Source organism: Nonomuraea sp. NPDC049152 (genome assembly GCF_040648355.1).
GTDB lineage: Bacteria > Actinomycetota > Actinomycetes > Streptosporangiales > Streptosporangiaceae > Nonomuraea.
In genome coordinates, this window is sequence record NZ_JBEZDO010000053.1 from 1 (window position 1) to 42,014 (window position 42,014).

The window sequence follows — 42,014 nt, forward strand, 5'->3', positions numbered from 1 at the left end:
CCGCCGGCCCGCACCCCGCTACGACGTCGGCAAAACCGTCAAACGAGGCCGCACCCTCGCGGCACTACAACAATCCGGACGATAAAGAACAAGCTTAGGTGGTGGTGTCCATGGCGTGCCGCCCGCGGCCCGCCAGATCGCGCAGCGCGTCGGCCGCGTAGGCGACCAGCGCGAGGAAGGCGCCTCCGGCCAGCAGACCGCCGACCCACACGTCGTTGACGGTGGCGTCGGTCCATTCGTCGCCGCGCGGCTGGTAGCCGACCGCGAAGGGGGCGGCGACCAGCCAGAGGCCGCCGAGGAACAGCAGTGCGAGGGCGGAAACGCCCAGTTTGGACTTCATCGCCGGTGTCCGTTCGTGGTGAGATCTTCGCGCAGCGCCTCGACCAGCGGGGCGAGCATGGTGGCCAGTTCGGCCGACGAGGTGGCGGCGGGCGCGGGCTGGGGTGCGGGCTCGGGTTCGGGAGCGCGCTGCCGTACGGTCACCAGACCGCGGGCGACGAGGTCCTCGTGGATGGCGGCGGCGAAGGCCACCACGCCCACGAGGCCGACGAGGGCGACGCCGAGCCCGGTGAAGAACTCCGCGTTCGTGGCGTCGATCCAGTCGCCGAGCTCGGGCTGGGTGCCCAGGGCAAAGGGCGCGATCATCAGCCACAGCCCGGCGATCAACGCCAGGGCCGCCGCGACGGCGCCCACGAACCTGCGAATCATGGTGCGACTCCTTCGGTGACTCTGTTGACGGGCGGCGTGGCCTGGGCCAGCAGCGCGCGGGAGGTGGGGCGCAGCACGCCGTTGGCGACGGCTCGCGCCCTGTCGCGTTCGGGCAGGTCGTCCGGCGGCGCCATCCTGGCGACCGCGGCCACGAGGGCGGACGGCCTGCCGTTGGCGTGTTCGACGCGCTGGGCGATGAGCTCGAGCAGCAGGCCCGCGAGGACCAGGTCGTCCTTGCTGGGTGGCTTGGGCGCGAGCTCGGCCGGGGCGTTCCCCCTGAGCGGCAGCTCCTTCAGGAACAGCACCGCGAAGAAGCCCAGCACCGCGACGGGAACGCCGACCAGGAAGACGGTCTCCAGACCTCTGGTGAAGGCTTCGAGCACGATGCCCTTGACGGGTTCGGGCAGCTGCTGGATGGCGGCGGGGCTGCCGAGCGTGATGGAGCCGCCGGTCGGCCTGACGTGCGCGGCCCGCATGAGGTCGGCCATCTCGTCCTTGAGCCTGTTGGACAGGATCGCGCCGAACGCCGCGACGCCCACCGCGCCGCCCAGCGAGCGGAAGAACGCCACGCCCGAGGTGGTGGCCGCCATGTCGCGCAGCTCGGAGCCGTTCTGCGCGGCGAGGATGAGCATCTGCATCGACAGGCCGAGCCCGATGCCGAGCACCGCCACGTCCACGCCGATCAGCCACTGTTCCGAGTCGACGTGCAGCCGCGAGAGCAGGAACAGGCCGACCGCGACCAGCAGCAGGCCGATGACGGGGAAGATCTTCCATTTGCCGGTGTTCGTCACGATCTTGCCGGAGATCACGCCGGACACGAACAGCGCGAACACCATCGGCAGCGTCATCAGGCCGGAGGCCGTCGGGCTCATGCCCTTGACGATCTGCAGGTACTGCGGCAGGTAGATCATCGCGCCGAACATCGCCATGCCGACGAAGAGCGAGGCCGTGCTGGTCAGCACGAACGTCCTGTTGCGGAACAGCCTGGGCGGCAGGATCGGGTTGCGCGCGCCCCGCTCGGCGAACACCGACAGCAGCAGCATGACCACCGCGACGGCGCCGAGGAAGTAGGTCCAGAACGAGTTCCACTCGAACTCGATGCCGCCCAGCGTGAGCATGAGCATCAGCGCGCTCGCGCTGGCGGTGATCGTCGTGGCGCCCCAGATGTCGACGGCGGTGTTCCGCTTGACCTTGGGCAGCTTGAGCACCCTCTGGATCACGGCGAAGGCGACCACGGCGAACGGGATGCACACATAGAAGCACCAGCGCCAGCCCAGCCAGTCGGCGTCCACGATGAACCCGCCGAGCAGCGGGCCCGCGACGGTGGAGATGCCGAAGACCGCGCCCATGTAACCGGAGTAGCGCCCCCGCTCGCGCGGGGGCACGATGTCGCCGAGGATCACCTGGGACAGTGCGGACAAACCGCCAACGCCCAGCCCCTGTACGGCTCGCGCCGCGATGAGCTGACCCATGTCCTGCGAGAGCCCCGCGGCCAGCGAGGCGGCGACGAACAGGCCGAGGGAGATCTGGAAGAGGAGCTTCCTGCCATAGAGGTCGGACAGCTTGCCCCACAGCGGTGTCGACACGGTCATCGTGAGCATCGTGGCCGAGGCGACCCAGGAGTACTGCTCCTGTCCGCCCAGCTCACCCACGATGGTCGGCAGCGCCGTACCCACCACAGAGGTCGAGATCATAGAGGTGAGCATCGCCAGCATCAGCCCCGACATGATCTCGAGGATCTCTCTGTGGGAGTACTGCCTGCTTTGTGCCATGAATTGGAGTATACGTATGTTTACTAGCCGCTCGGCAAGTGGAGTTAGGCTTCAGCCATGGAAGTGCGGGTGCGGGATCGAGAGGCGACCAGGGAACGCCTGCTCACGGCGGCACGCGCGCTGTTCGCCGAGCACGGCTACGAGCAGGTCACGGTACGCATGATCGCTGCCGCCGCCGACGCGAACATCGCGCTCGTCGGCCGGTACTTCGGCTCGAAGGCCGGGCTGTTCGGCGAGGTGCTGGCGGGCGAGCGGTCGGTCGCGCGAGTTCTGGACGGCGACCTGGCCGGGCTCCCCAGGCGCCTGGCCGAGTACGCGGGCCAGCGCATGCATTCCGACCCCGAGAGCCCGATCCTCCGCGCGCTGGAGCGGTCGGCGGGAGATCCCGAGGTGCAGGCGCTGATGACCGAGCGGCTCAGGACCGCGCTCGTCCAGCCGCTGGCGGCCCGGCTCGGCGGTGACGACGCGCTGACGCGCGCCCGCATGGCGGCGGCGGTCTTCCTCGGGATCGGGTCGCTACGGCGGCTGCTCGGGCCGTCCGACCCCTCGTCGGACGACGTCGACAGGCTGACCGCGGTGTTCGAGGCCTGCCTGAGGTGATCGGTGGCCGAGGAGACCCTCAGGCTCCGGATCGCCGACCGTGCGCGTTCATCCGGCCAGGTCGCTGAGCCTCGCCAGCGCCCGCGCCCAGGGGAAGGCCGCCGCGTGGTCGCCGTCGGCGTTGGCGGGAGGCGGCTCGAACTCGCCAGGCCCCAGCAGCACGGCGACCCCCTCGGCCCGCAGGCTCGCCACGTTGCGGACGAACGGCTCCCGTGACGCGAGCGCGCTGTTGACGAAGGGCAGCACGACGACTGGAATCCCGAGCCCGGGGGCCTCCGCGAGGACGCCGAGGGCGTAGGTGTCCGTGATCCCCATGGCGAACTTGTTGATCGTGTCGAACGTCGCCGGCGCGACCACGATCGCCTCCGCCCTCGGCGGTTTCGGCTCGTCGGGCCTGCGGTACCTGCTGCGTACCGGCCGCCCTGTCTGCTCCTCCAGCGCGGCGACGTCGATGAAGCCGAGCGCGGAAGGGGTGGCGACGACCTGGACGACCCACCCGTCGTCCTGCGCCATGGCGACCAGCCGCCCGACCTCCCCCGCCGGTACGGCAGCGCACACGATCACGTACAGGACCTTGCTCATACGGCTCTCCCGCCCGGGTCGACGTCGTGCGAGCAGAAGGCTAGCGGGTGACCGTCCGATTCATCCCTCCCCGATGAAGCGCTCGCCCGCCGCCTCGATGCGTTGGATCTCCGTCCTGAAGAAGCGGGCGAGTTCGGCGCACGCGGCGGGATCGACCGGGCCACCCTCACGTTTGGGCAGGTCGGGGTAGGGACTGCCGATGACGAAGATGTTCTCGTCGTTGTAGTTGTTCGCCGGTTCGGTGTAGTTGAACGATCCGGCGATGACCGTGGCCTCGTCGATGACCATGAGCTTGTGGTGCAGCTTGCCGAACGCGGGGCTGCGTTTCGGGAAGTAGAGCTCGATGTGCGCGCGGTCCAGGTCGTGCGTGGCGGCCCAGGTCTGCGCGCCCTGGCCCGGGTCCATGACGCCGGTGACGGTCTTCTTGGCCGCGGCCAGGGCGATCATGGCATCGTCGATGCCCGAGGAGCCGGAGAAGGTGAAGATGGCGAAGTCGACCCGGTTGGCGGCCTTGAGCATCTGCTTCATGATTTCCAGCTCGGGCGCGTGGTCGGGGGCGAACAGCACCTTCACCGGGATTCCGTTGAGGCTGTAGGCGGAGGGAACCTTGCCGTGGGCGCCTCGCCCGAACTGGCCCGCGCGCATCTGGTTGAACTCGGTCGTGTACGTCAGACAGACCCGCGGATCATGAAAAATCACGACATGGTTGAGGTTGCGGTGGCAGTCGGTGTGGGTGAAGTTCGCCGACCCCGACAGGATCGCCGAGGTGGGCAGGGGCCGTTCCCTGTAGTCGCGGATGATGAACTTCTGGTGGAAGATCGCCGGGTTGTAGTCCGCCTTCACGTCGACGTTGCAGCGCAGCAGCGCGGCCAGGATCTTCCTGTTCGGCTCCAGGCTGCGGCTGCCTGGCTCGTCACCCCACTGGACGCGCCGGCGAGCCTTGAACTCGTCTTCTCCCGCCTTCGGGGTGATCTTCGGCAGCTTCGCCGAGACCAGGTAGTCCTGCTCCAGCACCACGCGGACGTTCACGCCGCGGAAGCGGGCGTCCAGGATGGCCTGGGCGATGGGCTCGGAGTCGAGCTCCTGCACGGCGATGTCGAGGAAACGCTGGGCGCCGTTGATGAAATCGATGATCACTTGCTCGAGGTTGTCCGCCGCATCCAGCTCCGTCGGTCCGACGAAGGCCTCGATCTTGCCGCCCGCGAACATCGTCATGCGGTAAGCGTTCCACTACACGAGGTGGCAGACAAGGACCACGATCGACATGGTCACCGGCCCCCTGTGAACGTACGGCGAAGCAGGCGTTCCAGGCTGTTGACCGCCTCGTCGGTGTCGGTGTCGGCGCGTCGGGAGATCGCGACGTCGACCATCGGCACCGGCGGCAGCCCCTGCTGCTCGGACGGCCGCACCGCGCCGGGCGGGACGTTGCCCACCAGCAGCGCCCCCACGCCGATCCCGGCCGAGACCGCCGCCTGTACGGCGTGCACGCTGGTGCTCTGGAACGAGACCCGCCACTGGCGCCCGTGGCGGCCCAGCGCGTCGAGCACGGGCTGACGCCACTGGCACGGCTGGGAGAACAGCACGAGCGGCAGCGGATCGGCGGACAGGCCGAAGGCCGGAGCGCAGGCCCACGTCAACGGCACCTGGCGCTGCCACCGCACCGAGGCGCCCGGCATCACCGACGGGTCGCCGAACACCAGGTCCAGCCGCCCCCGCTCGGCCGGTCCGCGCAAGGCCGCCGCCGAGCCGACGATCACCTCCAGGTCCACCAGCGGATGCAGCGCGGCGAAGTCGGCGAGCGCGGCGGGCAGCGTGGTGATCGCCAGGTCCTCCAGCAGCCCGATCGCCCGCCGCCCCGACGGGGCGGCGGCACGGCCGGCGATCGAGGTACGCGCCTCGTCGTGCAGGGCCAGCATCCGCTCGGCGTAGGCGAGCAGCGCCTCTCCCGCCGGTGTGAGCTTGGCGCCGTGCGGGTCCCGGACCAGAATCCGTTCGCCGACGGCCTGCTCCAGCCGCTGGATCCGCTGGCTCACGGCGGGCTGGCTCACCTTCAGCGCGGTGGCCGCGCGGGTGATGCTCCCCGCGCGCACGGTCGCCGTGAAGGAACGCAGGTCGGCGATCTGGAAATCCCTATCCATAAGCAAGCATTATGCCTGCCACGCGATTATCGGCGTTCTCAATGAGCGGGCGCGTTCTCGCCGGCAGGGACGCTTCACCGGACGGCCCAGCGGGATCGCCATCACCGCCCACGGGACGGCCGACGACGTGCGGCGCGTCACCGTCGGCGGCGGCGTGGCGTCCGTCGGCACCGGCTCGTTGCGGGTCCTGCCGTGAATCAGGAGTCGTGTTCGGCGTCGTACCGGCGCCTGGCGTCCTCCACCGCTGACAGGTGATCGTCTGACCAGCTCACCAAGGTCGCGAAGACCGTGCTGAGCGTGCGGCCGAGCTCGCTGATCTCGTACTCGACCCGGGGCGGGATCTCCGCGTGGTAGGTGCGGGTGAGCAACCCGTCACGCTCCAGCTGCCGCAGCCGTTGGGTGAGGACCTTGGGACTGATCGGCGGCAGGCGTCCTTGAAGCTGGCTGAACCGCTGTCGGCCGTGATGCCTCAGCGCCCAGAGGATCGGCGTGGTCCAGCGGCTGAAGACCAGATCCACCACCGGGCTGATCGGGCACGCGTCCACGGGCTGTTCGGACGTCTTTCCAGTCGTCATACGGCTCCAGGGGAAGTCACTATCCTTTAGGAACCTACTATGCCGGCGATGTTAGCTTCCTCTCGTCGGGCCGATCAAGCGCCCTGACGGTGAAGGAGACTCGTCATGACCATGCCAGCACTTCCGACGCGTGAGGGAGAGCGGCCGGAGACCGGCCCATCCGTCCCGCACGTCCAGCTCACCCAGAACAGCCCTGATGAGATCAGGGAGAACCTGAAGCACTGGATGTCGACCGAGCTACCGGGCACCGTCATCCGCCCCAGTGAGATCTCCGAGCCGGGCGCCTTGGCCTTCTTCCTGGACGGCGCCCTCCCCCCGCAGGGCGCGGTGCTGCTGCCCCCGCGGCTGAACGCCGAGTTCGCCCACGTGCATCCCGATGGCAGCCTGCACCTCTCACTGTCGTTCGAGGACCAGCGAGAGCTGCTGCTCAGGGGCTGGGGCGAGCGGCACCCGCTCTACTCCGCGCAGATCAACGTGGTGATGCTGTACGGCCCCCGCACCGCCGACGAACTCGACGTGGCCAGGACCGTGATCGAGGCCTCCTACCGCTACGCCACCGGCCGCGATCGCGTCGCCGCCTGAGTCGTCGATCAGAGCAGACCGGCGTCGCGCACCTTCATGGCGACATGGACCCGGTTGTCGGTCTCCAGCTTGGCGAAGATCCGGGTGATGTTCGCCTTCACGGTCGCGACGCTCATGTAGAGCCGTTGCCCGATCTCCGCGTTCGAGCTGCCCCTCGCCACCTCGATCGCGACCTCGCGCTCTCGTTCGGTGAGCCTGGCCAGCTCCCGCTCCGCCGACGGGCGCCGCGGCTCGCGGTCTGCGGTGGCCGCGGCGATCACCTGCCGGGTGACGCTCGGCGACAGCACCGGCTCACCCCTCGCCACGGTCCTGAGCGCCTCGATCATCTTCGGCGGGGGCGTGTCCTTGAGCAGGAAGCCGTCCGCGCCGAGCTCGAGCGCCCGCAACACCATGTCGTCCGCGTCGAAGGTGGTGAGGACGAGGATCCTGGGCGGGTCGGGCTGGGCCAGCAGCAGCTCGGTGGTGGTCAGCCCGTCCTGTTCCGGCATCCGGATGTCCATCAGCACGATGTCGGGTCCGAGGTCGCGGATCACCCGCATGGCCTGCCGGCCGTCCTCGGCCTCGCCGACGATCTCCAGGTCGGGCTCGCCGCCGAGAATGAGGCGCAGGCCCGTCCGCACCATCGCGTCGTCATCCACGATCACCAGTCGAGTCACAGTGTGGGAGCCTCCCATGGCAACCGGGCGTCGAGGACGAAGTGTCCGTCCCGGATCGTATGGCTGAGGGTGCCGCCGGCCATCCGGGTCCGTTCGGCGAGGCCGACCAGGCCCATCCTTCCACCTGGCCCGGCGGCCGCCCCGGGCCGCGCCGGATTGCTCACCCTGATGCGCAGGCCGTGACCTGGCCGCCCGCCGAGCTCGGCCGTCACCCGGCTGCCCGGCGCGTGCTTGCGCGCGTTGGTCAGCGCCTCCTGCACGATCCGGTACGCGTGCCGGCCGGTCTGCGTCGGCAGCAGTTCCCTGCCGTCGATGGTGTCGGCCACGTCGACCTTCTGACCTGCGGCGCGTACCTCCTCGAACAGGGCGCCCACGTCGGCCAGGCTCGGCTGCGGCGCCTCCAGCACGCCGTCCCGCCGGAGCGAGCCGAGCACGGTGCGCAGTTCGTTCAGCGACTCGTGCGCGCTCTCCTGGATCGCCAACGCCACCTCGCGGGTCTCCTCGGCGGTGAGGTCCTTCCTGTACGCCAGGCCGCCGGCGAGCATCGACAGCAGGGAGATCCGGTGAGCCAGGACGTCGTGCATCTCCAGGGCGATCTTGGCCCGTTCGGCCAGCTTGGCCTGCTCGATGCGCTGCAGCTGTTCGCGCTCGGCGGCCAGGGCCGCTTCCCGCTCCGAGACGGCCAGGTCACGGCGCTCGCGAAGGTACAGGCCGAAGACCGTCAGCCCGCCGAGGACAGCGGTCTCCGTCACCGCGGAGACGAACGTCGCCTGGGTGATGCCGTCCCAGCTGCCGCTCACCGCGGGCCCCACCAGCGAGACCACGGCGACCGGGATGATCTGGCGCCACCGGCGATGCGTGCACAGGGACACGTACGCGAACATGGCGGGGCCGGTCGCCGTACTGGAGAAGACGGTCAGCAGGGCGGTCGCCAGCGCGATCGGCCACGGCCGGCGACGCCGCCGGCGCATCAGCGCCAGCCCCGCCACGCCGAGCGCCACGTCGACCAGCGCCGACCCGAGCCGGTCGGGGTCCCGCGAGACGAGCGAGGCCAGGATGGCGCCGAAGAACAGCATCGGCAGCACGGCGCACAGGTAGCGCAGCGCGACGCCCCGCTTGTCCAGGTTCTCCGTACGGCCATGCACAGGCCACAGCCTATGGACCGCCGGGCCGAGGCTTTAGCGACCTGGGTCGACGTCGCGCCTGACGCAGGTCCACAACCCGGGCGACGGCCCTGGCCCCGGGTCCGATGACCGGCGGCCCCGGCTCCGCTGGACTGGATCAATGATCGAGTTCAGCCATGTCAGCAAGATCTACAAGGGTGTGAAAGCGCTCGACGACGTGTCCTTCACCGTCGGACCAGGCAGCATCACCGGCTTCCTCGGGCCCAACGGCGCGGGCAAGTCGACGGCCATGCGGATCCTGGTCGGGCTCGCCCGCCCCACCTCGGGCTCGGCCACCGTGCTCGGCCGGCCGTACATCGAACTGGACCGCCCTGGTTTTCGGGTCGGCACGCTGCTCGACGCCGGCGCCCAGCACCCGGGCCGGTCCGGGCGGGAGGTCCTGACCCTGGGCGCGATGATGCTCGGCCTGCCGCGGTCGCGGGTCGACGAGGTGCTCGACCTGATCGGGCTGACCGGCAAGGAGAGCAGGCGGACCGTCGGCGGCTACTCGCTCGGCATGAGGCAGCGGCTCGGCATCGGTCACGCCCTGCTCGGCCGGCCCGAGGTCCTCGTCCTGGACGAACCGGCCAACGGCCTCGACCCCCAGGGAATCCAGTGGATGCGCGGGCTGCTCCGCGGTCTGTCCGACGCGGGCTGCTCGGTGCTGCTCAGCTCGCACCTGTTGCACGAGGTGGAGCAGGTCGCCGACCGCATCGTGATGATCGGCCGAGGCCGCGTCCTCACCCAGGGCACCGTCGAGGAGCTCAACCAGGGCCGCAGCCTGGAACAGACCTTCCTCGAACTCACCGCGCACGCCGATCGGAGCGCGGCATGACCCGGCTGCTGGCGGTCGAGACCCGCAAGCTCCTCGACACGCGCAGCGCGAAGATCATGACGCTGGGCCTGATCGCGCTGACCGTCGCGGCCATCGTCGCCCGCGGCGTCGTCTCTGGACCGCGGCTGCACACGTTGGTCGGCACCGCGGGCATCGGATTCGGGACCTTGCTTCCCGTCCTCGGCATCCTCTCGGTGACCGGGGAATGGAGCCACCGCACCGCTCTGACCACGTTCGCGCTCGAACCCCGGCGGTTGCGGGTGCTGGTGGCCAAGTGCCTGCCACCGGTGATCGCCGCGGTGGCGGCCTCCGTGTTCGCGGTGCTGGTCGCGGTGCCGGTGACGGCCGTCGTCGCCGCCGTCCGGGACGTCCCCGCCACCTGGGAGGTCGCGCCTGTCGCTCTGCTGGGCTGGGCCGCGGCGAACGTTCTCGTGGTCGGGATGGGGCTCGCTGTGGGCATGCTGCTCCTGAACGCGCCGGCCGCGATCGTGATCTGCCTGTCGACCCCGCTCCTGGGGAACCTCGTCAGCGGGCTCGGCGCCACCGGCGAGCTCGTGGCGGAGTGGGTCGACCTGAACCACGCCACCACACCGCTGATGGCCGGCGACCTGACCGGCGGCGACGCCGCCCGGCTGGCGGTGTCGGCGCTGCTGTGGATCGTCGGGCCCATGACGATCGGCGTGGTGCGGGTGATCCGCAAGGACGTGAGGTGATCGAGGGAAGGGCCGTCATCCCCGTACAGGACCGCACACCACAGGCGACCGTCCGCTCGTTCGGTCCGGCGGCCATGGCGAGGATCGGCGCGGGTCAGCGGCGGCCGGAGGCGCAGACGACGCAGGTCTTGGTGGCCGGGAGGACCATCAGGCGCTCGAGGGCGACAGGTCGCCCGCATCTCGCGCAGATCCCGTAGGTGCCATCACGTAGCCGCTCGAAGGCGAGGTCCAGATCGGCGAGATGCGTCCGGGCCTGGTCGAGGAGGGCCTGGACGTGGGCCCGCTCGAAGGCGGTGGACGTTCCCTCAGGGTCGTGCTCGTCGTCGGGGGCCGTCAGCGCCGACGATTCGACGATCTCGTCCCTGTCACGGCCCAGCATGGCGACGCGGGCCGTGGTCTTCCGGCAGTCGGCGTCGAGCAGTTCTCGCATGGTCGCCTGCTCCGAGGGGGAAAGCACGGCGTCCCGATGGCGTTCGGTCATCACGGTTCCTCACCTTCCCGCCCAGGTTATTCGCCTTCCGATGAGAAGTCGTCCGTCCTGGACGCGCCGGGCCAGGTCGGCGAGCCGATACAGGTCGGGTTCGACGATGAAGAAGATCGCGTGGCCGTTCTCGGGCCGGACCCTGGGCGGGGCGGCCCGCCGCCGCTGCCCCGTCGTGCGGCTGGACTCTCCCACTGTGGGAGGCCTCATGCTTCTCCCAGCGGTCCCCAGTGGTTGATCATGAAGGTATCAGGGATGGGGACGGTGTGACCGTTCGCCGCGTCAGCATGAGGAGAGCGACGCATGACCATCGTGAAGGACATCGAGGCCCGCGGCATGCACCACTGCGAGACGACGGCGCTGGGGGTGCTGTTGCGGCATGAGGGACTTGATCTGTCCGAGCCCATGCTTTTCGGGCTGGGCTCGGGCCTGTCCTTCGTCTATTGGGACAGCAAGGGCATGGAGTTCCCCTTTCTCGGAGGCCGCGTCAAGCCTTTCGACCTCACCAGGAACCTGGCCGCCAGGCTGGGGCTGACGTTGACGGCCGAGGAGACCACCTCACCGCGCAAGGCGTGGGAGAACGTGGCCGCCCCCATCGACGCCGGTCGGCCGGTCGGCCTCCAGCTCGACTGCTACCACCTGGACTATTTCCGGTCCAAGGTGCACTTCGGCGGTCATGTCGTCGCCATGTACGGCTACGACGAGCGCGACGTCTACCTGGTGGACACCGACCAGCAGGGAGGGGCGGTGCGCACCAGCCGGGCCGGCCTGGCCATGGCGCGGGCCGAACGCGGCCCGATGACCGCCAGGAACCGATCCTTCACCATCACCCTGCCGGCTCACCCGCTTTCCTGGCAGGACCAGATCATCCCCGCCATCAAAGACTGCGCCGATGCCTTCCTCGCCGCTCCCATCGCGAACCTGGGCCACCGCGGCATCGAGAAAGCCGGCAAGCAGGTGCCCAAATGGCTGTTGCGCACCGGCAACCCGCAGCAGGACCTGCCGCAGGCCGCCCTCATCATGGAGAAGGGCGGCACCGGCGGCGCCCTGTTTCGCGCCCTCTATCGCGACTTCCTCGACGAGTGCACCCGGCTGATCGACGACGGCAACCTCCGCGCCGGCCACAGGCTGTACGCCGAGGCCGCCACCCTGTGGACGGACGTGGCCACGTTGATCACGAAGGCTGGAGAGAGCGGCGACGCCGGGTACCTCGAGCAGGCCGGCGTCATCCTCCACGATCTTTCGCGCATCGAGAAGGACGCCATGCAGGTGCTGCGTCAGTTGTAGCTCAAAGGGAAAGCCGGCTGTACGGGTACGGCCTGAGTCACGCGATGGCCTCGCCGTCGTGCACCATCGGGTCGTTCCTCGCGGTGACCTCGGCGTCGTTGGCCGCCGGCGACTGCCTGGAGCGCCGTCCCGCAAGGCCTGGGCGTCCCGACGAATCTCTGCCGCCGTGGGTTCCGTGGTCACAGCATCGAGTTGCACCTCGGTGTCGAGACCGACTTCCGGCAGGCACGGCCAAGCCGAGCACGCCCGCGTAGAACTCCCGCAGGACGGGCTCGCTGCCGGGCGGGCAGGCCACCTGGATGTGATGCAGCATCCACGTAAAGATCCGCGCCTCGCTCGACGTACATCCGCAGGTGGCGCCTGCGCCACGCGCAGGTCTCACCGAGACGCCGCCCGATATATTGATCACCATGGTGAACGAGCAGGATGATTCAGTTCAGGCCGCGATTTCGGGGGAGATCCGCCTTCTTGATCCGGAGGTTCGATCCTCGGCGGTGCTCATGGGTGAGTTCCTGGATCCTGAGTTCACTGAGATCGGGGCCTCCGGGCGGCTTTGGGATCGATCTTCGATCATCGCCGCGGTCACTCAGGATGCGGACCCATCGGCGGCCCCGATCGTTGCGAGCGATATGGAGGGCAGGCTCCTTGCCCCTGGGATCGTCCATCTGACCTACGTCTCCGACAACAACGGCCGTCGGGCACGTCGGAGCTCCATTTGGCGGCGGTCAGAGCAGGGATGGCTGGTGTACTTCCATCAGGGGACGCTGAGTTCCCACTGAGTTCCACCTTCGGGTGAGTTCTGGCCCCATGCCTGTGCACGTCCGGTGTGGCAGGCGGCGGCTGCGTGACTGGCACCAATCCGCCGTTGGGACAAGCTGCACCAGCTCCTGCTCGCCGAACCGCATGCCGCTGGCCAGCTCGACCGGTCCAAGGCGGTGATCGACAGCTCGCACGTCCGGGCGCTCAGGGGCGGCCCAAAACCGGCCCGAGCCCGGTCGACCGCGCCAAGCCGGGCTCGAAACATCAGTGGACGCCGCCCAGCTCAGCGTTTGATGCAGGTGTAGGCGCCGTACACCGGTCCGCGGAACTTCACGGTCACGATCTCAAAACCGGTGGCGGCCAGCATCGGCTCCAGCAGCCACCGGAAGGTGCTGTACTCCGTGCGGATGTGCTCGATGTAGTCGTCTCGGGTATAGCCCAAGGCCGGATCGGCGGCGGCGCCATCCAGCCAGCGCCCGAACACCTCCTTCGCCTGTGACGGATGGAAGTCATAGATCAGGTCGCATAGCCGCAGCACCCCGCCGCGCCGCAACATCCCGGCGATCCGCTCCAACGCGAGCGTCTTCCAAAAGTCCGGCAACTGATGCAGGGCATGGCGCGAAAACACGCCATCCGCAGGGGGCCCTGCGTGCTCGTAGCTCAAGAAGCCCGCCTGCACGAATTCGAGATTCGACAGCGCGGCCTCGGCGGCCCGCTGACGCAGCCGATCCACCATGGCAGCCGAAACATCAACCGCCACGACCCGCCCGAACTGGGCGGCCGCTGCCAGCGCGAACTGCCCCGTCCCGGATCCGAGATCCACCACAGTCGAGTCATCGGTCAGGCCGTGAGCGGCGAAGACCGCCAGATCCTCTGAGGGATCGGGATGCCCCTGCTTGCGGTCGAAGCCGGCAAACCGGAGGCCCTGGGGTGCCGTTCACGAGAAGTCCGCGCACGCCGCGCCGTACCCCTCTTACGCCGCCAAGTGAACTCGAAGGCCGCTCAGCGGTAATAGCTAATGAAGAGCCAGACGGTGGAGAGGTGCGCATGAACTTAGGCGGTGGTCTGGTGACCGCGGTCCTGGCCGGGCCAGGGGGTTCACGGCCGTGCAGGCGCCCGTTGGCCTGGGCGGAAGGGATTCCGGGTCAAAGCGGTCACGGTCGAGGCGTCCTACGACGGCGGGGCCGGAGGGGTCGCACGCACTTGGGTGTACCGCTCCCCGCGTCCTCTGCCCGTATGGATGGGAGTCTTTATGCGCGTTTTCTTGGGTATGGCCGCGAAGCGTGCGGGGGTGGACATCGGTCAATCTCTCTCCTTGGCCCGTTCGCTTCTCGGTGACGTCTTTCCTGTGCCGTTGGAAACCGTCGATGCCGCCGAGTGGGCCGGCAGGCGCGCCGCATTGCTGGCCTGGTCCAATGAGGAAGGGGCCGATGCGCGCCCACCGCTGATCGTGCGGGAGGACCACGGCGGCTTAGCCATGACCGGCACCCTCGCATCACAGCGGGACGTACGGCGTCTCATTCAAGCTCCCGATCTGAATGATGTGATGGCGGATCTCTCTGGTTGCTTCTCGGCCGTCCGCGTGGCGGAGGGGGAGCTTCAGGCCGCCACCGCAAGCACCAGGGCTCTTTCCGTCTTCTACGCTGAGAACGAGGACCTCCACCTGGTCGGAACTCGTGCTCTGCACGTGCACCTCGTGGCGAACGGAGGGAAGGTCGCCTGGAACGAGGTCGCCCTGCAAACCATGATCCGTCAGGGGTACTTCCTCTCCGATGAGACCCCCTACCAAGGTGTGACGGCGCTCGGACCCTCCTCAGTGATCAACATCAAGGACGGTCGCAGGAGGATCACCACGCGTCCGCTGCCCCCAGCGCTACCAGCGCCGACATCTGCGAGAGCCAGACGTCAGTCGATCAGGCAGTTGAGTGACGCCCTCGTCGCTGCCGTTGAGCCATTGCAGGCCGTCTCCGAACCGGTCAACCTGGCGCTGACGGGTGGGCGCGACAGCCGTTTGATGGCGGCGCTTCTGCACGCGGGCCGCGTCCCTTTCCGCGCGACGACCAACGGTCTCGACACCCACCCAGACGTGATCATCGCCAGGGAGATCGCCGCTCGGTTGCGTATTCACCACACGGTCATCCCGCCCGTGCAGACCGAGGCGAAGGACGCCGTGCTCGTCCCGCACCCGAGCGTGCGCACATATGAGGTTGTCCGGGCCTGCGAAGGCATGACCTCGGCGTACGAGAGCATCGTGGACTACCGGCCCTACTCCACAATGCCGACCATGTCCGGGCAGAGCGGTGAGATCCTCAGGGGCGGTTTCCTTTACAGTCAGGGGCAGACCACCGGCAAAGCGATGCGTCGCAGGGTCGAAGACTTCTTCCTCAAGAGCGAACCGCTGTTCACCGACGAGGCGAACGAGCATGCCCGCAGCCTTGCGGAGCCATGGCTGCGGCGCGTCGGTGAAAATCCGTGGGAAGTGCTCGACCACCTGTATGTCACCTACCGCGTGGGACGTTGGCATGCCGCGGCAAGAACAGGATCTCTGCGGCGTGGGGATCCTGTTCAGCCGTTCCTCGACAATCGCGTGGTGATCGAGGCGCTGTCGCTCGATCAGCAATGGAGACATTCGGAAGAAGTCGTCTACGAGCTGATCAGCCGACTGGCTCCCGGCCTGCAGGAGATCGAACTCGAAGGCAAGCCCTGGCGCTTCCAAGCCGGGGAAGCGAAAGCACAGCGGAGATGGTGGCAGCGGAAGCCGCCCGTGAGAACTTCCACGCCACCGGCTCCGAAGCGTGGCAACAACTGGAATTGGCGTACCAGCCCGGGTCCCCATCTGTCCGCTCTTCTCGGAGAATTCGTGCTCGAGCGAGCCGACGCCCTGGCTTGCCTCGTACGCGGCGACGAGTTGACGGCTTTCTTCTCCGAACCTGTCGTCAAGCAGCCTGCACTGGCCTGGAACCTATACACGGTCGCCGCCCTGCTTACCGGAGTCTTTCCGGGAAAGCCTCCCGCCATTACAGATCCGGTCCGTATCGAGATCCTGCGGGAGACCTGAGAAAGTGTCTTGGCGTCCGGGGTGGTCTGTCGCGTCACCCGTGGCCCCCCGGCCAGGCGTCCGCGGGCATGACGTGGCGATGACGGGTTCCGCTTCGCTGTACGAAGCTGTACGGCACCCGGGTTGGGAGCGGGGTGCACATTCTCCAGCCATATGGCCTGAGCTGAGGGAACGCCTCATACGGCTTGCAACGGTGTTCATGCCCCGTACGCACCGCGCCGTGGATTGGAACCTTTCCCCCGCATCCGGATAAGTACGGTCGTGACATCCATTCCATACGAGGAACCGCCCATAACGGGCCGGACGCTCCGCATGACGGGGTCCATGCAGCCTCGAAGAGGCGACCATACGCGTGGAGCAGACTTGGCGGAGGGTTCAGCGGTGGCCGACCTGCCGGCCCCGCTGGAGGACTCGGCGGTCATCAGAGCGTCGCTGCGCGAGCCGGAGCGTTTCGCCGAACTGTTCGACCGGCATGCCGCCGTACTGCACCGCTACGTCGTCCGGCGCCTCGGTCCGGACCACGCGGAGGACGTGGTGGCCGAGACCTTCACCAGGGCGTTCGAGAAGCGGCACAGGTACGCCTTCGACCGATCGGACGCGTTGCCGTGGCTGTACGGCATCACCACGAACATCATCGGCACCCACCGAAGGGCGGAGGTACGCGGATACCGGGCGCTCGCCAGAACCGGCGAGGACCCTGTGGCGGTGGCCTTCGACGAGCGGGTGGTCGCCCGTCTCTCCGCCTCGGCGACCCGGGAACGGCTCGCGGCCGCCCTGGCCAAGCTGGGTCGAGGCGAGCGCGACGTCCTGCTGCTGATCGCCTGGGGCGACCTCAGTTACGGGGAGACGGCGCAGGCCCTGGGTGTGCCCCTCGGCACCGTACGGTCCCGGCTGTCCCGCGCCCGCCGCAAGATCGCCCACTCACTGGGCGGTAGCAATCCGATCGACGTCATCGAGGAGGTCTGATGAACGACTTGGACATGGTCCGCGACCTGCGGTCACAGGTACGGCAGAGCAAGGAAAGCGATCTTCACGGCGCCCGACGGCGGATGCTGGCCGCGATGGCTCCGGAGCCACTGGGCCGCCGGCTCCCCCGCACGATAGTGCGCGTGGCCGCCGTCGGCGTCCTCGGCGTCACGATCGCGGCAGGCATCACGGTAGTGCAGAACCTCGCTACGGACTCCCAGGGGAAGGGAACCGCAAGCGCCCCGGCGTGGCTGCCCATGGCGAACGCCGAGACCCTGGCCAAGCGCGCGACGGCGGCGGCGGCGGGGCAGCCGGACGTCTACCCGCGAGACGATCAGTGGGTCTACGCCAAAAGAGACTTCTACCGATCGCCCAAGATAGTGCCCAAGTCAGCCGCGTCGCCGAACGGAGGAGGCGAGACCGGCTCGCGACACACCGAAGAGATGTGGACTCGGGGTGACGGTAAGGAGAGAGCCCTGCGGAAGGAAGGCAGCGAGAAGATCACAAGGCGTCAGGGCGGGGAGGATCCTCGTCTACGGCTCGGCCCCGCCTACCTGCGCTCGCTCCCCTTGGAGCCGTCCGCCCTGTTGGAGCGCCTGAAGAAGGACACGAGTGAGATGTCCTTGCCCGAGGCACAGGCGGTGTTCGGCCAGATCCTGATCATCCTTCAGGAAGGCGCTCCTCCGGCTCGCCTGCGCGCTGCTCTCTACACCGTCCTCTCGAAGCTGGACGGCGTTGGTGTGGAGAACGTGCGTGATCTGTTGGGGAGAGAAGGAGTCGGGATCTACACGGACGACGAGGGGATGCGCAAGGAAGTCATCATCGACCCCAACACCTACGTCCTGCTCGGCGGTCGCACCGTCTACCTCGGCGGATCGACGTCGCCGTACGGCGAGCTGCCCGAGGGCGAGGTGATCTTCTCCGTGGCTCAGGTGGCCGTCGGCATCGTCGACCACGCGGGCGAAGTCCCGTAACGGGGGCGCCGACGTTGGCGCCGGCTGCCGATCAGCGGAAGTAGTCGTGCGCCAGTGGGCGGTTCGTACGTGTGGCAGGAAGCTCGCGCCCTCGGACCCCAGCACACCCCTCGATCCACGAAGGCCTGAAGTGGTGATGGGGCATTCGATCGCTTTTCTCGCGGGCAGATGGCAAGATCGTGATCTTCGATGCTGGAGGGGTTCGATGAGCAAGCTCACGCCACAGCTGATCGTGGACGGCGCCGTCCCGCTGCATTCGATGATCTCTCCCGACGGCCGCTGGGTCGCCCACACAGTCGCCGCGATGCCACGAAGTAGGCGGCGGCCTCCACCGCCGCCGGGGGCCGCTCCGGCAGCTCGTACGTCACCGTGACCTTGACCGTGGCCCGCTCGGCCACCCCTGCCAGCGCCTCCGCCAGCCCGTGCGCGTCCAGCCCCGACGGGTACACCCGCCAGGCCACCTCGCGCAGCTCCACCAGCGCCTGCGGGGCCTGCTCGTGCAGCTGTTCCAGCAGCTCGGCGCGGCCTCGGCGGGCGCGTCCCGCGAGCATGGACAGCGCCACCAGCCGTTGCTGCACCCCGTCGTGGAGGTCGCGTTCGATGCGCCGCCGTTCGGCGTCGACCGCCGCGACCACCCCCGCGCGGCTCTCGGTCAGCTCGGTGATCCGCCGTCGGAGCGCCTCGGTCGGGTCGGGAGCGAGCAGGCGTACGGCCAGCCGCCGCTCCAGCAGATCCACCCCCACTAGGCCGGACACGTCCAGGAAGAGCAGGACGGAGCCTGCCAGGAAGGCGTAGGCCAGCAGTGGCAGGGTGGGCAGCATGCCGTCCACCGCTTCGCCGCGGCTCCACGACCACGCCAGCGTGGCCGCCGCGCGGAAGCCGTACACCAGCAGCAGCACCACCAGGCCGCCCAGGAGGCCCACGGGCGCCCGGGCGCCCAGGAAGCGCAGCTCACCCTCGCGTCGGTCCGGGAGGTCCAGGCGGAGCCGCCGCAGTTCCAGCCCGGTCAGCCATGCGGCCGCCCGGCGCACAGCAGGACGGTCGGCGAACGGCGCCGCCACCAAGACGAAGAGCAAGCCCAGAAGGGCGGTGACCGCACCAGCGGTCACCGCCCCGACGAGCCGCAGACCCCTAACCGCCAACCGCATGCCGCCCCTTGCGCCGCTCAACCAGCCGCACGCCCACAAAGACCATGGCAACGGTCATGGTGATCTCCGGTGAAGGGTGAGCTGGAGGATTCAGCGGGTGTTGGGTGCTGTTGACAGCCAGTGGGAAGTGAGGCCGGTGATGATGGCCGCGCCGCGGTCGCTGAGGTGGACGTGGTCGACGAGGAACTCGCGTCCGCCGGCGCGGGCGATCTCGTCCCAGCCGCGCCGTAGCAGGTAGTGCTGGGCGGCGACGGCGAAGGCGAGCGGGAAGCTGAAGGCGTACGGCTGCCGCCCACCTTGCGGCCGTAGGTGGTCGGCCAGTCGCTCGTGCACAGGCAGATAGTCGACCTGCGCCTGGTGCGCGATTTCCTTGATCGCGGCGTTGTACCCGGCGAGCTTGCCGTTGATCGCTGTGTCCAGGTCCTCGCCGAGGGGCGGCAGGGACATCAGCGCGATCCTGGCCGTGGTGCGGGACTTGAGGCGGTCGATGATCGCGGCGAGATTGTCGCGATACTGATCCAGCGGGACGCCGTTGCGGACGTCGTTGGTGCCGATCAGGATCGTGACCGCGGCCGGGTGGCAGGCCACGATGTCGGCCTCGACCCGCCGGCGCAGGTCGGCGCTGGTGTTGCCGTTGATGCCGGCGTTGATGAACGCGTATCCCTGGTGTTCGGGCTGGGCGCGCAGCGAGCCGACCCAGTCCGCGCCGAGTGCGCCCTGGGTCATGCTGGCGCCGGCGGCGACCACGCGGGGGCGGGCGTCCGGCCTGTGCCCGTGGGCGCAGAGTTCGGCCGGGGCATGGTCAGGCGGGCGGAGGAAGGTGAGGTAGCCGACGGTGCCGGTGGTGGCGAGCGCGGCGGCGAGTAGCAGGCACAGGCCGAGGATGATCTTTTTCTTCATGGTCAGTATCCCAGGGCGAGGCTGTGGCCGATGGTGGCCGGGTCGGCCAGCGCGGCGAGGATGGCGTGGGCCAGGTCGGCGCGGGCGATGGTGATGCCGCCGCGCACGTTCTCATCCACGGCGGTGCGGTAGGGGCGGTGTGCGCCGTCGGTCAGGCGCGGAGGCCGCATGATCGTCCAGTCCAGGCCGCTGGTGCGGACGGCTTGGTCGGTGTGGGCGAAGTCGGTGAACCCGGTGCGGAGGAGTTGCCGCAGTAGCGGCTTGACCAGGAAGCGGTTGAGTGGCCCGTCACCGCTGTCGACGACGTGTCCGCTGGCGGTGACGACGATCAGGCGGCGGGTTCCGGCGGCGCGCATCGCGGTGATGATCGAGCGGGCGCCGTCGGCGCATACCGTCGCCTCCGCTTTCGCGCGAGGTCCCAGGGCGGAAACGACGGCGTCTCGGCCGGTGAGGCTGGCGCGGATCGCGTCGGGGTCCATCACCTCGGCGATGACCGGCTCCAGCCGAGGGTGCGGTGCCTGGTGGAGCCGGGCCGGATCGCGAACGACCGCGGTGACGTGGTGGCCTGCGTCCAGAGCCTGGCTGACGAGATGCTGTCCGGTGCCTCCGGTGGCGCCGAAGATGGTGAGTTTCATCTACACTCCCAGTGGTTAGTAAACGCTCGTTAGCTGCGCTCGAAAGGAGACGTTAGCGAGCGTTTACTAACCACGTCAAGCGTGATCCGAATCAAGAAGGGACGCAGATGGGCACCAGGGATGTGATCCTCGACGCGGCGGCCCAGGTGATGGCCGAGCGGGGACTGGCCAACATGACAACCCGCCAGATCGCGCAGGCCGCCGGGTTCACCGAGGCGGCCCTGTACAAGCACTTCACCAACAAGGCCGACCTGATCGTGGCGGTGGTGCGGGAGCGGTCGCCCGGCATGACCCGGCTGGCGCAGGCGCTCCAGATCGGACCGGGCACGGGCGACCTGGCGGACAACCTCACCGCCATCGCCCAGACGGCGATCGCTTTCTACCGCGACGGCTTTCCGATGTTCGCCTCGATGTTCGCCGACCCCGCCACCCTGGCCACACACAAGGAGGAGCTACGGCGCCAGGACGCCGGCCCGCACAAGGCCAACGAAGCACTCGCCGCCTATCTGCGCGCCGAACAGGAAACCGGCCGGCTACGGCCGGACGTCGACGCGCACGCCGCCGCCGGACTGCTGCTCGGCGCCTGCTTCCAGCACGCCCTCCTGGGCCACATGTCCACACCCGGCCTCCGCGACGACACCGAGGTCGCAAGGGGGTTCGCCCACGCGCTCCTCGCACCGTTGGTTCCCTGACGGGCTCTACCCTCCGGTGGACCATGGCTGGGGTCGGCAAGAGGGACGGCGCCACATCCCGGGGAACGACAGAAGGAGGGCTGTGGCGCCTCCGCCCAACCAGGCAACGACTATGTCCAGCTCGTCCCCGTGGCGCATGCTGTACGCACGGCCCGCGCGGAAGAGATCCTCGCCCTGAACGTCGAAGACCTGGACCCCGAGTTCCGGTGGGTCCGCGTCGTGTCCAAGGGCGGCGCGATCGATCATGTGCACTGGGCTACCGGTACCGCCCGGCCGCTGCTCCGCCTGCTCATAGATCGCATCGCCGGGCCGGTCTTCCTGGCCGACCGGCGCGCTCCGCCTCCGGACCCGCGCGCCCGCGGCCGCCGACATCTACCCGACCACGAGACGGGGTCGACCGTCCTACCCACGCGCCAGCTACCTCTTCCGCAGGCCGTCTCCGAAACAGGTAACCGAGAGGGCAGGCAACAGCGTGGAAGTCCTCCACCGCACATACGAGAAGCGCCTCGTTGGCCACGACAAGATCGCCATGCGCCGAATCGCCGAGGTCCTACGCTCTTCCTCTCGGGAAAGCATGAGGAAGGATCAACCGGGGCCGGCTGATCCGAGCCGCACACAACCGGACACCGAGACATGATCGAAGAAGCGGAAAAGCCCTGGTCATCGCTGTGATGACCAGGGCTTCCGTCAAGCGCGGCCGAGAGGACTCGAACCCCTAACCTTCTGATCCGTAGTCAGATGCTCTATCCATTGAGCTACGGCCGCTCGCTGCGTAAGCAAGCATAGCGGACCTCAAGCCATGCCTCGAACCAATTCCGCCGCCTCATCCCCGCCGCCGACCCTGTGTACAACCTTCTGTGTATCCACAGCCCACCCTCCGGTGTCATCAACACCCCCGCGACCGGTGATGAGATTGGGGGATGAGACGAGACGCCCTGGGCGCCATGGCCGCCTTCGCCGTGGGTCTCGTCCTGCTGGCCGCCGGCTCCTACTACCACCGCGGAGGCCCGGCCTGGTTGCCGGTCGTCCCGTTGGCGATGACGTGCGCCGGCGTGGCCGTACGGCGGAGCGCGCCGCTGGCCGCGCTGGGGCTCGGCGTGGTGGGGCTGGGCCTGGACGTCGCCTTCGCCGGCCCTTCGCTGCCCACCACGCTGATCTTCACCGACAACCTCTACGCCGCCGCCCTGTACGGCCCGGCGCGGCTGAGCAGGTGGCTGCTCTACATCACAGCCGCGGCCGCGGTGATCATTGGAGGGATCTTCAGCTTCATCGAGGAGGACCTGTGGAAGATCTCGGTCATGGGCGTCCAGGCCGGCCTCGTGCTCGTCGTGCCGGTCACGACCGCGATGGTCCTGCGGCAGCAGCGTGACCAGGCGGCGGCGGAGCGGGCCAGGGCCGAGCAGGTGGCGCATCTGGCCGAGCTCGACCGCAACGCCGCGATCGTCGCCGAGCGCACCCGGATGGCCAGGGAGCTGCACGACATGATCGCCAACCACTTCAGCGCGATCGCTATCCAGTCCACGGCCGTGCTGTCGCGAAAGGATCTCGACGCGGGAGCCGTCCAGCAGGTCATGGCTTCGATCAGGGAGAACAGCGTTCAGGGCATGGCCGAGATGCGCACGATGATCGGGTTGCTGCGGCAGGAGGGCGAAGACACCGATGCGACGACCAGACCGCGGTTGCGGGACGCCGCCGACCTGGCCGAGCGGGCGCGGCAGGCGGGCGTGGAGACGGTCATGACGGTCGAGGGCACCCCGAGGGAGCTGCCCGTTTCAGTGGATCTGGCGGGGTATCGGATCGTGCAGGAGGCGCTGACGAACGCGATGAAACACGGCGACGACCGGGTGGTGGTCGCGATCACCTACGCGCCCGCGCACGTGAGCGTCGTGGTCGACAATCCGGTGAACGGCGGCAGGTCGGCGCTGCCCGGGTCGGGCGCGGGGCTGATCGGGATGCGGGAGCGGGCGACGCTGGTGGGCGGGCGGTTCGAGGCCGGGCCGTACGAGGAGAAGAGCTGGCGGGTGCGGGCGACGCTGCCGACGGAGGAGGAACGGTGACGATCAGGGTGCTGGTCGCCGACGACCACGCGGCGGTCAGGGCGGGGATCGTGCTGGTCCTCGGCGGCGCGGGCGACATCGAGGTGGTGGGTGAGGCGGGCGACGGCGAGGAGGCCGTCGCGATGGCGCGCGAGCAGCGGCCCGACGTGGTGCTGATGGACGTCAGGATGCCGAAGAAGGACGGCATCACGGCGACCAAGGAGCTGGCGGGAGTGGCGGACGTGCTGATCCTGACGACGTTCGACGTGGACGAGTACGTCTTCGGCGCGCTGCGGGCGGGCGCGGCGGGGTTCCTGCTGAAGAACACCGACGCGGAGGCGCTGGTCGACGCGGTCCGCCTGGTTGCGAGGGGCGACGGGCTGATCTCCCCCGCCGTCACCCGCCGGTTGATCTCGGCCTTCGCCGAGCAGCCGGTACGGCGTGAGCCGCCCAAGGACCTGCTCACCCCGAGGGAGCGGGAGGTGCTCGCCTGCGTGGCGAGGGGCCTGTCCAACGCGGAGATCGCCAAGGAGCTCGACATGGCGGAGGCGACGACCAAGACCCATGTCAGCAGGGTGCTCAACAAGCTGGGCCTGAAGAGCCGCGTGCAGGCCGCCATCTACTACTCCGATGGGAGCTGACGGCGGCCCGCCGCGAGGTCGATCGGTTAGTCGGCGACGGGCACGTAGAGCAGCAGCGCCTCGGCGACGCAGACGGGGCGGCGCTCGCCTTCCAGCTCGACCGACACCTTGATGGTGGCCAGCTGGCCGGCGGGGCTGTTCTTGATGTCGACGAGCTCGCCGCTGGCCCGCACCCGCGATCCGACGGGCACGGGCTTGGGGAAGCGGACCTTGTTGAGCCCGAAGTTGACCGCCATCTCGATCTGGCCGACGGTCATCAGCTCGGTCAGGAACGACGGGAGCAGCGACAGCGTCAGGAACCCGTGGGCGATCGTCCCGCCGAAAGGTGTCTCCTTGGCCCTTTCGGGGTCGATGTGGATCCACTGGTGGTCGTCGGTGGCGTCGGCGAAGAGGTTGACCTGGTCCTGAGTGATGGTGCGCCACTCGGTCGGGCCCACCGTCTCGCCGGCCGCCGCCTTCAACTCCTGCACGTTCGCAAAGCTCCGCATGGGTCGAACCCTATTGCGCGGCCGCGAGGTTGACTATTCGGAACGCGTCCGGCTCGACTCCCGTGGTGGCACCCCAGTACGTGATCGTGCTAGGGGCCGAGGAGTCCGCGATCCCCGCGCCGATCACGTTGCTGGGGTTCTCGGGCAGGGCGAGCTTCGCTCGGGTTTCCAGGTCGCGGACGGTTCGGCCGACGAACAGGTACCTGTCGAGGATCGGGGGCAACAGGATGCCGGAGAAGCTGCCGATCGGATCGACGTCAGTCCCGTCCACCCGCTGGCTGAACCCTAGGCCGAGGCACCAGGCGGGTCCGCAGCGCAACCCCCTGGCGCCCGGAGCGGCTGTGATCTGCCGCGTCTCGCCTGTCTCCAGATTGACGACCTTGGTCTGGTTCAGGTCACTGTCCCTTTCGAGCCCGCTGACGTCGCCCGCCCAAGGCCAGCTGATCAGATGCAGGCCCTCGGCGATCTTCTCCGGATCGCCACCGGCCAGGGGCAGGCGCCACACCGTGCCGTCATCCTCCGACCAGTAGACGTGCTCTCCCTTCACCGCCATCGCCCCCATCCCCAGGTGCTCGCGGGTGAAGGTGGCGACCATCCTCGCCTCGCCGCCGGCCAGCGGCGCCGTCCAGATCTCGCGCGCCTTGTCCGCGTACACCCACCAGACGACGCTCTTGTCGTCGAAGGCCACGTCCCGCGGGGTGTAGCGCTTCAGCCCTGGAGTGGCCGGTATGTCTGTCACCTTGCGAAACGTTCCCGTCCCGCTGTTGTAGATCTCGATCGCGCCCGTCTTCTCCCGCGACCGCTGCGCGGTGACCAGCACCTCGGTCGGGCTGATGCCGGTGATGGGGCGGTATCTCCAACCGTCGGCGTTCTTCGCGGGCATCGTGAAGAGCGCCTTCGGCCAGACCTCTTCGAACGGCTTCCGGTGGGCCTGCTCCTTGGGTGGGGTCTTGATGCTCGCCACGGCCTCGCCGGGGCTCTCCGACACCCGAGACGCCACGCCGCCTTCGCCCCCGCCGGAGAAGACGCCTCTGGCGATCGCCGTGCCGGCGCCCGCCACGCCGATCACGGCCGCGACGGCCAGCGCCGCGCCCATCCGTCTGTGCTTGGTACGGCGGCGCCGCCGTACCGCGATCGCCGCCGACAGGTCGCGCTGCGGCGCGAGCTCGGCCGCCTGCCGCAACGCGCGGACCAGCTCTTCCTCAGTCCTCATCACGCTTTCCCCTTTTCGAGCACGCCAGGGCTTGCGCACGCGTCCAGGTGTCGCCGAGCTTGAGCAGGGCTTCCTGCACCAGGTCGGCCGCGTCCTCGGCGTTGCCGGTGAGCACGTGGCCGTACCTCAGCAGGGCCTGACCCCTGGCTTGGACGAATTCTTCGAACTCCACGTACCGGGGACGCCCGGGGCGCTCAGGCTGTTGCAAAGATCTTTACCCGAATCTCTCGCGCACGTGTTCGATGGCGCGCTACAGTTCTGGGGAGGCTCTCGAACAGAGGTTCGGCCAGGTGGGAGGGGGTGCCATGCTCGTCCAGACACGCCGTAGGTGTTTCTTCCCAACTCTAAGACGGCCGCTATACCCGGCTATAAAGTCCGAGAGCGTGGATCCTGTGCGCAATCCCTACGCCCCAGGCGCCGGACAACGCCCGCCCGAGCTCGCCGGCCGCGATCGCGAGCTGCAGCAGTTCGAGGTCGTGCTGGAGCGGGTGGCCCGTGGTCGCCCCGAGCGCAGCATGGTCGTGACCGGTCTGCGCGGCGTCGGCAAGACCGTCCTGCTCAACACGTTCAAGTCCATGGCGATGCAGCGGCTGTGGGGCACCGGCAAGATCGAGGCCAGGCCCGACCAGTCGATCCGCCGTCCGGTCGCCGCCGCCCTCCACATGGCGGTGCGGGAGCTGGCGCCGAGGCACCGGGCGCCCGAGCGCATCGAGGAGTTCCTCGGCGTGCTCAAGGCGTTCGCGATGCGCGATCCCGCCGCAGCCAAGGGCACCTCCCACTGGTCGCCGGGCATCGACGTGCCGGCCAGCCGGGGTCGCGCCGACTCGGGCGACCTGGAGATCGACCTGACCGAGCTGTTCGTCGACGCGGCAAGCGTGGCCACCGATCTCGGGGTGGGCGTCGCGCTCTTCATCGACGAGATGCAGGACGTGCAGGCCACCGACATCTCCGCGCTCTGTGCCGCCTGCCACGAGCTCTCCCAGACCGGCGGGCCGCTGATCGTGGTCGGCGCGGGCCTGCCCCACCTGCCGAGCGTGCTGTCGGCCAGCAAGAGCTACTCCGAACGGCTGTTCCGCTACGCGCGCCTCGACAAGCTCGACCGCGACGCGGCCGACATGGCGCTTCTCGTCCCGGCCAGGGAGGAGGGCGTGGAGTTCACCCAGGAGGCGCTCGACGCGCTCTACGACGCGGCCGAGGGCTACCCCTACTTCGTCCAGGCCTACGGCAAGGTCGCGTGGGACTACGCGCCGCGCACCCCCATCACCCTCGACGACGTCAAGGTGTCCGCGCCCGAGGCCGAGGAGGAGCTGGCGGTCGGCTTCTTCGGCAGCCGCTACGAGCGGGCCACTCCCGCCGAGCGCGACTACATGCACGCCATGGCCTCGATCGGCGACGAGCCCGTGGCGACCTCCGACGTGGCCGACGCGCTCGGCCGCAAGCCGTCGAGCCTGTCGCCCGCGCGCGACAGCCTCATCAAGAAAGGGCTCATCTTCTCCGCCGAGCGCGGCCTGATCGCGTTCACGGTGCCTCACTTCGGGAGGTTCCTGCGCGCTCAGCCCATCTGACTCTCTCTAGCCGTGTCTAGAGGGGAAGCTAGGCACGGCTAGAGAGACACATATCGCTTCGTATAACGCTGTCTAGCGTCAGGCCGATACGGCCGTATATTCCGGCATGGAGTCGGTGTCGTCCCTGCCCACCACCGCCATACGCACGACGGGATGCCGTCCCGTGAGATAGACGGCGAACACCACGTCGTCCTTCTCCCGGTTCGCGAAGACGAAGAATCGCCAGCACAACTCACGCCAGCTGTCGTACGGCTCGGCGGAGAGCAGCTCGTCGGCATGCGAACGCCAGGTCGAGCTCGCCTTGAGCTTGGCCAGGCCGACGCTCTCGACGGAGGGCCGCTGCTCGCACGGCGCCCGGTAGCGGATCCTGTCGACGGCCTCCTCCAGCTCGGGCGACAGGACGGCCAGCACGACCACGCCGGCCAGCGTCCACCACGACACCCCCGACATGCCCGGTAGCGGCGCCCAGACCGACATGAGCGCCATGCCCGTCAGCATGACCGTGCGAGCGATCGACCGCACCCCGACCGGGGTGGAGCTGACCTCGCCGAAGCAGCCGCAGCCCGCGTCGGGCCGCCGCCTGCGCAGTTCGAGCAGCACGTAGGTCGACAGCGCGAAGAAGACGACGGTCCCCCACCTGAACAGCGGATGGGTCGTGAGAAGCAGCCCGGCCGCCAGCGCCAGCTCGCCCACGGCGCAGCAGACCAGCGCCGGCTTGCGGAGCGGACCTGGCACGAGCACGGCCGGCCCCAGCCTGGTCAGCGCGCCGGGCTCGCTGTCAGTGTGGACGGTCGCCAGTTTCGCGAAAGTTCCCAGCGCCAGCAGCACAATCAAGATCGGCAGCTGCGATTCGAGCATGCGTGTCACCCCAATCCCACCCGGGCATTGAAGCACCCCTTGGTCAGTTCCCCACCCAGTTCCACGAACGACGAGGCCGACAGCTCCACGATGCGGCCCCTCGGCGAGGTGCCACACTCGACGCACCGATCGCAGAACCGTCCGGCCATGCAGCCGCACGCCACGATCGGCATGTTCGCCGCCCTTTCCGTGCAGACATTACGGATATGCAGTAACGAACCAATTGCCAGGTACGGCAGGCCGACGCACGACACCTCGGCATCGGGACACGCCGCGTCAGAACGTTCCACCATGGGATAGGCCGCGCCGCGTTCGTCGCAGTCGAAGGCGTCGGACCAGGTGGCGGTTCCGCTGATGCGTTGCTGCGCTCCGCCGTACGCGGGGGGAGGGGTTGGTACGGCACGCGCGGGATGGCCGGGCTGCGACGTCGCGGGCAGCAGAGCGTGGCCCACCCCTTCGTCGCGAATGCCGATGGCGTCGAAGAGGTAGCCCGGCTCGAGTTGGGGATGGCGGACGCGGAGGCGCCCGGTGGTCCGGTAAGGGATCAACACGCTGCGGCGCCCCCTGTGGGGACCGCAGTCCAGCTCCACGTGGAGGTCGCGGCGGCCTTCGACGGACAGGATCGCGCCGGTCATGCGGGTGATGTCGGCCCAGATGCGCTCGGCGACCTTCCCGTCGCGCAACGCCCTGATCACGACGGTGGCGCCGATGGGGAGATCACCCGGCGCCAGGTCGACGCCGTGCCACGCCGTCGCCCACGGCGCGATGACCAGCCGTTCCTCCACCCCCTGCTCGGTGTCGATGATGATCAGGTGGGGGCTGACGTCGACGATCTGGCCGCTCACCGCACGCAGTGGATCGCCGCCTTCCGGATCGGGTCCCGGGTGTCCTGCGTCGCGGCCGAGCGCCGCTGCCGCGAGGATTCGGCGGCGTTCCGTGCTGTTCACACCCCTAGCGTCACATAGCTCCCCACTCTTCCCCCCAGACGAGAGCAAAATACACATCCCCGGTGGAACGCATTGACAACCGATGTGCGGTAGACCTTGACTGCCCTTTGCTGTTGACGGGGCGAATCCTGGATTCCGGTTCAGCCGCAATAGGGGCTCCGGCTGCGATTCTGGCGACGATGCAGATTGCCGCGCTGGAAGAGGAGTTCCGCGAATACGTCAGGTCTCGCGGACCGGCGCTCCTGCGTGCCGCCCACCAGCTGACCGGCCATCCCTGCGACGCCGAGGACCTGCTGCAGACCGCGCTCGCCAAGACCTACCTAGCGTGGGACCGCATCAGGGATCACGCCGCATTGGATGGATATGTACGGCGAGCGATGATCAATATCAACATTTCGCAATGGCGCAGGCGGAAACTGGAGGAGTTCCCCGCCGACGAGCTTCCCGACATCCCCGTGGCCTTCGAGGCGCCCTGCGAGTGGGAGGAATCACTCGAACAGGCGCTGAAAGGGCTGCCCGACCGCATGCGGGCGGCGGTCGTGCTGCGCTACTACGAGGACATGACCGAACCGGAGATCGCCAGAACGCTCGGCATCAGCGTCGGCACGGTCAAGAGCACCGTCTCGCGCGCGGTGGCCAAGCTCAGGGACGAACTGTCTGTCCCGGCTCAATCGCCCCCGCGGTAGCGCAGGGATGAACGACGTCTCTGATGATGCGCAGCGTGGCGAGGAACTGGTCGAGCTGCTCCTCGGTCAGCAACCCCGTGAACGAGTCCTCGATGTCCGTGAGGTGCTGAGGCAGGAGCGCCTGGAGCTTTTCCGCCCCCTTGTCGGTCAACGAGGCATAGGAGGCGCGCCGGTCGGTGGCACACGCCTGGCGCACGACGAGCCCATCACGTTCGAGGCGGTCGACCACCCGCGTCACGCCACTGGTGGACAGCCCGGTCTGCGCCGCCAGGTCGCCCATCCTCAGGCTCTGCTCGGGCGAGCGGGCGAGCCTGATCAGCGTTCCGAAGTCGACTTCGGACAGGCCGGCCGAGGTGAGAGCCGGGGCCATCCTCGCCACCAGGCCGGCGTAGACCTCGGAGAGCAGGCCGATCGCCGTCAGCCGGGGGTCGTCAAAGGGGATCACGTTCACATCGTAGACGACGATAGTTGACGGGCGGAATATTCCTCATGTAGACATCTGTTGAAGCAAACATCCGCACCGCAAGCATCTCTGTCGAGGAGAACATCGTCATGAGCACTCGTACCTGGGAAGGCCTCTCCATCCCCGCCGCCGGCACCTACGCCATCGACGTGAACCACACCCGCATCGGCTTCACCGCCAAGCACATGATGGTCAGCAAGGTCCGCGGCAGCTTCGAAAAGTTCAACGGCTCCATCACGATCGCCGAGAACCCGCTCGAGTCGTCGGCCGAGCTCACGATCGACGCGTCCAGCATCAGCACCAACGTCGGCGACCGCGACGCCCACCTGCGCAGCGGCGACTTCCTGGACGTCGAGAAGTACCCCGAGCTCACCTTCAGGAGCACCCGCGTCGTCGGCCACAAGGGCGACGAGTTCACCGTGCTGGGCGACCTCACCATCCGTGGCGTCACCCAGGAGGTCGAGCTCACCGTCGAGTACGGCGGCGTCGGCACCAACCCTTGGGGCCAGCTGGTGTGGGGCTTCTCCATCTCCACCGAGTTCGACCGCGAGGAGTTCGGCCTGACGTGGAACGCCGCGCTCGAGACCGGCGGCGTGCTGGTCGGCAAGAAGGTCAAGATCGAGGTCGAGGGCGAGGCGAACCCCGCCGCCTGACCCACTTTGTCCACAGCCCGCCGCGACCTGGGCGGGCTGTCATCCACAGGTAGCGGCACGTTACCCACAGGCAGTGGATAACCTTGGTGACGACCCTCCGGTCAATCACTTTGCCGCACCGCCGGAAGGCCGGTACTCTGTCCTGAGCTAGACGGCTACCAGGAGGATTCGCCTAGTCAGGTCTATGGCGCCGCACTGCTAATGCGGTTTGGTGGCAACACCATCCGGGGTTCAAATCCCCGATCCTCCGCAGTAAAGAGGCCCTCGCCCGAAACCGGGTGAGGGCCTTTCTGGTGTTCGGTTGCAGTTATCCCCAAAGGGCCGAGTCCATGCGGCCGCTCGCGTCCTTCATCTGCATGGTGGCGACGTGCGTGTACCGCTCGGTGGTCGTCACCCTGGTGTGGCCGAGGATCTCCTGAACGACGCGGATGTGGACGCCTTGCTCGATCAGGAGGGTGGCCGCGGTGTGCCTGGCGTCGTGAACCCTGGCGTCCCGTACGCCGGCCTGCTTGAGGATGGATTTCCACACCTTCCAGTCCTCGGTGCGCTCGATCGGGCCGCCGAGGCGGGTCGTGAAGACCAAGTCGTGATCCGTCCACCTCTCCCCCGCCTTCAGACGCTCCGCAGCCTGGATCTTCTTGTGGGCCTTCAGCTGATCGAGGAGCGCGGGAGGGCACTGCAGGGTGAGCTTGCTCTTACCCTTGCGCGGCCGGAAGACGAGACCGCCGCCCGAGCGCTTCGGGCACTTGTCCGCGTAACCGGTGCAGTCCTTCAGGCACGGCCGCTTGTAGCAGTTGTGCCCCGGCTTGGCGCAGGTCGGTCCACAGCTCCGATCATGACTGTGGATTGTGCAGTTCTTCTTGCAAGGAGGCGATGCCTTTTCCTCCCGCAGGCGTGCGGATCATCGCACCCATGGAGCCACTCCGAGCGCTGGATCTGGAACCATTCGTAGCGCAGGGCGTCGACCATTCGGGCGACGTGGTCGCGGCGGGCCTGGTCGTCCTCGTCGCCGGGGTCGAGAGGGTCACCGAGTGACTTCGTGAGGTATTTGGTCAGGTAGCCCAGGGCTTTGTTGGCGGCGGGACTTCCGGCGAGGACGCCTTGCACGTCGGCCTGGTCTCCGAAGCGCACGACATGCTGCGGCTCCTCCAAGTCATCGAGGGCCTGGTCCCAGGTGGGCAGGATCTCCCCCGTCGCAGGGTCGAGGTAGCCGTCTTCGTCGGTCCAGACGGGCAGGTGTTCGCCGTCGTACTTCACTTCGTCGGCCGGGGGCCACCAGACCCTGGTGATAGGTCGCGGCGGCGATCTGCTTCATTTCGGCGCGCGGGAGGGTGCCGCGGATGGCCATGTGCAGGTGCGGGGCGAGGCGCTTTTGTGGTTCGACGCTGGCGAAGTACTGCACGTCGTCGCCGGCCACGCGGCGGAGGTTCTGGACGAAGCGGTCGACGAGCTTAGAGCTGCCCGGACTCCGCAGCCGGTTCCCGACCGCAGCCAGTTGAGCCCGCAAGTCGTCGGCCTGCTGTAGTGCGGCCATATCGGCCTCAGTTACGCAAGCCCCACATCGGGCGGCAACGGGACCCGCCGGCCGTTCGCGGAGCGTTCGAGAACCGAGCCGCCCTCGTAAGTGGCCGCCTCAGGCATCTGTGGGGTCATCTTGGACGAACGCGAGCCCATGTACCGCTCATAACCCGGTCTGAGCTGGCGTTTCTCGCCATCGGATCACCTGTCAAACGGCGCGTACGCCCGTACGGAGAAGCCTGTCGAACAGGCTGACAACACCGATCTTCTAGCGGACACGTGAGCGAACCGAAACGTTGGATTCCGCCACACAGGAATCGCCCCAGCCCCTGAACCAGGAGTAACGAATGAAGCTGCCCTCATCCGCCGCTGCCCTCACGGCGGCCGTCCTGTTCGCTTCGCTGACTGGAGTGTCCGGGGCGTCGGCGGCACAGGCGGCCGACGCTGAGGCCCTTCCGAGCGTGAATATGGAAGCCACTGTCAAGGCGGCCCAGATCGACCCGCGGCGGCCCGACAGCACGCTGACCCCGGGCGCCAAGGCCAGCGTGCTCCTCGTTGAGCAGGCGCTGCGCGACCGAAGCTTCCTCGACACGAAGTGGGTGGACGGTTACTTCGGCACCACAACGGTCACCGCCTACGCGAACTACCAGAAGTCGCTCGGCCTCACTGGTCTCGACGCCAACGGCCTGCCAGGCAAGACGTCGCTCACCAAGCTCGGTGCCGGCCGCTTCATGGTCACCGACGTCATCGACCCGGGCACCCCGGTGTCGACCGGCGGTTTCGTCATCAACACCCGCACGCGAAGCATGCTGGCGGAGGCCAAGCGGCTGCTCGGCCGCGACCTCAAGCTGGATCAGGGTTCGTACAACCCCAGCGGCGACCCCACGTCCGCGGGCACCCACGATGGCGGCGGCGTCGTCGACATCTCGGTAAAGGGGATGAATTCCGCCACCCGCACCGCGGTCGTCCGCGCGTTGCGCCTTGTCGGCTTCGCCGCATGGCTGCGTAACCCCCAGCAAGACGACTGGCCGTGGCACATCCACGCCGCTGCCGTCAGCGACACAAGTCTCTCCGGCCAGGCCCAGCACCAGATCGGTGACTACTACCTCGGCCTGAACGGACTCGCTGGCCGTGGCCCGGACGACGGCCCGAAGGTGACCATCCGCACCTGGGAGGAGTACCAGCGCCGCTGACTCATCCATCCGAAACCCAGACTCCGCAGACCATCCAGAATCCCAGACTCCGCAGACAGAAGGAGAACAGCATGAGAACGCTAACCAGGATCCTCACCGCGGCGACCGCCGCGATGGCGCTCGGCGGGACGGTCCTCGCCACCGCATCGCCCGCCTCGGCCGCGAACCGCGACGGCATCTGCGATACCGGCGAGTTCTGCTACTACTTCAACAGCAACAACCAAGGATCGGTCTCCGACTTCACCGGATCGATCGACGACTACGCCACCACACAGCCCACCTGCTACGACTTCAAGGGACCCGGCGACGGCAAGGACCAATGCATCAAGAACGCCGCCGCCTCCGCCTGGAACCGCAGCAGCAAGACCGTCCGCGTCTACTTCAACAGCGGCCACGTCGGCACCTACCAGGACTTCGCCCCAGGCGCCAAAGGCAACCTGAACCCCAACCTCAAGAACCAGAACGCCTCGCACCAGTTCAGCCCGTCATCATCGTCGCGCAGCAACATGTCGTTCTCGCTCTACACGGCCAGCGGCACGATCACCTGCGGGTTCGACGGTTACACCTCCACCTCCGGCCGGCACGAAGGCATCGACATCGCCCGCGGTGTGGGCTCGAATGTTCACAACCTGGTGGCGGGCCAGGTCATCAACGTTGCACGCGGATACACCGGCAGGGCGGGACTTTCCACGATCGCCATCTACAACGCCGCATTAAACAAGACGGTGATCTACCTGCACTCCGCTCCGCTGTCCTCCTTGCGCGTGGGCCAGCAGGTCAGCCGCGGCCAGATCATCGCCACCGAGTCGTGGCATGGAGTGTCGAGCCGTTCATCCGCACACACCCACGTCGAGATGCGCCCCGGACGGTACACGCGTGCGGCCAAGAGCGTCGGCGACCCGCACCTGGAGAACCCGAACCCGACCTCGTTCTGGAACTCCCAGGGCTACAGCATCCGATAACGCTTCGCGGCCACTGACAAGAAGAGGAAGACAACTGTGCCTTTACGAACTGTCCGGCTGATCTCGCGGCTCACCGCGGCGACCGCCGCGATGGCGCTCGGCGGGACGGTCCTCGCCACCGCATCGCCCGCCTCGGCCGCGAACCGCGACGGCATCTGCGATACCGGCGAGTTCTGCTACTACTTCAACAGCAACAACCAAGGATCGGTCTCCGACTTCACCGGATCGATCGACGACTACGCCACCACACAGCCCACCTGCTACGACTTCAAGGGACCCGGCGACGGCAAGGACCAATGCATCAAGAACGCCGCCGCCTCCGCCTGGAACCGCAGCAGCAAGACCGTCCGCGTCTACTTCAACAGCGGCCACGTCGGCACCTACCAGGACTTCGCCCCAGGCGCCAAAGGCAACCTGAACCCCAACCTCAAGAACCAGAACGCCTCGCACCAGTTCCTGAGTTCCGCACCGCCGACGCCGACCGGGTGCAAGACCGACGGCACGGACACCAAGCTGCCCACGACGATCCTCGTGTACCGGAAGTCCCTCGATCGCGTGGAGCGGGTGGAGTTCAAGACCTACGTCAAGAACGTCCTGCCCAACGAGTGGGTGTCGAGCTGGCCGAGCGAGTCCCTCAAGGCCGGGGCGATGGCCGTGAAGCACTTCGGCTGGTACTGGGCGCTGCACTCCAACCGCAAGACGGCGAGCGGCCAGTGCTTCGACGTCTACGACCACACGTCGAGTCAGGTGTACAAGCCCGGCTCCGCGAAGGCGGTGACGAGCGCCGCGGTGGACGCGACTTGGGGCACCCGGCTGACTCGCAACGGGAAGATCTTCCGAGCCCAATACTGCGCTACGACGACGGCGTGCGGAAATTGGGTCGATGGCGACTGGATGTCGCAGAACGGCTCTCGCGATAAGGCCAGAGCGGGCTGGAACTACTCCAGGATCCTCCAGCACTACTACACGGGGATCGTTCTCAGCTCCTGACCCCCTGAGACCGTCCGACTCTAGTTCCCCGCCGTGTCACGCACGGCGGGGAACTAGAGTCCATCGACGATGATCTGAAAGTTGATCGGCCGGCTTCCGGGGAACACGACCGCTCCCGAAGCGTCCACCATCTTGAATCGCACGTAGCACAAGCCCGGCTTCTTGGGCGTGGTGATGACGGTCCGGATGTCGACTGTCTCGCCAGGTTGCGTGTCCTTGATCGGCACGTCGGGGATGGTCTGGCATTGATCAGCTTGCTGCGTGAGGTCGAGGCGACGCAGCGAATATCCCTTCCACGGCACGGCCCCGGCGTTCTTGAGCCGCCATACCTTGGTCATGGTCTTGCCGGGACCGACGCGCGTGCAGTCGGCAAGCGTGACATCCTCGATGAACACGGCCGCATCACCCTTGTGCAACGGCGGGGCCCAAGGCGGGTTGGTCGAACGCACTGGGCAATCGGCTGGGGGCGGCGCGGCAATCGATGGGCTGCCGGTCGGGTTCAGACTGTGTCCCTCGGGCGTGGAGCCGCGATTGACGGCGGCCACGACGAGGACCACTGCCCCCATGATGACAGCCGCTGCCGCGAACGCGCCCGGGCGGGTCAGCCGTAATCGCCCTCTGCTCCCCGGCGCAGGGAGCGGAGGCTGGACGTCGCCCGCGAGCTCGTCGGACGGTGGCGGCGGCGTACGCACGAATGCCGAGGTCTCGCCAGCCGACCGGGGCGCTTGCGACCCGCTGGCGAGGTGCACGGTACGAAGCTCCGCGGCGCCTGTGGCGGAGGTTGCGAGTCCACCAGACGGACGGTCCCCCGAGGTGTCCACGCGCATTGAGGGATTCCCGGCGCTCGCTGATCTGATCGCCCTGTTCGCTCTCTCCCAGAGTTCGCGGTACGCGGCCGGGTCCGCGTTGCACGCCTTGACGAACTCGACGGTGGTCTCCCAACTCGGGAGCCGGTTACCCTTCGTGGCTTCGTGCAACGTCGTGTGAGAAATCGCCCCCGACCGGCCGGACATCTCCCGGAAAGGTGGATTACCGACCGCATTGCGCAGTTCCCGCAGGGTAGTCGCGAAATCCTCGATTATCTCCGCCCGTGCACGCCTGTCGTCCACCGTGCGAAGGTAACAGCACCCACGGTCTTCACTCAACCCGAACCGGAATCTGCGCGAAGCCAGGCGAGATGAACGTGCAATAGCCATACGGCTCATCCCCGCTGCGACTGGAAGCGGCCACGCACCAGGCCGAACAGGCCCTTATCCTGGTCGAACGCGACGAAGGAGACCCGAGAAGCCACCCAGACCTCTGCCCCCACCCGATAATGATGGACATAGACGATTACGCCTATGAGTCGGGGCGCTACAACAACCCGGACACCACATTGACCGGAACATCCTTAGCCGAGCCGGTCTCGGCGGCGTATGTTCAGGTCGGCGATTCGCCCAGGGTCCGTGACCGGGACCGGGACAGTATGCAGCGGAGCGGCTCGGGCCAGGCGGCGAGCGGCATGGGTCGACTGCCCGATCAAACCCTCCTGTGGGCTGCGAGGACAACAGCTCGTAAATCTAATGCGAATAGGAACGGTCAAGGAACGCCACCCGCCCCGTGGTTGCTCGTTGGATGCTCGTCGGCACCTGATACGGCATACCACCGGGCGGCATCCTTGGACATTCTGGATACCGACATTTGCGGACAGAGCGATAAATTAAACTACGGTGCGGCAAGGTCCGGCATAATTTCTGTCGGCTTTTAATCCGTAGGTTCCGGGTTCGAGCCCCGGGCACCCTACCATCAACGACCTGGGCGGACTCTCCGATCTCCATGATCCGGAAGCCCGCCTAGTTGCATTTAGCCCCAGAGAGTCCGGCCCATGCGAGCTGCTGCCTCTGTTGAAAGTGTCGCTGTGATGTTGGTGTAGCGCTTGGTCGTGGTCAGTTGTGAGTAACCGAGGATTTCCTGAACGACGCTGATGTCCACGCCCGTTCGATGAGGAGAGTCGCGGCGGTGTGCGGGCGTCTTTCTCGACTTCGGCCAGGCGAAATAGTTCCTGCTGGATATAGATCGTCAACTTCATGCTCTACGGATTGCTCACGCTGTGCTTCGCGGTGGGCCACAGGCGTGTTTTGCGGACTGGGGCCAGCTCCCTATGGGGACCAATCCTGTTCTTCATCGTCGGGCTCGGCCTTATCGCCATCGGTCCTTTCGTGACGGACCCGGTCCTCGGCTACCCTACGGCGACGCCCGCTATCGCGAGCCTGGGCGGTTCCATCCACAACCTCACGAGTCTGATCGTATTCATCGCCCTCCCTGCCGCCTGTTTCGTGCTGGTAAGGCGCTTTGCTCGCGACAAGCGGCGCGGATGGGCTTCCTACTCGATCGCGACGGGCACCCTTGCCGTTGTGTTCTTCATGCTCTTCTTCGCCAGCGTTTCGGCTGCCAACGGTCAGGACCGGGGGGACCTCGCCAGCCGGGCTGTTCGAGCGGATACCCACCGTCATCCTCGGTGTCTGGCAGAGTCTTCTCGCGCTCCGACTCCTGAGCGCGGAGACCTTTGAGCATGGCACTTCATCTGAGACGACAACTGCGACAGGATGATCGAGCAGCGAAGACGTGCCGGTCCGTGCAGGTGATGAGCCGGCTCGGGTTGCAGTTTGGGTTGCAGTTCACCGTCGTACCATGCCGTTCCAGGTGGACCGGCTGGGCGCGTTGGTCCAGGTTGAACCGCGTTGGACGGGCAAGGTCCGAGCTGCTGATGCGGTTTGGTGGCAACACCATCCGGGGTTCAAATCCCCGATCCTCCGCAGTAAAGAGGCCCTCGCCCGAAACCGAGGTTCCCGAACGTCTGGACCGAAACCGGACCTCGAAGCTGACCCACCTCACGATCAGCGGCCTGCGGCACCGGCAAGATAGGCGTCCTCCTCCCGAACGCGGCCCCAGCCCCAAGGTGAGCAGATCTGCGCAGGTCATCGGACTTCCAAGAAGATCATGTTCTCGGAAGCGGAGACGGCCACGGCTTCCGGGAAATCGGAACGGTGGATGGCGGCAACTCCGACCGGCGCGGTTGGTCCGGGTGGTGCCGGAGAAGCCGCGGTCGATAGATCCGGTCCGGCTCGACGCCGAGGGCGCGCAGTTGCTCGGTCTGCACGATGACGTCCTGCTCGTTGGTGGAGCAGCGGGCGTAGCCGACCCGTCGTTGGCCGTCCATGGCCGGTGATTGTCCCGCATGACCCTCCGTCACCGGGACAGCGCCCGGAACACTCTCAAGATCGGGTGTTCCGGTGGCCGATCGCCTTGCGGAATACCACTGAAAGTGGCTGTGAGCTAGATCACGGTTGAGGTTGACCTCGGGTCAGGGTGCAAGCTCGCCGCAGCGGCACGACGCCGACCGGACATAACAGATTTGAAGGAGTACACCACCATGTCCATCACCCTTTCCGACCAGGACAAGAGCACCCTGCGGACCGCCGCGTACGGCGCCGTGTCGCTGGTGGCCGCCGCGGACGCCACCGGCAAGCCCCACAAGACCGCCATGAACGGTTCCGTCACCCTGGCGTCGGCGACCGGCCCGATCGGGCACGTGCTCGCCGCGAAGTCGAAGGACATCGACCTGAAGAGCAAGTCCGCCGCAGAACTCGCCGACCAGGTGCTTCCGGCCCTGACCGCGGCCATGAGCCTGCTGGAGAAGCAGGATCCGGTCGAGGCCGACAACTTCCGCAGCATCGTCCTCATCGCCATCGACGCAGCCGCCCAGCTCCGCCAGGGGGCGCCCAACCCTGCCCTGGCCGAGATGGCCCGCAAAATCACCGCCGCCCTCGACGCCGCCGGGATGGCCACTGCGGACAGCGGGGCTGCGCCGGCGGCTGCTGCCGGGAAGGATCGCCCGGAGCTGCAGAAGGCGATCGAGGAGATCGTCGATTCCGGTTTGGTCGGGGTGACGCTGCGCGTGCACGATGAGCGGGGCGAGTGGGCCGGCAGCGCCGGGGAGGCCGAGCTGGGCGGGACCGCCAAGCCGCCGATCAACGGACACGTCCGGATCGGCAGCAACACCAAGACCTTCACCGCGACCGTGGTGCTGCAACTGGTGGCCGAGGGCAAGATCGGGCTGGACACCCCGGCGGCGGACTACCTGCCCGAGTTCGGGCTGGACGAGCGGATCACGGTGCGGATGCTGTTGCAGCACACCAGCGGGGTGTTCAACTTCAGCGGCGAGGTCTACGACGACGGAACGATCGTGCCGGGCATCCCCATCCCCTACAGCACCACCGGCAAAGAGTGGATGGACAACCGGTTCAAGACCTACCGGCCGCAGGAGCTGGTAGAGCTGGCGTTGTCCAAGCCGCCGCGGTTCGAGCCGGGGACGGGCTGGAGCTATTCCAACACCAACTACGTGCTGGCCCGGCTGCTGATCGAGAAGGTCACCGGCCGCTCGGTCGCCGAGGAGATGCAGCGGCTGATCCTGGGGCCACTCGGGCTGTCGGGCACCATGGTGCCCGACGGTCCGGAGATCCCCGGCCCGCACGCCCACGCCTACTACCGCTACGAGGACGGCGGGGAGCAGAAGACGATCGACATCACCCGCCAGAACCCCTCCTGGATCTCCAGCGGCGGTGACATGATCTCGACCACCCAGGACCTCCACACGTTCATCTCCGCGCTGCTGGGCGGCAAGCTCCTGCCGGCCCCGCTGCTGGCCGAGATGTGCACCCCGCACCCGACGGGCATCCCGAACATGGACTACGGCCTGGGAGTGTTCGTGCTGACCACGGACGGCGGCGGCACCGTCATCTCCCACAACGGAGCCGCCGTGGGCCACGCGGCGCTGATGTACAGCACACCAGACGGCAGCAAGACCCTGACCGCCGCGCTGAACTGCGTGGACGACGCCGACTTGTCCATCGCAGCAGCATTCCAGAACGCCCAGCAAAGGCTCCTCAACGAGGTGTTCGGCGGTGGGCAGGCCGATCCGGCTCAGCCGACGGACTGAACACCTGTGACCCGCACGCCTCGAGGGGCGACCCCTTCCGGCCGTGCATCAGGGAGAACGCGAACCGAGGCCAGGCCGAGCTCAACGAGCTCGGCCTGGCCCGACCATACGCTCGGCTATGGTCTGCCTAGTCGCCGAGCTCGAGCACAAGGCAGGATTTTGCAGATGAACGGAGTCACGATCGGGCAGGCGGCGGCATTCGTCGGCGTCACGGTGAAGACGGTGCGGCACTACCACAAGCTTGGCCTGGTGAAGGAGCCGGAACGCGACAGCTCCGGCTACCGGCGGTACGGATCGGCCGATCTGTTGCGGCTGGTGCAGGTCCGGACGCTGGCCGCCGCCGGGGTGCCGCTGGCCGAGATCGGACCCCTGATCGACGCCGATGCCACGCTGTTCGCCGCCGCGCTCGCCGACGTCGAGCGGCAGCTCACCGAACGGATCGAGGAGTTGATCGCGCGGCGTGACACGCTGCACCGGCTTGCCGATGGTGACCGGGCTCTGCTGGGCGACCGCGCTGTGGCGCTGCTGGAGCGGATGTCCGGCCTCGGATTCCCCGCGGACGAGGTGGCGGCCACCAGGGAGGGCTGGGTGCTGGCCAAGGCCCTGGTCCCAGAAGGCCTCGACGACTACCTCACCCATTTCGAGCACGCCCTGCAAGACACCCGGCTCCTCGCCTTGACCAAGCGCGCAGCCGAAGCGGCGGCCTGGGAACCGGACGACCCCCGCATCGCCGAGCTCGCCACCGCAGTGGCCGACCACTACCTCACCAACCCCGCACTGCTGAAGACCGTCACCGGCCTGCAAGCCCGCACCGAGGCCGCGACCCGGTACACGCTGATCGCCCACCACGGCGAAGAGCAGACGCCGGCCGCGGCGCGGCTGGCCGCGCTTTTCGAGACCAAGCTCCGCGCCGCCGGCATCCATATCCCCAGACCAGACTCCCACTGACCACGCCGTGCTCCGGTCCATCGGCCCGGCGACCGGCCGGGGCCTGCCCACACACCGACCGGGCTCCACGAACGCCATATCCGCAGGGTCAGCGTGAAAAACAGGAACAGCTCCTCCCTGCCGATCTCCGGGAACCCCGCAGCGCCTCCAACCCGAAGGTCTCCAGGTCAGAACCGGGAGCTACCGACATCGGAACGGTGGGATGGCGGCAACTCCGACCGATCCGGCTCGCTAACGCCACTGACCGTTCCGTTGTCGAGCAAACCCCGCAGCCGGTCCAGCGCTTGCGCGGCCGCCGCGAGCAGATCACGGCCAAGGCCTTGGCGACATCGGCCGCCGCGGCCGGACGGGGCAAGGTCTTGGGCACCATGACGGCGTTGATCCGGTCCATCGGGTTGGCCTGCAGCAGGTCGTGGCGGACCGCCCACTTGGCGAAGGAAGCGATGGCGGCGCGCTTGCGCTTGCGGCTGGCCTAGCATGACGTCGTCGATCTCGGCGGTCTCGAAGGCCGCGTTGCGGCATATCTGGATCCCCGTCGAACCCGCGACGCGGGAGTGACCCGATAGCTCCCGCCCGGCCCGCACCCGCCGTGACCTGCGCCTTTCACGGCGACTCGAAGCCGTATCAGAGCGATGTCAGGTCCGTGTTAGG

45 protein-coding genes, 2 tRNA genes and 2 pseudogenes are annotated in these 42,014 nt (G+C 67.9%); 23 read left to right on the plus strand and 26 right to left on the minus strand.

The window, feature by feature from the left end; all coding sequences use genetic code 11:
* Window positions 1-94: 94 nt before the first annotated feature.
* From AB0B45_RS48835 to AB0B45_RS48845, 3 genes are read right to left on the minus strand one after another with little or no spacing between them, the layout of a single operon-like run.
* Window positions 95-340: a hypothetical protein gene (locus AB0B45_RS48835; protein ID WP_358145473.1), complete on the minus strand. Its 246-nt coding sequence runs from the start codon at window positions 338-340 to the stop codon at window positions 95-97.
* Window positions 337-708 carry a hypothetical protein gene (locus AB0B45_RS48840; protein WP_358145475.1) on the minus strand — a complete coding sequence of 124 codons (372 nt, stop codon included), beginning with the start codon at window positions 706-708 and terminating at the stop codon, window positions 337-339. Before AB0B45_RS48840 ends, AB0B45_RS48835 begins: the two co-directional genes overlap by 4 nt.
* The gene (locus tag AB0B45_RS48845) at window positions 705-2,480 is read right to left on the minus strand and encodes an MDR family MFS transporter (RefSeq protein ID WP_358145477.1); all 1,776 of its coding nucleotides are present in this window, start codon (window positions 2,478-2,480) and stop codon (window positions 705-707) included. Before AB0B45_RS48845 ends, AB0B45_RS48840 begins: the two co-directional genes overlap by 4 nt.
* 57 nt (window positions 2,481-2,537) lie before the next feature.
* On the opposite strand from AB0B45_RS48845, the gene AB0B45_RS48850 reads away from it, so the two are divergent.
* A complete protein-coding gene (locus AB0B45_RS48850; RefSeq protein WP_358145479.1) occupies window positions 2,538-3,080 on the plus strand; it encodes a TetR family transcriptional regulator in 543 nt (180 codons plus the stop codon).
* Between the two features lie 48 nt (window positions 3,081-3,128).
* Here the strand turns inward: AB0B45_RS48850 and AB0B45_RS48855 are convergent, their stop codons facing one another.
* The 4 genes from AB0B45_RS48855 to AB0B45_RS48870 all read right to left on the minus strand — a co-directional run bounded on the left by AB0B45_RS48855 (window position 3,129) and on the right by AB0B45_RS48870 (window position 6,375).
* Complete coding sequence (locus AB0B45_RS48855) at window positions 3,129-3,662, minus strand: flavoprotein (protein WP_358145481.1); 534 nt, start codon at window positions 3,660-3,662, stop codon at window positions 3,129-3,131.
* A gap of 60 nt (window positions 3,663-3,722) precedes the next feature.
* Window positions 3,723-4,877 (minus strand): phospholipase D-like domain-containing protein, encoded by a 1,155-nt coding sequence (locus AB0B45_RS48860; protein ID WP_358145483.1) that lies wholly within the window; start codon window positions 4,875-4,877, stop codon window positions 3,723-3,725.
* Between the two features lie 53 nt (window positions 4,878-4,930).
* Window positions 4,931-5,800 (minus strand): LysR substrate-binding domain-containing protein, encoded by an 870-nt coding sequence (locus tag AB0B45_RS48865; RefSeq protein WP_358145484.1) that lies wholly within the window; start codon window positions 5,798-5,800, stop codon window positions 4,931-4,933.
* Window positions 5,801-5,997: 197 nt separating this feature from the next.
* Window positions 5,998-6,375, minus strand: coding sequence for a helix-turn-helix domain-containing protein (locus AB0B45_RS48870; RefSeq protein WP_358145486.1), 378 nt, complete (start codon window positions 6,373-6,375; stop codon window positions 5,998-6,000).
* 105 nt (window positions 6,376-6,480) lie between these two features.
* Here AB0B45_RS48870 and AB0B45_RS48875 point away from each other — a divergent pair, with 105 nt between their 5' ends.
* Window positions 6,481-6,957, plus strand: a complete 477-nt coding sequence (locus AB0B45_RS48875) for a luciferase family protein (protein ID WP_358145488.1) — start codon at window positions 6,481-6,483, stop codon at window positions 6,955-6,957.
* A gap of 8 nt (window positions 6,958-6,965) precedes the next feature.
* Here the strand turns inward: AB0B45_RS48875 and AB0B45_RS48880 are convergent, their stop codons facing one another.
* Together AB0B45_RS48880 and AB0B45_RS48885 are read right to left on the minus strand one after the other, a co-directional pair.
* Window positions 6,966-7,613, minus strand: a complete 648-nt coding sequence (locus tag AB0B45_RS48880; protein ID WP_358145490.1) for a response regulator transcription factor — start codon at window positions 7,611-7,613, stop codon at window positions 6,966-6,968.
* Window positions 7,610-8,758 (minus strand): histidine kinase, encoded by a 1,149-nt coding sequence (locus AB0B45_RS48885; protein ID WP_358145492.1) that lies wholly within the window; start codon window positions 8,756-8,758, stop codon window positions 7,610-7,612. The genes AB0B45_RS48880 and AB0B45_RS48885 overlap by 4 nt, the downstream gene beginning before the upstream one ends.
* A gap of 139 nt (window positions 8,759-8,897) precedes the next feature.
* Here AB0B45_RS48885 and AB0B45_RS48890 point away from each other — a divergent pair, with 139 nt between their 5' ends.
* Window positions 8,898-9,611, plus strand: coding sequence for an ATP-binding cassette domain-containing protein (locus tag AB0B45_RS48890; protein WP_358145494.1), 714 nt, complete (start codon window positions 8,898-8,900; stop codon window positions 9,609-9,611).
* Complete coding sequence (locus AB0B45_RS48895) at window positions 9,608-10,324, plus strand: ABC transporter permease (protein WP_358145496.1); 717 nt, start codon at window positions 9,608-9,610, stop codon at window positions 10,322-10,324. The genes AB0B45_RS48890 and AB0B45_RS48895 overlap by 4 nt, the downstream gene beginning before the upstream one ends.
* A gap of 94 nt (window positions 10,325-10,418) precedes the next feature.
* Here AB0B45_RS48895 and AB0B45_RS48900 read toward each other — a convergent pair whose 3' ends face one another.
* Together AB0B45_RS48900 and AB0B45_RS48905 are read right to left on the minus strand one after the other, a co-directional pair.
* Complete coding sequence (locus AB0B45_RS48900; protein ID WP_358145498.1) at window positions 10,419-10,805, minus strand: TraR/DksA C4-type zinc finger protein; 387 nt, start codon at window positions 10,803-10,805, stop codon at window positions 10,419-10,421.
* 9 nt (window positions 10,806-10,814) lie between these two features.
* Window positions 10,815-11,015, minus strand: coding sequence for a hypothetical protein (locus tag AB0B45_RS48905; RefSeq protein ID WP_358145500.1), 201 nt, complete (start codon window positions 11,013-11,015; stop codon window positions 10,815-10,817).
* 93 nt (window positions 11,016-11,108) lie between these two features.
* Between AB0B45_RS48905 and AB0B45_RS48910 the strand changes: the two genes are divergently transcribed.
* A complete protein-coding gene (locus tag AB0B45_RS48910) occupies window positions 11,109-12,092 on the plus strand; it encodes a BtrH N-terminal domain-containing protein (protein ID WP_358145502.1) in 984 nt (327 codons plus the stop codon).
* Between the two features lie 37 nt (window positions 12,093-12,129).
* On the opposite strand, the gene AB0B45_RS48915 is transcribed toward AB0B45_RS48910, so the two are convergent.
* Window positions 12,130-12,405, minus strand: a complete 276-nt coding sequence (locus AB0B45_RS48915; RefSeq protein WP_358145504.1) for a hypothetical protein — start codon at window positions 12,403-12,405, stop codon at window positions 12,130-12,132.
* 97 nt (window positions 12,406-12,502) lie between these two features.
* Between AB0B45_RS48915 and AB0B45_RS48920 the strand changes: the two genes are divergently transcribed.
* Window positions 12,503-12,871, plus strand: a complete 369-nt coding sequence (locus AB0B45_RS48920; RefSeq protein ID WP_358145506.1) for a DUF4440 domain-containing protein — start codon at window positions 12,503-12,505, stop codon at window positions 12,869-12,871.
* Between the two features lie 55 nt (window positions 12,872-12,926).
* Window positions 12,927-13,116: pseudogene (locus AB0B45_RS48925) on the plus strand (IS5/IS1182 family transposase); the annotation flags it as partial.
* 18 nt (window positions 13,117-13,134) lie between these two features.
* Here AB0B45_RS48925 and AB0B45_RS48930 read toward each other — a convergent pair.
* Window positions 13,135-13,719 carry a class I SAM-dependent methyltransferase gene (locus AB0B45_RS48930; protein WP_358145553.1) on the minus strand — a complete coding sequence of 195 codons (585 nt, stop codon included), beginning with the start codon at window positions 13,717-13,719 and terminating at the stop codon, window positions 13,135-13,137.
* A gap of 384 nt (window positions 13,720-14,103) precedes the next feature.
* Here AB0B45_RS48930 and AB0B45_RS48935 point away from each other — a divergent pair, with 384 nt between their 5' ends.
* From AB0B45_RS48935 to AB0B45_RS48945, 3 genes are all read left to right on the plus strand, one after another.
* Window positions 14,104-15,909 (plus strand): asparagine synthase-related protein, encoded by a 1,806-nt coding sequence (locus AB0B45_RS48935; protein ID WP_358145507.1) that lies wholly within the window; start codon window positions 14,104-14,106, stop codon window positions 15,907-15,909.
* Window positions 15,910-16,272: 363 nt separating this feature from the next.
* A complete protein-coding gene (locus tag AB0B45_RS48940; protein ID WP_358145509.1) occupies window positions 16,273-16,875 on the plus strand; it encodes an RNA polymerase sigma factor in 603 nt (200 codons plus the stop codon).
* A gap of 14 nt (window positions 16,876-16,889) precedes the next feature.
* Entirely contained in the window at window positions 16,890-17,849 is a 960-nt protein-coding gene (locus AB0B45_RS48945; protein WP_358145555.1) for a CU044_5270 family protein, read from the plus strand.
* 215 nt (window positions 17,850-18,064) lie between these two features.
* Here the strand turns inward: AB0B45_RS48945 and AB0B45_RS48950 are convergent, their stop codons facing one another.
* From AB0B45_RS48950 to AB0B45_RS48960, 3 genes are all read right to left on the minus strand, one after another.
* Window positions 18,065-18,997, minus strand: coding sequence for a histidine kinase (locus tag AB0B45_RS48950; protein WP_358145511.1), 933 nt, complete (start codon window positions 18,995-18,997; stop codon window positions 18,065-18,067).
* A 90-nt stretch (window positions 18,998-19,087) separates the two neighbouring features.
* Window positions 19,088-19,897, minus strand: a complete 810-nt coding sequence (locus AB0B45_RS48955) for a GDSL-type esterase/lipase family protein (protein ID WP_358145513.1) — start codon at window positions 19,895-19,897, stop codon at window positions 19,088-19,090.
* A 2-nt stretch (window positions 19,898-19,899) separates the two neighbouring features.
* A complete protein-coding gene (locus AB0B45_RS48960; RefSeq protein ID WP_358145515.1) occupies window positions 19,900-20,532 on the minus strand; it encodes an NAD(P)-binding oxidoreductase in 633 nt (210 codons plus the stop codon).
* A gap of 107 nt (window positions 20,533-20,639) precedes the next feature.
* Between AB0B45_RS48960 and AB0B45_RS48965 the strand changes: the two genes are divergently transcribed.
* Complete coding sequence (locus AB0B45_RS48965; RefSeq protein ID WP_358145516.1) at window positions 20,640-21,224, plus strand: TetR/AcrR family transcriptional regulator; 585 nt, start codon at window positions 20,640-20,642, stop codon at window positions 21,222-21,224.
* Window positions 21,225-21,916: 692 nt separating this feature from the next.
* Here AB0B45_RS48965 and AB0B45_RS48970 read toward each other — a convergent pair.
* A tRNA-Arg gene (locus AB0B45_RS48970) sits at window positions 21,917-21,989 on the minus strand.
* A 155-nt stretch (window positions 21,990-22,144) separates the two neighbouring features.
* Here AB0B45_RS48970 and AB0B45_RS48975 point away from each other — a divergent pair.
* Window positions 22,145-23,281 (plus strand): histidine kinase, encoded by a 1,137-nt coding sequence (locus tag AB0B45_RS48975; RefSeq protein WP_358145518.1) that lies wholly within the window; start codon window positions 22,145-22,147, stop codon window positions 23,279-23,281.
* The gene (locus AB0B45_RS48980) at window positions 23,278-23,901 is read left to right on the plus strand and encodes a response regulator transcription factor (RefSeq protein ID WP_358145520.1); all 624 of its coding nucleotides are present in this window, start codon (window positions 23,278-23,280) and stop codon (window positions 23,899-23,901) included. Before AB0B45_RS48975 ends, AB0B45_RS48980 begins: the two co-directional genes overlap by 4 nt.
* Window positions 23,902-23,927: 26 nt before the next feature.
* On the opposite strand, the gene AB0B45_RS48985 is transcribed toward AB0B45_RS48980, so the two are convergent.
* From AB0B45_RS48985 to AB0B45_RS48995, 3 genes are read right to left on the minus strand one after another with little or no spacing between them, the layout of a single operon-like run.
* The gene (locus AB0B45_RS48985; protein WP_358145522.1) at window positions 23,928-24,389 is read right to left on the minus strand and encodes a MaoC family dehydratase; all 462 of its coding nucleotides are present in this window, start codon (window positions 24,387-24,389) and stop codon (window positions 23,928-23,930) included.
* A gap of 10 nt (window positions 24,390-24,399) precedes the next feature.
* On the minus strand, window positions 24,400-25,602 hold the full coding sequence (locus AB0B45_RS48990; protein ID WP_358145524.1) for a hypothetical protein: 1,203 nt from the start codon (window positions 25,600-25,602) through the stop codon (window positions 24,400-24,402).
* Window positions 25,592-25,774 carry a hypothetical protein gene (locus tag AB0B45_RS48995; protein ID WP_358145526.1) on the minus strand — a complete coding sequence of 61 codons (183 nt, stop codon included), beginning with the start codon at window positions 25,772-25,774 and terminating at the stop codon, window positions 25,592-25,594. Before AB0B45_RS48995 ends, AB0B45_RS48990 begins: the two co-directional genes overlap by 11 nt.
* 211 nt (window positions 25,775-25,985) lie before the next feature.
* Between AB0B45_RS48995 and AB0B45_RS49000 the strand changes: the two genes are divergently transcribed.
* On the plus strand, window positions 25,986-27,167 hold the full coding sequence (locus AB0B45_RS49000) for an ATP-binding protein (RefSeq protein WP_358145528.1): 1,182 nt from the start codon (window positions 25,986-25,988) through the stop codon (window positions 27,165-27,167).
* 78 nt (window positions 27,168-27,245) lie between these two features.
* On the opposite strand, the gene AB0B45_RS49005 is transcribed toward AB0B45_RS49000, so the two are convergent.
* Both AB0B45_RS49005 and AB0B45_RS49010 read right to left on the minus strand, forming a co-directional pair.
* Entirely contained in the window at window positions 27,246-28,025 is a 780-nt protein-coding gene (locus AB0B45_RS49005) for a MauE/DoxX family redox-associated membrane protein (RefSeq protein ID WP_358145529.1), read from the minus strand.
* A gap of 5 nt (window positions 28,026-28,030) precedes the next feature.
* Window positions 28,031-28,972, minus strand: a complete 942-nt coding sequence (locus AB0B45_RS49010) for a hypothetical protein (RefSeq protein WP_358145531.1) — start codon at window positions 28,970-28,972, stop codon at window positions 28,031-28,033.
* Between the two features lie 179 nt (window positions 28,973-29,151).
* Between AB0B45_RS49010 and AB0B45_RS49015 the strand changes: the two genes are divergently transcribed.
* A complete protein-coding gene (locus tag AB0B45_RS49015; RefSeq protein ID WP_358145533.1) occupies window positions 29,152-29,658 on the plus strand; it encodes a SigE family RNA polymerase sigma factor in 507 nt (168 codons plus the stop codon).
* Here the strand turns inward: AB0B45_RS49015 and AB0B45_RS49020 are convergent.
* A complete protein-coding gene (locus AB0B45_RS49020; protein WP_358145535.1) occupies window positions 29,615-30,103 on the minus strand; it encodes a MarR family transcriptional regulator in 489 nt (162 codons plus the stop codon). The genes AB0B45_RS49015 and AB0B45_RS49020 overlap by 44 nt on opposite strands.
* A gap of 107 nt (window positions 30,104-30,210) precedes the next feature.
* Between AB0B45_RS49020 and AB0B45_RS49025 the strand changes: the two genes are divergently transcribed.
* Window positions 30,211-30,774, plus strand: a complete 564-nt coding sequence (locus tag AB0B45_RS49025) for a YceI family protein (RefSeq protein ID WP_358145537.1) — start codon at window positions 30,211-30,213, stop codon at window positions 30,772-30,774.
* Window positions 30,775-30,935: 161 nt separating this feature from the next.
* Window positions 30,936-31,024, plus strand: a tRNA-Ser gene (locus AB0B45_RS49030).
* A gap of 57 nt (window positions 31,025-31,081) precedes the next feature.
* On the opposite strand, the gene AB0B45_RS49035 is transcribed toward AB0B45_RS49030, so the two are convergent.
* Complete coding sequence (locus AB0B45_RS49035; protein WP_358145557.1) at window positions 31,082-31,666, minus strand: tyrosine-type recombinase/integrase; 585 nt, start codon at window positions 31,664-31,666, stop codon at window positions 31,082-31,084.
* A 53-nt stretch (window positions 31,667-31,719) separates the two neighbouring features.
* A pseudogene (locus tag AB0B45_RS49040) lies at window positions 31,720-32,230 on the minus strand (replication initiator); the annotation flags it as partial.
* A gap of 409 nt (window positions 32,231-32,639) precedes the next feature.
* Here AB0B45_RS49040 and AB0B45_RS49045 point away from each other — a divergent pair.
* The 3 genes from AB0B45_RS49045 (at window position 32,640) to AB0B45_RS49055 (ending at window position 35,437) form a co-directional block, all read left to right on the plus strand.
* Window positions 32,640-33,485 carry a peptidoglycan-binding protein gene (locus AB0B45_RS49045; protein WP_358145539.1) on the plus strand — a complete coding sequence of 282 codons (846 nt, stop codon included), beginning with the start codon at window positions 32,640-32,642 and terminating at the stop codon, window positions 33,483-33,485.
* Between the two features lie 71 nt (window positions 33,486-33,556).
* Window positions 33,557-34,447 carry a peptidase inhibitor family I36 protein gene (locus tag AB0B45_RS49050; protein WP_358145541.1) on the plus strand — a complete coding sequence of 297 codons (891 nt, stop codon included), beginning with the start codon at window positions 33,557-33,559 and terminating at the stop codon, window positions 34,445-34,447.
* 36 nt (window positions 34,448-34,483) lie between these two features.
* Window positions 34,484-35,437: a SpoIID/LytB domain-containing protein gene (locus AB0B45_RS49055; RefSeq protein WP_358145543.1), complete on the plus strand. Its 954-nt coding sequence runs from the start codon at window positions 34,484-34,486 to the stop codon at window positions 35,435-35,437.
* A gap of 53 nt (window positions 35,438-35,490) precedes the next feature.
* Here AB0B45_RS49055 and AB0B45_RS49060 read toward each other — a convergent pair whose 3' ends face one another.
* On the minus strand, window positions 35,491-35,994 hold the full coding sequence (locus AB0B45_RS49060; RefSeq protein ID WP_358145545.1) for an NBR1-Ig-like domain-containing protein: 504 nt from the start codon (window positions 35,992-35,994) through the stop codon (window positions 35,491-35,493).
* A gap of 1,509 nt (window positions 35,995-37,503) precedes the next feature.
* On the opposite strand from AB0B45_RS49060, the gene AB0B45_RS49065 reads away from it, so the two are divergent.
* From AB0B45_RS49065 to AB0B45_RS49075, 3 genes are all read left to right on the plus strand, one after another.
* Entirely contained in the window at window positions 37,504-37,986 is a 483-nt protein-coding gene (locus tag AB0B45_RS49065; RefSeq protein ID WP_358145547.1) for a DUF998 domain-containing protein, read from the plus strand.
* A gap of 863 nt (window positions 37,987-38,849) precedes the next feature.
* Window positions 38,850-40,415 carry a serine hydrolase domain-containing protein gene (locus AB0B45_RS49070; protein ID WP_358145549.1) on the plus strand — a complete coding sequence of 522 codons (1,566 nt, stop codon included), beginning with the start codon at window positions 38,850-38,852 and terminating at the stop codon, window positions 40,413-40,415.
* Between the two features lie 165 nt (window positions 40,416-40,580).
* Window positions 40,581-41,363 (plus strand): MerR family transcriptional regulator, encoded by a 783-nt coding sequence (locus tag AB0B45_RS49075; RefSeq protein WP_358145551.1) that lies wholly within the window; start codon window positions 40,581-40,583, stop codon window positions 41,361-41,363.
* The last annotated feature ends 651 nt before the right edge of the window (window positions 41,364-42,014 follow it).

Excerpts from the sequence above, each read along its gene's own strand:
- AB0B45_RS48850 (WP_358145479.1), top strand. The coding sequence starts at position 2,538 with ATGGAAGTGCGGGTGCGGGATCGAGAGGCGACCAGGGAACGCCTGCTC.
- AB0B45_RS48835 (WP_358145473.1), bottom strand. The coding sequence starts at position 340 with ATGAAGTCCAAACTGGGCGTTTCCGCCCTCGCACTGCTGTTCCTCGGC.
- AB0B45_RS49070 (WP_358145549.1), top strand. The coding sequence starts at position 38,850 with ATGTCCATCACCCTTTCCGACCAGGACAAGAGCACCCTGCGGACCGCC.
- AB0B45_RS48950 (WP_358145511.1), bottom strand. The coding sequence starts at position 18,997 with ATGCGGTTGGCGGTTAGGGGTCTGCGGCTCGTCGGGGCGGTGACCGCT.
- AB0B45_RS48870 (WP_358145486.1), bottom strand. The coding sequence starts at position 6,375 with ATGACGACTGGAAAGACGTCCGAACAGCCCGTGGACGCGTGCCCGATC.
- AB0B45_RS48900 (WP_358145498.1), bottom strand. The coding sequence starts at position 10,805 with ATGACCGAACGCCATCGGGACGCCGTGCTTTCCCCCTCGGAGCAGGCG.
- AB0B45_RS48960 (WP_358145515.1), bottom strand. The coding sequence starts at position 20,532 with ATGAAACTCACCATCTTCGGCGCCACCGGAGGCACCGGACAGCATCTC.
- AB0B45_RS49015 (WP_358145533.1), top strand. The coding sequence starts at position 29,152 with ATGCAGATTGCCGCGCTGGAAGAGGAGTTCCGCGAATACGTCAGGTCT.
- AB0B45_RS49050 (WP_358145541.1), top strand. The coding sequence starts at position 33,557 with ATGAGAACGCTAACCAGGATCCTCACCGCGGCGACCGCCGCGATGGCG.
- AB0B45_RS48965 (WP_358145516.1), top strand. The coding sequence starts at position 20,640 with ATGGGCACCAGGGATGTGATCCTCGACGCGGCGGCCCAGGTGATGGCC.
- AB0B45_RS48975 (WP_358145518.1), top strand. The coding sequence starts at position 22,145 with ATGAGACGAGACGCCCTGGGCGCCATGGCCGCCTTCGCCGTGGGTCTC.
- AB0B45_RS49045 (WP_358145539.1), top strand. The coding sequence starts at position 32,640 with ATGAAGCTGCCCTCATCCGCCGCTGCCCTCACGGCGGCCGTCCTGTTC.
- AB0B45_RS48860 (WP_358145483.1), bottom strand. The coding sequence starts at position 4,877 with ATGACGATGTTCGCGGGCGGCAAGATCGAGGCCTTCGTCGGACCGACG.
- AB0B45_RS49005 (WP_358145529.1), bottom strand. The coding sequence starts at position 28,025 with ATGCTCGAATCGCAGCTGCCGATCTTGATTGTGCTGCTGGCGCTGGGA.
- AB0B45_RS48910 (WP_358145502.1), top strand. The coding sequence starts at position 11,109 with ATGACCATCGTGAAGGACATCGAGGCCCGCGGCATGCACCACTGCGAG.
- AB0B45_RS48935 (WP_358145507.1), top strand. The coding sequence starts at position 14,104 with ATGCGCGTTTTCTTGGGTATGGCCGCGAAGCGTGCGGGGGTGGACATC.
- AB0B45_RS48945 (WP_358145555.1), top strand. The coding sequence starts at position 16,890 with ATGGTCCGCGACCTGCGGTCACAGGTACGGCAGAGCAAGGAAAGCGAT.
- AB0B45_RS48840 (WP_358145475.1), bottom strand. The coding sequence starts at position 708 with ATGATTCGCAGGTTCGTGGGCGCCGTCGCGGCGGCCCTGGCGTTGATC.
- AB0B45_RS48895 (WP_358145496.1), top strand. The coding sequence starts at position 9,608 with ATGACCCGGCTGCTGGCGGTCGAGACCCGCAAGCTCCTCGACACGCGC.
- AB0B45_RS48985 (WP_358145522.1), bottom strand. The coding sequence starts at position 24,389 with ATGCGGAGCTTTGCGAACGTGCAGGAGTTGAAGGCGGCGGCCGGCGAG.
- AB0B45_RS49075 (WP_358145551.1), top strand. The coding sequence starts at position 40,581 with ATGAACGGAGTCACGATCGGGCAGGCGGCGGCATTCGTCGGCGTCACG.
- AB0B45_RS48845 (WP_358145477.1), bottom strand. The coding sequence starts at position 2,480 with ATGGCACAAAGCAGGCAGTACTCCCACAGAGAGATCCTCGAGATCATG.
- AB0B45_RS49065 (WP_358145547.1), top strand. The coding sequence starts at position 37,504 with ATGCTCTACGGATTGCTCACGCTGTGCTTCGCGGTGGGCCACAGGCGT.
- AB0B45_RS48865 (WP_358145484.1), bottom strand. The coding sequence starts at position 5,800 with ATGGATAGGGATTTCCAGATCGCCGACCTGCGTTCCTTCACGGCGACC.
- AB0B45_RS48920 (WP_358145506.1), top strand. The coding sequence starts at position 12,503 with ATGGTGAACGAGCAGGATGATTCAGTTCAGGCCGCGATTTCGGGGGAG.
- AB0B45_RS48905 (WP_358145500.1), bottom strand. The coding sequence starts at position 11,015 with ATGAGGCCTCCCACAGTGGGAGAGTCCAGCCGCACGACGGGGCAGCGG.
- AB0B45_RS48855 (WP_358145481.1), bottom strand. The coding sequence starts at position 3,662 with ATGAGCAAGGTCCTGTACGTGATCGTGTGCGCTGCCGTACCGGCGGGG.
- AB0B45_RS48875 (WP_358145488.1), top strand. The coding sequence starts at position 6,481 with ATGACCATGCCAGCACTTCCGACGCGTGAGGGAGAGCGGCCGGAGACC.
- AB0B45_RS48990 (WP_358145524.1), bottom strand. The coding sequence starts at position 25,602 with ATGAGGACTGAGGAAGAGCTGGTCCGCGCGTTGCGGCAGGCGGCCGAG.
- AB0B45_RS48955 (WP_358145513.1), bottom strand. The coding sequence starts at position 19,897 with ATGAAGAAAAAGATCATCCTCGGCCTGTGCCTGCTACTCGCCGCCGCG.
- AB0B45_RS49025 (WP_358145537.1), top strand. The coding sequence starts at position 30,211 with ATGAGCACTCGTACCTGGGAAGGCCTCTCCATCCCCGCCGCCGGCACC.
- AB0B45_RS48890 (WP_358145494.1), top strand. The coding sequence starts at position 8,898 with ATGATCGAGTTCAGCCATGTCAGCAAGATCTACAAGGGTGTGAAAGCG.
- AB0B45_RS48915 (WP_358145504.1), bottom strand. The coding sequence starts at position 12,405 with ATGCTGCATCACATCCAGGTGGCCTGCCCGCCCGGCAGCGAGCCCGTC.